General features: G+C 72.2%; 54 protein-coding genes, 2 tRNA genes and 2 pseudogenes (1 of these 58 only partly in view). 42 read left to right on the top strand and 16 right to left on the bottom strand.

Annotation, left to right across the window (positions count from 1 at the left end; translation table 11 throughout):
• Positions 1-946 (bottom strand): annotated as a pseudogene (locus LV457_RS15530) (13E12 repeat family protein); the annotation flags it as partial.
• A gap of 57 nt (positions 947-1,003) precedes the next feature.
• Positions 1,004-2,182 carry an MFS transporter gene (locus LV457_RS15535; protein ID WP_232172588.1) on the bottom strand — a complete coding sequence of 393 codons (1,179 nt, stop codon included), beginning with the start codon at positions 2,180-2,182 and terminating at the stop codon, positions 1,004-1,006.
• A 135-nt stretch (positions 2,183-2,317) separates the two neighbouring features.
• Here LV457_RS15535 and LV457_RS15540 point away from each other — a divergent pair, with 135 nt between their 5' ends.
• The 5 genes from LV457_RS15540 to LV457_RS15560 all read left to right on the top strand — a co-directional run bounded on the left by LV457_RS15540 (position 2,318) and on the right by LV457_RS15560 (position 5,682).
• A complete protein-coding gene (locus LV457_RS15540; protein WP_232172162.1) occupies positions 2,318-3,028 on the top strand; it encodes a Clp protease N-terminal domain-containing protein in 711 nt (236 codons plus the stop codon).
• Positions 3,029-3,058: 30 nt separating this feature from the next.
• Complete coding sequence (locus LV457_RS15545) at positions 3,059-3,862, top strand: fumarylacetoacetate hydrolase family protein (protein ID WP_232172164.1); 804 nt, start codon at positions 3,059-3,061, stop codon at positions 3,860-3,862.
• Complete coding sequence (gene gltX, locus LV457_RS15550; RefSeq protein WP_232172166.1) at positions 3,859-5,328, top strand: glutamate--tRNA ligase; 1,470 nt, start codon at positions 3,859-3,861, stop codon at positions 5,326-5,328. The genes LV457_RS15545 and gltX overlap by 4 nt, the downstream gene beginning before the upstream one ends.
• A gap of 72 nt (positions 5,329-5,400) precedes the next feature.
• Positions 5,401-5,472 (top strand) — tRNA-Gln (locus LV457_RS15555).
• A gap of 134 nt (positions 5,473-5,606) precedes the next feature.
• Positions 5,607-5,682, top strand: a tRNA-Glu gene (locus tag LV457_RS15560).
• 117 nt (positions 5,683-5,799) lie between these two features.
• Here the strand turns inward: LV457_RS15560 and LV457_RS15565 are convergent.
• Together LV457_RS15565 and LV457_RS15570 are read right to left on the bottom strand one after the other, a co-directional pair.
• Positions 5,800-6,294 (bottom strand): pyridoxamine 5'-phosphate oxidase family protein, encoded by a 495-nt coding sequence (locus LV457_RS15565; protein ID WP_232172168.1) that lies wholly within the window; start codon positions 6,292-6,294, stop codon positions 5,800-5,802.
• A 5-nt stretch (positions 6,295-6,299) separates the two neighbouring features.
• The gene (locus tag LV457_RS15570; RefSeq protein ID WP_232172170.1) at positions 6,300-7,019 is read right to left on the bottom strand and encodes an IclR family transcriptional regulator; all 720 of its coding nucleotides are present in this window, start codon (positions 7,017-7,019) and stop codon (positions 6,300-6,302) included.
• 37 nt (positions 7,020-7,056) lie between these two features.
• On the opposite strand from LV457_RS15570, the gene leuC reads away from it, so the two are divergent.
• The 3 genes from leuC (at position 7,057) to LV457_RS15585 (ending at position 10,129) form a co-directional block, all read left to right on the top strand.
• Complete coding sequence (gene leuC, locus LV457_RS15575) at positions 7,057-8,484, top strand: 3-isopropylmalate dehydratase large subunit (RefSeq protein ID WP_232172172.1); 1,428 nt, start codon at positions 7,057-7,059, stop codon at positions 8,482-8,484.
• A 21-nt stretch (positions 8,485-8,505) separates the two neighbouring features.
• Complete coding sequence (gene leuD / locus LV457_RS15580) at positions 8,506-9,102, top strand: 3-isopropylmalate dehydratase small subunit (protein WP_232172174.1); 597 nt, start codon at positions 8,506-8,508, stop codon at positions 9,100-9,102.
• 205 nt (positions 9,103-9,307) lie between these two features.
• Positions 9,308-10,129 (top strand): HU family DNA-binding protein, encoded by an 822-nt coding sequence (locus LV457_RS15585; protein WP_232172176.1) that lies wholly within the window; start codon positions 9,308-9,310, stop codon positions 10,127-10,129.
• A gap of 11 nt (positions 10,130-10,140) precedes the next feature.
• On the opposite strand, the gene LV457_RS15590 is transcribed toward LV457_RS15585, so the two are convergent.
• The 3 genes from LV457_RS15590 to cofC all read right to left on the bottom strand — a co-directional run bounded on the left by LV457_RS15590 (position 10,141) and on the right by cofC (position 14,078).
• The gene (locus LV457_RS15590; protein ID WP_232172178.1) at positions 10,141-11,067 is read right to left on the bottom strand and encodes an NUDIX hydrolase; all 927 of its coding nucleotides are present in this window, start codon (positions 11,065-11,067) and stop codon (positions 10,141-10,143) included.
• A gap of 64 nt (positions 11,068-11,131) precedes the next feature.
• Positions 11,132-13,342: an RNA degradosome polyphosphate kinase gene (locus tag LV457_RS15595; protein WP_374198868.1), complete on the bottom strand. Its 2,211-nt coding sequence runs from the start codon at positions 13,340-13,342 to the stop codon at positions 11,132-11,134.
• Positions 13,335-14,078: a 2-phospho-L-lactate guanylyltransferase gene (gene cofC / locus LV457_RS15600; RefSeq protein WP_232172182.1), complete on the bottom strand. Its 744-nt coding sequence runs from the start codon at positions 14,076-14,078 to the stop codon at positions 13,335-13,337. The genes LV457_RS15595 and cofC overlap by 8 nt, the downstream gene beginning before the upstream one ends.
• A 71-nt stretch (positions 14,079-14,149) precedes the next feature.
• Between cofC and LV457_RS15605 the strand changes: the two genes are divergently transcribed.
• Together LV457_RS15605 and LV457_RS15610 are read left to right on the top strand one after the other, a co-directional pair.
• Positions 14,150-15,148, top strand: coding sequence for an NAD(P)H-dependent glycerol-3-phosphate dehydrogenase (locus tag LV457_RS15605; protein ID WP_232172184.1), 999 nt, complete (start codon positions 14,150-14,152; stop codon positions 15,146-15,148).
• Between the two features lie 2 nt (positions 15,149-15,150).
• Positions 15,151-16,254 (top strand): cystathionine gamma-lyase, encoded by a 1,104-nt coding sequence (locus LV457_RS15610; protein ID WP_232172590.1) that lies wholly within the window; start codon positions 15,151-15,153, stop codon positions 16,252-16,254.
• Positions 16,255-16,260: 6 nt separating this feature from the next.
• Here LV457_RS15610 and LV457_RS15615 read toward each other — a convergent pair whose 3' ends face one another.
• The gene (locus LV457_RS15615) at positions 16,261-16,830 is read right to left on the bottom strand and encodes a DUF3515 domain-containing protein (RefSeq protein ID WP_232172186.1); all 570 of its coding nucleotides are present in this window, start codon (positions 16,828-16,830) and stop codon (positions 16,261-16,263) included.
• Complete coding sequence (locus LV457_RS15620; protein ID WP_232172188.1) at positions 16,800-17,042, bottom strand: Lrp/AsnC ligand binding domain-containing protein; 243 nt, start codon at positions 17,040-17,042, stop codon at positions 16,800-16,802. Before LV457_RS15620 ends, LV457_RS15615 begins: the two co-directional genes overlap by 31 nt.
• 118 nt (positions 17,043-17,160) lie before the next feature.
• On the opposite strand from LV457_RS15620, the gene LV457_RS15625 reads away from it, so the two are divergent.
• Both LV457_RS15625 and LV457_RS15630 read left to right on the top strand, forming a co-directional pair.
• Positions 17,161-18,123, top strand: a complete 963-nt coding sequence (locus tag LV457_RS15625; RefSeq protein ID WP_232172190.1) for a thiamine-phosphate kinase — start codon at positions 17,161-17,163, stop codon at positions 18,121-18,123.
• An 11-nt stretch (positions 18,124-18,134) separates the two neighbouring features.
• Positions 18,135-18,815 carry a uracil-DNA glycosylase gene (locus LV457_RS15630; protein WP_232172192.1) on the top strand — a complete coding sequence of 227 codons (681 nt, stop codon included), beginning with the start codon at positions 18,135-18,137 and terminating at the stop codon, positions 18,813-18,815.
• Between the two features lie 15 nt (positions 18,816-18,830).
• On the opposite strand, the gene rpmB is transcribed toward LV457_RS15630, so the two are convergent.
• The gene (gene rpmB, locus LV457_RS15635; RefSeq protein WP_232172194.1) at positions 18,831-19,025 is read right to left on the bottom strand and encodes a 50S ribosomal protein L28; all 195 of its coding nucleotides are present in this window, start codon (positions 19,023-19,025) and stop codon (positions 18,831-18,833) included.
• A gap of 227 nt (positions 19,026-19,252) precedes the next feature.
• Here rpmB and LV457_RS15640 point away from each other — a divergent pair, with 227 nt between their 5' ends.
• Genes LV457_RS15640 through LV457_RS15650 form a run of 3 tightly spaced genes read left to right on the top strand, consistent with a single transcriptional unit; the run spans position 19,253 to position 23,833 of the window.
• Positions 19,253-20,905, top strand: coding sequence for a DAK2 domain-containing protein (locus tag LV457_RS15640; RefSeq protein ID WP_232172195.1), 1,653 nt, complete (start codon positions 19,253-19,255; stop codon positions 20,903-20,905).
• A 1-nt stretch (position 20,906) separates the two neighbouring features.
• Positions 20,907-23,126 carry an ATP-dependent DNA helicase RecG gene (gene recG, locus LV457_RS15645; RefSeq protein ID WP_232172197.1) on the top strand — a complete coding sequence of 740 codons (2,220 nt, stop codon included), beginning with the start codon at positions 20,907-20,909 and terminating at the stop codon, positions 23,124-23,126.
• Positions 23,123-23,833, top strand: a complete 711-nt coding sequence (locus LV457_RS15650) for an HNH endonuclease family protein (protein WP_232172199.1) — start codon at positions 23,123-23,125, stop codon at positions 23,831-23,833. Before recG ends, LV457_RS15650 begins: the two co-directional genes overlap by 4 nt.
• 38 nt (positions 23,834-23,871) lie before the next feature.
• Here the strand turns inward: LV457_RS15650 and LV457_RS15655 are convergent, their stop codons facing one another.
• Together LV457_RS15655 and LV457_RS15660 are read right to left on the bottom strand one after the other, a co-directional pair.
• The gene (locus tag LV457_RS15655; protein ID WP_232172201.1) at positions 23,872-24,723 is read right to left on the bottom strand and encodes an aldo/keto reductase; all 852 of its coding nucleotides are present in this window, start codon (positions 24,721-24,723) and stop codon (positions 23,872-23,874) included.
• Position 24,724: 1 nt separating this feature from the next.
• Positions 24,725-25,558 carry an aldo/keto reductase gene (locus LV457_RS15660; protein WP_232172203.1) on the bottom strand — a complete coding sequence of 278 codons (834 nt, stop codon included), beginning with the start codon at positions 25,556-25,558 and terminating at the stop codon, positions 24,725-24,727.
• On the opposite strand from LV457_RS15660, the gene LV457_RS15665 reads away from it, so the two are divergent.
• The 14 genes from LV457_RS15665 (at position 25,557) to smc (ending at position 40,742) form a co-directional block, all read left to right on the top strand.
• Positions 25,557-26,675 (top strand): alpha/beta hydrolase, encoded by a 1,119-nt coding sequence (locus LV457_RS15665; RefSeq protein WP_232172205.1) that lies wholly within the window; start codon positions 25,557-25,559, stop codon positions 26,673-26,675. The two genes, LV457_RS15660 and LV457_RS15665, sit on opposite strands and share 2 nt — an antisense overlap.
• A gap of 70 nt (positions 26,676-26,745) precedes the next feature.
• A complete protein-coding gene (locus LV457_RS15670; protein ID WP_232172207.1) occupies positions 26,746-27,534 on the top strand; it encodes a DsbA family protein in 789 nt (262 codons plus the stop codon).
• Entirely contained in the window at positions 27,531-28,169 is a 639-nt protein-coding gene (locus tag LV457_RS15675) for a vitamin K epoxide reductase family protein (RefSeq protein ID WP_374198869.1), read from the top strand. Before LV457_RS15670 ends, LV457_RS15675 begins: the two co-directional genes overlap by 4 nt.
• Entirely contained in the window at positions 28,169-31,585 is a 3,417-nt protein-coding gene (locus LV457_RS15680; protein ID WP_232172209.1) for a pyruvate carboxylase, read from the top strand. Before LV457_RS15675 ends, LV457_RS15680 begins: the two co-directional genes overlap by 1 nt.
• Positions 31,582-32,142, top strand: coding sequence for a 16S rRNA (guanine(966)-N(2))-methyltransferase RsmD (rsmD, locus tag LV457_RS15685; protein WP_232172593.1), 561 nt, complete (start codon positions 31,582-31,584; stop codon positions 32,140-32,142). Before LV457_RS15680 ends, rsmD begins: the two co-directional genes overlap by 4 nt.
• Positions 32,143-32,164: 22 nt before the next feature.
• A complete protein-coding gene (gene coaD / locus LV457_RS15690) occupies positions 32,165-32,650 on the top strand; it encodes a pantetheine-phosphate adenylyltransferase (protein WP_232172211.1) in 486 nt (161 codons plus the stop codon).
• A gap of 166 nt (positions 32,651-32,816) precedes the next feature.
• Positions 32,817-33,554: a cell division protein SepIVA gene (sepIVA, locus tag LV457_RS15695; RefSeq protein ID WP_232172213.1), complete on the top strand. Its 738-nt coding sequence runs from the start codon at positions 32,817-32,819 to the stop codon at positions 33,552-33,554.
• Between the two features lie 51 nt (positions 33,555-33,605).
• A complete protein-coding gene (locus tag LV457_RS15700; protein WP_232172215.1) occupies positions 33,606-34,190 on the top strand; it encodes a DUF177 domain-containing protein in 585 nt (194 codons plus the stop codon).
• The gene (gene rnc, locus LV457_RS15705; protein WP_232172217.1) at positions 34,187-34,879 is read left to right on the top strand and encodes a ribonuclease III; all 693 of its coding nucleotides are present in this window, start codon (positions 34,187-34,189) and stop codon (positions 34,877-34,879) included. Before LV457_RS15700 ends, rnc begins: the two co-directional genes overlap by 4 nt.
• 3 nt (positions 34,880-34,882) lie before the next feature.
• Positions 34,883-35,737 carry a bifunctional DNA-formamidopyrimidine glycosylase/DNA-(apurinic or apyrimidinic site) lyase gene (mutM, locus tag LV457_RS15710; RefSeq protein ID WP_232172219.1) on the top strand — a complete coding sequence of 285 codons (855 nt, stop codon included), beginning with the start codon at positions 34,883-34,885 and terminating at the stop codon, positions 35,735-35,737.
• Positions 35,738-35,742: 5 nt separating this feature from the next.
• Positions 35,743-36,405, top strand: coding sequence for a DUF5642 family protein (locus tag LV457_RS15715; RefSeq protein WP_232172221.1), 663 nt, complete (start codon positions 35,743-35,745; stop codon positions 36,403-36,405).
• A 5-nt stretch (positions 36,406-36,410) separates the two neighbouring features.
• The gene (locus LV457_RS15720) at positions 36,411-36,824 is read left to right on the top strand and encodes an OsmC family protein (RefSeq protein ID WP_232172222.1); all 414 of its coding nucleotides are present in this window, start codon (positions 36,411-36,413) and stop codon (positions 36,822-36,824) included.
• Entirely contained in the window at positions 36,811-37,101 is a 291-nt protein-coding gene (locus tag LV457_RS15725) for an acylphosphatase (RefSeq protein ID WP_232172224.1), read from the top strand. The genes LV457_RS15720 and LV457_RS15725 overlap by 14 nt, the downstream gene beginning before the upstream one ends.
• A 26-nt stretch (positions 37,102-37,127) precedes the next feature.
• Positions 37,128-40,742, top strand: coding sequence for a chromosome segregation protein SMC (gene smc / locus LV457_RS15730; RefSeq protein ID WP_232172226.1), 3,615 nt, complete (start codon positions 37,128-37,130; stop codon positions 40,740-40,742).
• Here smc and fni read toward each other — a convergent pair.
• Positions 40,739-41,761: a type 2 isopentenyl-diphosphate Delta-isomerase gene (fni, locus tag LV457_RS15735; protein ID WP_232172594.1), complete on the bottom strand. Its 1,023-nt coding sequence runs from the start codon at positions 41,759-41,761 to the stop codon at positions 40,739-40,741. The genes smc and fni overlap by 4 nt on opposite strands.
• Positions 41,762-41,810: 49 nt before the next feature.
• On the opposite strand from fni, the gene ftsY reads away from it, so the two are divergent.
• From ftsY to LV457_RS15765, 6 genes are all read left to right on the top strand, one after another.
• Positions 41,811-43,100, top strand: a complete 1,290-nt coding sequence (gene ftsY, locus LV457_RS15740; protein WP_232172228.1) for a signal recognition particle-docking protein FtsY — start codon at positions 41,811-41,813, stop codon at positions 43,098-43,100.
• 180 nt (positions 43,101-43,280) lie between these two features.
• Entirely contained in the window at positions 43,281-44,639 is a 1,359-nt protein-coding gene (locus LV457_RS15745; protein ID WP_232172230.1) for an ammonium transporter, read from the top strand.
• A gap of 37 nt (positions 44,640-44,676) precedes the next feature.
• Positions 44,677-45,015, top strand: a complete 339-nt coding sequence (locus LV457_RS15750; protein WP_232172232.1) for a P-II family nitrogen regulator — start codon at positions 44,677-44,679, stop codon at positions 45,013-45,015.
• 54 nt (positions 45,016-45,069) lie between these two features.
• A complete protein-coding gene (locus LV457_RS15755) occupies positions 45,070-47,565 on the top strand; it encodes a [protein-PII] uridylyltransferase (RefSeq protein ID WP_232172234.1) in 2,496 nt (831 codons plus the stop codon).
• A gap of 35 nt (positions 47,566-47,600) precedes the next feature.
• On the top strand, positions 47,601-49,166 hold the full coding sequence (gene ffh, locus LV457_RS15760; protein WP_232172236.1) for a signal recognition particle protein: 1,566 nt from the start codon (positions 47,601-47,603) through the stop codon (positions 49,164-49,166).
• A 3-nt stretch (positions 49,167-49,169) separates the two neighbouring features.
• Positions 49,170-50,279 carry an amidohydrolase family protein gene (locus LV457_RS15765; protein ID WP_232172238.1) on the top strand — a complete coding sequence of 370 codons (1,110 nt, stop codon included), beginning with the start codon at positions 49,170-49,172 and terminating at the stop codon, positions 50,277-50,279.
• On the opposite strand, the pseudogene LV457_RS15770 reads toward LV457_RS15765, so the two are convergent.
• Positions 50,263-51,079: pseudogene (locus LV457_RS15770) on the bottom strand (D-alanyl-D-alanine carboxypeptidase family protein). The gene LV457_RS15765 and the pseudogene LV457_RS15770 sit on opposite strands and share 17 nt — an antisense overlap.
• Before the next feature lie 89 nt (positions 51,080-51,168).
• Positions 51,169-52,041, bottom strand: a complete 873-nt coding sequence (locus tag LV457_RS15775) for a D-alanyl-D-alanine carboxypeptidase family protein (protein ID WP_232172240.1) — start codon at positions 52,039-52,041, stop codon at positions 51,169-51,171.
• A gap of 57 nt (positions 52,042-52,098) precedes the next feature.
• Here LV457_RS15775 and LV457_RS15780 point away from each other — a divergent pair, with 57 nt between their 5' ends.
• The 5 genes from LV457_RS15780 to trmD all read left to right on the top strand — a co-directional run bounded on the left by LV457_RS15780 (position 52,099) and on the right by trmD (position 54,610).
• Entirely contained in the window at positions 52,099-52,518 is a 420-nt protein-coding gene (locus LV457_RS15780; RefSeq protein ID WP_232172241.1) for a nuclear transport factor 2 family protein, read from the top strand.
• Positions 52,519-52,684: 166 nt separating this feature from the next.
• Positions 52,685-53,140 (top strand): 30S ribosomal protein S16, encoded by a 456-nt coding sequence (rpsP, locus tag LV457_RS15785; protein WP_232172243.1) that lies wholly within the window; start codon positions 52,685-52,687, stop codon positions 53,138-53,140.
• 5 nt (positions 53,141-53,145) lie between these two features.
• Complete coding sequence (locus tag LV457_RS15790) at positions 53,146-53,388, top strand: RNA-binding protein (protein ID WP_003928628.1); 243 nt, start codon at positions 53,146-53,148, stop codon at positions 53,386-53,388.
• An 8-nt stretch (positions 53,389-53,396) separates the two neighbouring features.
• Positions 53,397-53,912, top strand: coding sequence for a ribosome maturation factor RimM (gene rimM, locus LV457_RS15795; protein WP_232172245.1), 516 nt, complete (start codon positions 53,397-53,399; stop codon positions 53,910-53,912).
• A gap of 8 nt (positions 53,913-53,920) precedes the next feature.
• Positions 53,921-54,610, top strand: coding sequence for a tRNA (guanosine(37)-N1)-methyltransferase TrmD (trmD, locus tag LV457_RS15800; protein WP_232172247.1), 690 nt, complete (start codon positions 53,921-53,923; stop codon positions 54,608-54,610).
• Here trmD and LV457_RS15805 read toward each other — a convergent pair.
• Positions 54,607-55,527: a serine hydrolase gene (locus tag LV457_RS15805; RefSeq protein ID WP_232172249.1), complete on the bottom strand. Its 921-nt coding sequence runs from the start codon at positions 55,525-55,527 to the stop codon at positions 54,607-54,609. The two genes, trmD and LV457_RS15805, sit on opposite strands and share 4 nt — an antisense overlap.
• A gap of 332 nt (positions 55,528-55,859) precedes the next feature.
• Between LV457_RS15805 and rplS the strand changes: the two genes are divergently transcribed.
• Together rplS and lepB are read left to right on the top strand one after the other, a co-directional pair.
• Positions 55,860-56,201, top strand: a complete 342-nt coding sequence (rplS, locus tag LV457_RS15810) for a 50S ribosomal protein L19 (protein ID WP_232172250.1) — start codon at positions 55,860-55,862, stop codon at positions 56,199-56,201.
• On the top strand, positions 56,167-56,397 hold the beginning of the coding sequence (gene lepB, locus LV457_RS15815; RefSeq protein WP_374198870.1) for a signal peptidase I. 663 nt of this gene lie beyond the right edge of the window; only the first 231 of its 894 coding nucleotides appear in the window; it begins with the start codon at positions 56,167-56,169; the stop codon falls past the right edge of the window. The genes rplS and lepB overlap by 35 nt, the downstream gene beginning before the upstream one ends.

The raw sequence follows: 56,397 nt of genomic DNA on the forward strand, positions 1-56,397 counted from the left end.
TGTTCGAGGGCGCGGCGCAGCCGGCGGCTGATGGTCCGGGTGGTTCGGCCCGAGCCGATGACCTGGCCGTCGCGGTGGAACCACACCTCGCAGGTGGCGTCGCAGGTCAGGTAGCGGCGGTCATCGGCCGGCAGCAGCGGACCCAGGTGCAGCGCGGCCACCCGATCCTTCACATCGACGTGACGACGACGGTGGTGTGCTGGCCGTGGGGGCGGCGGGCCACCTCGGCGTCCCAGCCGGCGTCGACCAGCTCCAGGAACGCGTCGGCCGTGGTGGGCATCGGGGGCCGCTCGACACCCGGGTCGCCGACGGCGGCGGCGGCGTTGCCGTTGCTGTCGTCGTCGTTGTTGTGGTTGTGTTTCCACGCCGCGATGAGCGCCTCGTGATGCGAGCGCAGCGCGGCCTCGAATTTCGCCGCCTCGAGGTGGGGGAGTTTGATGCGCCACGCCGTGTAGTCGGCGTCGGCGGTTTTGGTGATCGAGGGTCGCGGGTCGGGCCGTGGGCCGGGCTCGGGGTCGGGGCGCGGTTCGAGTGTGACCGCGGTGCGCAGCTGGTTGACCGTGGCGACCGCGGCCAGCTGGGCGTAGTGCTCATCGGAGCCCGCACCCGCGCCCTCGGCGATCACCCCGACCTGATCCAGCGACAGCCGGCCCTCGCGCATGGCTTGCGCGCAGCGCGGGAATTCCGGTAGCCGGTCCGCGACGGCGGCGATGGTTTTGGCGTTGCGCGTCGACATGCCGGTCCGCCACGCGATCAACGCCGCGACCGAGCGGGCGCCGGTATGACCCCAGATACCGTCCCGCTCGATGGTGGCCGCGATCTCGACAATGCGCGCATCAATGGCGTTGCGCTGACCGCACAATTCCGCCAATTCGTCGAACAACACCCCGAGACGTTCAGACGGATGCAACGGCGTCAACCGACTCGATCGAGGACATGCCGCCATTATCGCAGCGGGGTCCGACAAATCCGGGGCGAGCGGAAGCCGACCTGGTAACCGTGCTCACCCGGTGGGCGCAGCACCGGCAGTGCTGATTCGCCGTTCGTCGCGCACCGGCACCAGCGGCAGCGCCGCGACCGGAAACAGCGCGCAGACCGCGAACGTCAGCGGGAACCCGACCGCCGCGATGAGAGCGCCGAACGCCGGTGGCGCCACCGCCGTGGTGAGCAGCTGGCTGGTGTTCTGCGTCCCGAGCGCCCGGCCGCTCCAGAACGGGCCGGCGATCTCGGCGATCGCGGTGAACGCCAGGCTGTTGTCGGACACCACCACCACCGAGGCCACCACCATGACGGCCACCGCGACGTCCCAGTCGAGTGCGTCGGTGAGCGCCATGGCCGCCATCGAGCCGGCCGCCAGCACGGCGATCCACCGGATGGGCCGCAGCCGCGAGCCCACCAGGTCGGACAGCCGGCCCGCCGAGATCCGGCCGGCCGCACCGGCGACCTGCGCCGCGAGCACCATGGCGCCGGCGGCCCCCGCAGACCAGCCGCGGTCCGTCATCAGCCACACCAGCGTGTAGGTCCACAGCAGCGACTGCGGAATCACCAGCAGCACCGAGACGGCGTGGATGCGCCAGAGCACCCGCGAGCCGCGGTAGGGGTTGGCGAGGTCGGCCGCGGCGGCCTGTCCGCGCGGCGGCCGGGGCGGGTCGACGACGAAGAGCGCGCACACCACGGTCGCCGCCGCGCACGCCGCCGCCGGGAACAGCAGCGCGACGCTCGTGCCGTGCGCCTGCGCCAGCTGCGGGATCACCAGGGCGCCCACTCCGACTCCGAGCGGCTGCGCCGTCTGCCGAATGCCCATCACCGTTCCGCGTTGTCCCGGCGGGAACCAACCGACGACCAGGCGCCCGCTCGCGGAGTTGCTGCTAGCCGCAGCCATGCCACCGACGAAGAGCCACACCGACACGGTGGCAAGCGAATCCGCCGCCGCGGCACCAACAGCGGCAGCCGCGGTGAGCCCGGAACCCACCGCGAGCACCCACCGCTCACCCACCCGGTCGAGCACCCATCCCCACGCGATGAGCGTGAGCACCATGCCGAAACTGGGCAACCCGGCGAGCAGGCCGGCGTGCGCGAGGTCGAGCCCGCGGTCGGTGTGCAGCGTCGGGATGAGGAACGCGACACCGTTGATGAAGATGTTCGCCGTCAACGTCGCGCCCAGGGCGATGGCGAGCAGCATCCACCGGCGCACCGAGCTGATCTCTGCCACGCCCGCGAGCTTGCCATGCCGTCTCAGCCGACAAGAAGACGATCCCAAACTATAAGACGTCAAGCAATGATTGACGGCTTGGGCGAGTCAACCTATGGTTGACGCATGACCACCAAGACCACCCGGCCCGTCCGACTCGACGACTTGATCGACGCCATCACCACGGTTCACAGCGACGTACTGGATCAGCTGACCGACGCCGTATTGGCGGCGGAGGCCCTGGGAGAGGTGGCCGACCACCTCATCGGCCACTTCGTCGACCAGGCGCGCCGCTCCGGAGCGTCCTGGACCGAGATCGGGCGTCGCATGGGCGTCACCAAGCAGGCGGCGCAGCAGCGGTTCGTTCCGAAGGCGGGTGCCAACCCGCTCAACGCCGACGACGGCTTCGCCCGCTTCACACCGCGGGCCCGCAACGTGGTCGTCGCGGCGCAGAATGTTGCCCAGCAGGCGGGCTACGCCGAGATCACGCCCGACCACCTGCTGCTGGCCTTGCTCACCGAACCGCAGGGGCTGGCCCATGAGCTGCTCGTCGCGCAGGGCCTGTCGGCCGACGGCGTGCGCGACGCGGTGGCGCTGCCAGCCGGCGCCGGATCGGCGCCCGACCTCGTCCCGTTCAGCGGGCCCGCGCGCAAGGCGCTCGAGCTCACTTTCCGGGAGGCGCTTCGGCTCGGCCACAACTACATCGGCACCGAGCACCTGCTGCTCGCGCTCGCCGAAACCGAACCCGAGGACGGCCCCTTGCACCGGCTCGGCTTCGACAAGCCGCGCGCCGAGGCGGAGTTGCGGCGGATGCTGGAGTCGTTGACCACCGGCTGACGGGCCCGGCCCGTTCACTAGGCTGATCGGATGCGTCTCGGTCGAATCGCCAGTCCCGACGGTGTCGCCTTCGTCAGCGTCGAGGGTGCCGACGCCGACGCCGTCGCCCGCGAGATCGCCGAGCATCCCTTCGGGACACCGACCTTCACCGGCCGGCAGTGGGCGCTCGCCGACGTCCGGCTGCTGGCGCCGATCTTGGCGAGCAAGGTGGTCTGCGTCGGCAAGAACTACGCGGACCACATCGCCGAGATGGCTGCGCACGAGAGGAGCGAAACGGGTTCGGTGGAGTACCCGGACCCGATCATCTTCCTGAAACCCAACACGTCGATCGTCGGGCCGAACGTGCCGATCCAGCTGCCTGCGAATGCTTCGGAGGTGCACTTCGAGGGCGAGCTCGCCGCTGTGATCGGCCGGCCCTGCAAGGACGTGCCCGCCGCACGTGCCGCCGAGAACATCCTCGGCTACACCGTCGCCAACGACGTCTCGGCCCGCGACCAGCAGCGCGCCGACGGACAGTGGACGCGGGCCAAGGGGCACGACACGTTCTGCCCCGTCGGCCCGTGGATTTCCACCGACCTCGACCCGTCCGACGTCGAGCTGCGCACCGAGGTCAACGGCGAGGTGAGGCAACACAGCCGGACGTCGCTGATGATCCACGACGTCGGCGCGATCGTGGAGTGGGTCTCGGCGGTGATGACGCTGTTGCCGGGTGATCTCATCCTCACCGGCACGCCGGCCGGCGTGGGTCCCATCGAGCACGGCGACACGGTCAGCGTCACGATCGACGGTATCGGCACGCTCACCAATCCCGTTGTGCGCAAGGGGCGCTCGTGACGAGTTCCGACGTGCGGGTCCGGTTCTGCCCGTCGCCCACCGGCACCCCGCACGTCGGTCTGGTGCGCACCGCGCTGTTCAACTGGGCCTACGCGCGCCACACCGGCGGCACTTTCGTCTTCCGCATCGAGGACACCGACGCCGCCCGTGACAGCGCCGAGAGCTACGCCGCGATCCTCGACGCGCTGCGCTGGCTGGGCCTCGACTGGGACGAGGGGCCGGAGGTCGGCGGACCGTTCGGGCCGTACCGACAGTCCGAGCGCGGGGAGATCTACCGCGGCGTCGTGGCGACCCTGCTCGCGAACGGCGAAGCGTACGAGTCGTTCTCGACACCGGCCGAGGTGGAGGCCCGCCACATCGCCGCCGGCCGCAACCCGAAGCTCGGCTACGACAACTTCGACCGCGACCTCACCGACGCCGACCGCGAGCGGTTCCGCGCCGCGGGCCGGCCGGCCGTGGTGCGGCTCCGCATGCCCGACGAGGATCTCGGCTGGCACGACCTGGTGCGGGGGCCGACGACCTTCCCGGCCGGCTCGGTGCCCGACTTCGCGCTGACGCGCGGCACCGGCGAGCCGCTCTACACGCTCGTCAACCCCGTCGACGACGCGCTGATGCGCATCACCCACGTGCTGCGCGGCGAGGACATCATGCCGTCCACGCCGCGTCAGATTGCGTTGTACCAGGCCCTGATCCGGCTCGGGCTCGCCGAGCGCGTGCCGCAGTTCGCGCATCTGCCCAGCGTGCTGGGGGAGGGCAACAAGAAGCTCTCGAAGCGAGACCCGCAGTCCAACCTGTTCCTGCACCGCGACCGCGGCTTCCTGCCCGAGGGGCTGCTGAACTACCTGGCGCTGCTCGGCTGGGGCATCGCCGACGACCACGACGTGTTCAGCCTCGACGAGATGGTCGCGGCGTTCGACGTGGTGGACGTCAACGCGAACCCGGCGCGCTTTGACCAGAAGAAGGCCGACGCGATCAACGCCGAGCACATCCGCCGGCTGCCGGTCGACGACTTCGCGGTGCGGCTCTCCGACTACTTCGCGGCCCACGGCCACGACACCGGGCTCTCCCCCGAGCGGTTCGCCGAGGCCGCCGCGCTGGTGCAGACCCGCATCGTGGTGCTCGGCGACGCCTGGGAGCTGTTGCGCTTCCTCGACGACGACGAGTACGCGATCGACCCCAAGGCAGCCGCCAAGGAGCTCAAACCCGACGCCGCCGCGGTCATCGACGCCGCGATCGCCGCGCTCGGCGGGTTGGCCGACTGGGATCCGGCGAGCATCGAGGACGCGCTGCGCAGCGCGCTGCTCGACCGGCTGGAGCTCAAGCCGCGCAAGGCATTCGGTCCGATCCGCGTGGCCGTCACCGGCTCGACGATCAGCCCGCCGCTGTTCGAATCGCTCGAACTGCTCGGCCGCGAGCGGAGCCTTTCGCGGCTGCGCAACGGCCGTGAGCTGGCGGTTCACGGCTAGCTGCAGGTCTTTGGTAATCTGCTCGTCGGCCCTCGAGCAGCCGTGCGTGCGCAAGCGGTGAGGGTGTGCCAGTGGGGTATGGTGTAATTGGCAACACAGCTGATTCTGGTTCAGCCGTTCTAGGTTCGAGTCCTGGTACCCCAGCAAGATCTCCGGCGTATCCTCCGCCAGGTTTGCCGCCAAATGCCCAAGCGCTGCTCCGCTTTCGCCGCCATGGGCGCCGCCGCCAGACGATTAGGTGAGCACTCGCCGCGTCGGCTATGCTGACTCTCGGTTCCGGCCCCGTCGTCTAGCGGCCTAGGACGCCGCCCTCTCACGGCGGTAGCGTGGGTTCGAATCCCATCGGGGCTACCACAGCACCAAGCCCGGACCGTTCGCGGTCCGGGCTTTCTCGTGCCCGCGCCCTTTCGCGAAACCGCATTCCCGGTCGTTCTCGTCGCCGAAACACGACCGGGAATGCGGTTTCGCGGGTCAGGCCGGTGCCGTCGAACCGCCCAGCGGCATGGCCGGCATCCCGAGCTTGCGGTGGTCCCAGGACCGGGTCCGCGTGACGTTCAGCCGGACGCCGACCCGCTTGTTCATCATCATGTCCACCGCGGGCTTGAGATCGTCGGTGTAGGGGCCGGTGTAGCGCTCCCACACGCTGACCCCGACCGCGAAGATCACGTCCGGATCGTCGACGATCTCGGCGGTGCCCTCGAACGACACGCCGCGCAGGGTGTCATAGGTCTGGCCGTCCTCCAGCAGGAACGTGATCCGCGGGTCGCGACGCAGGTTCACCACCTTCTGCGACTTGGCCTTCGTCTCGAACCAGATGTCGCCGTCGACGACGCCGTACCACATGGCCGTCAGGTGGGGCTGGCCGTCGCGGCCGATGGTGGCCAGCGTCCCCGCCCGGCTGCGGTGGACGAAATCGGTGATCTCGTCGTCGGTCATGACGATCTGTGCGCGCTGGTTGCTGCCCATGCGGCTCAGTCTGGCAGGCCGCCGCCGAGCCGCCGGGTCAGGGCGTCGGCGGCCGCGAGCAGGTCGGCGGCCCACCGCTCGCCGGGCCGCCGCCCGATGCGGTCGATCGGACCCGACACCGACACCGCCGCGACCACCTCGCCGCGGCCGTCGCGCACCGGCGCCGACACGCTGGCCACGCCGGCCTCGCGCTCGGCGACACTCTGCGCCCAGCCGCGGCGCCGCACCTCGGCCAGCGCGCGGGCGGTGAACACGGCGTCACGCAGCACCGCCTCCTGGGTGGCGGCATCGCTGTAGGCGAGCAGCACCTTGGCGCCCGAGCCGGCCGTCATCGGCAGCCGGATCCCGACCGGCACCGTATCCCGCAGTCCCGCAGGCGGTTCCAGGGCCGCGACGCAAATCCGCTCGGTGCCGTCACGCCGGTACAGCTGCACGCTCTCGCCGGTGATCTCACGCAGCCGCGGCAGCACCGCGGCGGCCGCCGCCGGCAACGCGTCGTCGACCCGGTGTGCCAGCGCGCTGATCGCCGAGCCGAGCCGCCAGCGTCCGTCGGCGTCGCGGGCCAACAGCCGGTGCGTTTCCAACCCGGCCGCCAGCCGGTGCGCGGTGGCGCGGGGGAGACCGGTGCGCGCGCACAGCTCGGCGAGGCCACAGGGCGCCTCGGCCACCGTGTGCAACACCAGCACGGCTTTGTCGAGCACGCCGATGCCGCTATCCTGTCTCATACTGAGATACTAACGTTCCAGAATGTGAGATGGCGAGATGTCTGAACAGCCCCGGACGCTGGCGGAGAAGGTGTGGGACGACCACGTGGTGGTTCCCGGCTCGGGAACCGGCGCGGCCCGCGAACCCGACCTCATCTACATCGACCTGCACCTCATCCACGAGGTGACCAGCCCGCAGGCCTTCGACGGGCTGCGCCTCGCCGGCCGCCCGGTGCGCCGGCCCGACCTGACGCTCGCCACCGAGGACCACAACGTCCCCACCGTCGACATCGACAAGCCGATCGCCGACCCGGTGTCGCGCACGCAGGTGGAGACGTTGCGCCGCAACTGCGCCGAGTTCGGGATCCGGCTGCACCCGATGGGCGACGCCGAGCAGGGCATCGTGCACATCATCGGCCCGCAGCTCGGCCTGACCCAGCCCGGCATGACGATCGTGTGCGGCGACAGCCACACGTCCACCCACGGCGCCTTCGGCGCGTTGGCGATGGGCATCGGCACCTCGGAGGTCGAGCACGTCATGGCCACGCAGACCCTGCCGCTGCGGCCGTTTCGCACCATGGCCGTCAACGTGGACGGCGAGCTGCCGGCGGGAGTCACCGCAAAGGACATCATCCTCGCGGTCATCGCCAAGATCGGTACGGGCGGCGGGCAGGGCTACGTCATCGAATACCGCGGCAGCGCCATCGAATCGCTGTCGATGGAGGGCCGGATGACGATCTGCAACATGAGCATCGAAGCGGGCGCCCGGGCCGGGATGGTCGCCCCCGACGAGACCACGTACGCCTACCTCCGCGGCCGCCCCCACGCCCCCACCGGCGCGGACTGGGATGCCGCCGTGGCGAACTGGGAGCAGTTGCGGACCGACCCGGCCGCGGAGTTCGACACCGAGGTCTACATCGACGCCACGACGCTCAGCCCGTTCGTCACCTGGGGCACCAACCCCGGCCAGGGCGTGCCGCTGGCCGCCGCGGTGCCCGATCCGGAGCTGATGACCGACCCCGACGAGCGCCACGCCGCCGAAAAGGCGCTGGCCTACATGGACCTCGCGCCCGGCACCGCGATGCGCGACGTCGCGGTCGACGCCGTCTTCGTGGGGTCGTGCACCAACGGCCGGATCGAGGACCTGCGGGCCGTGGCCGAGGTGCTGCGCGGCCGCCGGGTGGCCGACGGGGTGCGCATGCTGGTGGTGCCGGGCTCCATGCGGGTGCGCGCCCAGGCGGAATCGGAAGGCCTGGGCGAGATCTTCACCGCGGCGGGCGCCGAGTGGCGCCAGGCGGGCTGCTCGATGTGCCTCGGGATGAACCCCGACCAGCTGTCGCCGGGCGAGCGTTGCGCCTCGACGTCCAACCGCAACTTCGAGGGCCGGCAGGGCAAGGGCGGCCGCACCCACCTGGTGTCGCCGGTGGTCGCCGCGGCCACGGCGGTCAAGGGCACGCTGGCCTCGCCCGCGGACCTCGACGACTAGCACCGACGGAGGAGTCAGAGCATGGAAGCCTTCACCACCCACACCGGGATCGGCGTGCCGCTGCGGCGCTCGAACGTCGACACCGACCAGATCATCCCGGCGGTCTACCTCAAGCGGGTGACGCGAACCGGTTTCGAGGACGGCCTCTTCGCGGCGTGGCGCAACGACCCCGCCTTCGTGCTCAACGTCAGCCCGTTCGACCGTGGTTCGGTGCTCGTCGCCGGACCTGACTTCGGCACGGGGTCGTCGCGCGAGCACGCGGTGTGGGCGTTGCTGGACTACGGATTCCGGGTCGTCATCTCCTCGCGCTTCGCCGACATTTTCCGCGGGAACGCCGGAAAGGCCGGTCTGCTGGCGGCCGAGGTCGCCCAGCCCGATGTCGAGTTGTTGTGGAAGCTCATCGAACAGCAGCCGGGCCTGGAAATCATTGTCGATCTTGAACATCGGACCATTACCGCGGGAACTGCGGTGGTGCCCTTCACGATTGACGATTACACCGCCTGGCGGCTGCTCGAAGGGCTGGACGACATCGGCCTCACGCTGCGGAAAGTCGACGCCATCGAGGCCTTCGAGAAGTCGCGGCCGGCGTGGAGACCGCGGACCCTGACCACCGGCTGACCGCTTCAAGATCACTTCAAATCGCCCGTGCCAGACGCGGGTTCGCCGGCGCGGCGCTGATCGTCGGTGTGGGGCAACCGGATTGCTCGATTTGATATCAGCTACCCCGAAATTGCGCGTGGCTCTTGGAAACCAGCAGGAACAAGGTTTACCGTGTGCTTCAGCCGGTCCAGGAAGGACCACTGGATTTCGGAGGGTTTTGCGCATGAATAAGGCAGAGCTGATCGACGAGCTGACCGTGAAAATGGGCGCGGATCGCCGGCAGGCCACCCTCGCGGTGGAGAACGTCGTCGACAGCATCGTGCGCGCCGTGCATCGCGGCGAGAGCGTGACCATCACCGGCTTCGGGGTATTCGAGCAGCGCCGCCGCGCGGCCCGGGTGGCGCGCAACCCGCGCACCGGCGAAACCGTCAAGGTGCGGCCGACATCCGTGCCGGCGTTCCGGCCCGGTGCGCAATTCAAGGCCGTCATCGCCGGCGTCCAGAAGCTTCCGGCCGAGGGGCCCGCGGTGAAGCGCGGGGTGCTGGCAGGCACCGGCAAGAAGGTTGCCAAGCAGGTCGCCAAGGCGGTCAAGGCCACCAAGGCGTCGACCAAGAAGGCGGCGACGCCGGCGAAGTCCACCACCACCGGCGCGGCGAAGAAGACCTCCGCCGCCGGCGCCACCACGTCGCCGGCGAAGAAGGCCACCCCGGCGAAGAAGACGGCCACCAAGTCCACCGCCGCGAAGTCCACCGCCGCCAAGTCCACTGCCGCGAAGTCCACTGCCGCGAAGTCCACTGCCGCGAAGTCCAGCGCCGCCAAGTCGCCGGCGAAGAAGGCCACGAAGTCGACGGGCACCAAGTCGGCGGCGAAGAAGACCACCGGCACCGCCGCCAAGAAGTCACCGGCGAAGAAGACGACCACCGCCAGCACCGCCACCAGCAAGGCGCCGGCCAAGAAGGCCGCTGCGTCGAAGAAGGCCGCGACCAAGACGCCGGCCCGCAAGACCGCGGCCACGAAGGCGCCGGCGAAGAAGGGCCGCCGGTAGCCGCCCGCGACTCAGCTCTTCGGCGGTAGCGGACTGCCGTAGTAGTCGGCGGCGATCAGCTTGCCGTCGGCGCTCGACAGCACCCACATGCTGCCCTTGCGGTTGTGCGACTCGTCGGGCCGCACGCCCTCCCGGTCGCACCACCACCGCACCAGGTCCGGAATGACCTTGCCCTGCGTGCAGATCACGCGGCCCGGGCCCGACGCCGCGATCTCCAGGACACGGCGCCGCGCCGCCTTGCGGTCGTCGCCGTAGGCCTCCTCGGACAGCGCCGGTTCCCGCTCGATGGCGACGCCGAGTTCCTGGGCGAGCGGCTCGAGGGTCTGTTCGCAGCGCACCCGGTCGGCGGCGTGCAGCTCGGTGGCGCCGAACGCCAGCAGCTGACCGACCAGCGCTTCGGCCTGCGCGCGGCCCACTTTGTCCAGCGGCCGGTTGCGGTCGTCGCCGTGGTAGCTCTTCTTGTCGCCGGCCCGCGCGTGCCGCACGATCAGCAGCGACTGGGTGTCGGCGGGCGCCTTGCCGAACTGCTGGAGCGTCTTGCGGTCGAAGTCGTAGCTGACGACGTCGAGCGCCTGATCCACGGGCAGCCACCGCAGCTCGTCGACTTCGTCGTTGGGCGCGAACTCGCCCTCACCGGCCCGCGCCGCCCAGTACCGGACCTGCTTCACGCCTTGCTCGACGGGGTAGCGCACGGTGCCGAGCCGCCGGCCCAGCGTCGCCGGGAACCCGGTCTCCTCCAAGATCTCGCGCACCGCGGCGACCGGCTCCGACTCGCCGGGATCCAGCTTGCCCTTCGGCAGCGACCAGTCGTCGTAACGCGGCCGGTGGATCACCGCGACCACCAGCCCGCCGCCATCCTCGGACGGCCGCCACAGCACGGCACCGGCGGCCAGAATCGGCCGCGCTCTCCCGGTGCGGGCGGAGCGGGACTTGGACACTCGAACTCCTCGCCTGAGCTGTCGGTCGGCCGGTCTGCCGGCCGATCAAGATACCCGGCCGCGGTTACCCGCCGGTGCTGCGGCGGCGGTCCATCAACGACACCTGGTGGTCGCGGACGCTCTCGCCGTCCCTCGGTGACGGCGTCCAGGTGCCGTCGGGGCCGAGCACCCAGCACCGCGTCGCGGGATCGAGCGCGGAGGTGAAGATGTCTTCGAGCTGCTGGGTGAGCTTCGGGTCCTTGACCTGCGCCATCACCTCGACCCGGCGGTCGAGGTTGCGGTGCATCATGTCCGCGCTGCCGATCCAGAACTCGTCGATCGCGCGGAAGTGGATGATCCGCGAGTGCTCGAGGAAGCGGCCCAGGATCGAGCGGACCGAGATGTTCTCGCTGTAGCCCGGCGCGCCGGGCCGCAGCGCGCAGATGCCGCGGACCACCACCTCCACCGGCACCCCGGCCGCCGACGCGCGGTAGAGCGCGTCGATGACCTGCTCGTCGACCAGCGCGTTGGCCTTCAGCCGGATCCCGGATTCGGCGCCGTCGTGGTGCGCGGCCGTCTCCCGCTCGATGCGCTCGATGATGCCCCGCCGCACACCGTGCGGTGCCACCAGCAGGTTGCGGTAGCTGTCCTTGCGGGAGTAGCCGGTGAGCGAGTTGAACAGGTCGGTCAGGTCGGCGCCGATGTCCGGCGCGGCCGTGAGCAACCCGATGTCCTCGTACAGCCGCGCCGTCTTCGGGTTGTAGTTGCCGGTGCCCACGTGGCAGTAGCGCCGGATGGTGGCGCCCTCGCGCCGCACCACCAGGCACGTCTTGCAGTGGGTCTTGAGCCCGATGAGCCCGTAGACCACGTGCACGCCGGCCTGCTCCAGCGCGCGGGCCCACTTGATGTTGGCCTGCTCGTCGAACCGGGCCTTGAGCTCCACGAGCGCGACCACCTGCTTGCCGGCCTCGGCGGCGTCGATCAGCGCGTTGACGATCGGGGAGTCGCCGGAGGTGCGGTAGAGCGTCTGCTTGATGGCCAGCACGTTCGGGTCGGCCGCGGCCTGTTCGATGAAGCGCTGCACGCTCGTCGAGAACGAGTCGTACGGGTGGTGCACCAGCACGTCGCCGTCGCGCAGCGTCGAGAAGATGCTCTTGGGCGTCTCCCGCTCGCCGAACGCCGGATGGGTGGCGGGCACGAACGGGCGGTCCTTGAGCGCGGGCCGGTCGACGTCGTAGATCTGCCACAGGCTCGACAGGTCGAGCAACCCGGGCACCTGCACCACGTCGCCGGGGTGGACGTCGAGCTCGCGCAGCAGCAGCTCGAGCATGTGCTCGGTCATGTCGCCGGCGACCTCGAGCCGCACCGGTGAGCCGAACCGGCGCCGCGCCAGCTCCCGCTCCAGCGCCTGCAGCAGGTCCTCGTCGCGGTCTTCCTCGACCTCGAAGTCGGCGTTGCGGGTGATGCGGAACGCGTGGTGCTCGACGATCTCCAGGCCGGGGAACAGCACCGGCAGGAACGCCGCGATCAACTCCTCCATCGGCAGGAAGCGGATGGTCTTGTCCGCGCCGTCGCGGGCATTGAGCATCACGAAGCGGTCGACGTTGTCGGGCACCTTGATGCGGGCGAAGTGCTGGCCACCGTCGTCGGGCTTCTTGACGGTGACGGCCAGGTTGAGCGACAGCCCGCTGACGAACGGGAACGGGTGCGCCGGGTCGACGGCCAGCGGGGTCAACACGGGGAACACCTGCTCGTGGAAGTACGTCGACAGCCGGTCCCGCTCGGCGTCGTCGAGGTCCGCCCACGACACCACCACGACGCCCTCGGCGGCGAGCGCCGGGCGCACCGAGTCGAGGAACACCCGGGCGTGCTGGCTCGCGATCTGCTGCGTGCGCTCGCCGATGCGGCGCAGCTGCTCCCGCGGCGACAGGCCGTCGGCCGACCGCACCGACAGCCCCATCTCGTCGCGGCGCTTCAGCCCCGCGACGCGCACCATGTAGAACTCGTCGAGGTTCGACGCGAAGATCGCCAGGAACTTCGCCCGCTCCAGCAGCGGCAGCGACGGGTCGTCGGCCAGGGCCAGCACCCGGGCGTTGAAATCGAGCCAGCTCAGCTCGCGGTTGAGGTAGCGGTCGTCGGGGAGCAGCGGATCCGCGACGGCGGCGGTCGCGGCCGGCGGCGCAGCAGGGGTGGTGGTCGCCGGCGGGGCCTCGAGCGTCGTGGCGGGCGGCGCCTCGGGCGTGGTGGCCGACTCCTCGCGTTCGTCGGTCAAGATCTCGGTGTCGGCGTCAGTCACCTTGCGAATTGTTCCCCACAATCGGCGGGCACTTCCACCCCGCAGCACATTTCACCCGCTGTTCACCATCGGTGGCGCGGGCGGTCGCGGGACCGACGCCGAGCAGCCGCGCCGCGGCCAGGTCGTCGGGCGTGTCGATGTCGCAGCGCAGCCCCGGCCAGTCGCCGGCGAGCTCGACGGCTCCCGAAAGCCGGTGCCGCGCAGCCGAATCGGCGCCGAACTGGGGGCGCAGGGGTGCGCCGAACGCCAGCAGCGCGACGGTGCCGACGCCGTGGCGGTCGGCGACGAAGCTGCGGCGGTGGGCGCGGGCCGCCCGCAGCGCCGCCGCCAGCTCGGCGGACCGCAGGGCGGGCAGATCGCCCTGCAGCGCAACGACATCGGCAAAGCGCGGCCGCAGTGCCGCCTCGGCGGCCGCCACCGCGCTGTTGAGCGGGTCGGGGTGGCCGGCGGGCGTCGGGTCGGCCAGCACCCCGGCGCCCAGCCGCCGGGCCGCCGCACCGGCCACCTCGTCGGGCGTCACCACGGTCACCGACGCCACCTCGGGCACCGCCAGCGCCGCGGAAACCGTGTCGACCAGCATCGCGAGCACCACCTGCTCGCGGACCGGCGCCTCGAACAGCGACGCGAGCCGGGTCTTGGCGGCGGAAAGCCGTTTGACGGCGACGACCACCGCGACGCCGCGCCCGCGGTCGGCCGCGGGTGGTGCGGGTTGGCCCGGACCGCTCATTCCCGTCATCCTGCCAGCCGTCGGCGCAGCGCGGTCGCCGCGCCTGGCAGGATGAACCACTGCGGTCGGGAAGGTGGGTGATGGTCACAGCAACGGTGATGGGAGCGGGCGCCTGGGGGACCGCGCTGGCCAAGGTGCTGGCCGACGCCGGCAACGAGGTGACGCTGTGGGCCCGGCGGCCCGAGCTGGCCGACGAGATCAACGCCACCCGCCGCAACAGCGGCTATCTGGGCGACGTCGCGCTGCCCGACGCCATCACGGCGACCGCCGACCCGGCCCGCGCGCTCGACGGCGTGACGACCGTGCTGCTCGCGGTGCCCTCGCAGACGCTACGCGCCAACCTCGGCGGCTGGGCGCCGCTGCTGCACCACGACGCCACGCTGGTCAGCCTGGCCAAGGGCATCGAACTCGACACCCTCATGCGGATGAGCCAGGTGGTGATCCAGGTGACGGGGGCGGATCCGTCGCGGGTCGCGGTGATCTCGGGCCCGAACCTCGCGCTGGAGGTCGCGCTCGAACAACCCGCCGCCACGGTGGTGGCGTGCGCCGACTCGGGCCGCGCCATCACGCTGCAGCGCGCACTCAACACCGGCTACCTGCGGCCCTACACCAACGCCGACGTCGTGGGCGCCGAGATCGGCGGCGCCTGCAAGAACGTCATCGCGCTGGCCTGCGGCGTCGCCGCCGGCGTCGGGCTGGGTGAGAACACCGCCGCGGCGATCATCACCCGCGGCCTCGCCGAGGTCATGCGGCTCGGCATCGCGGTGGGCGCCCAGCCGACCACGCTCGCCGGCCTGGCAGGCGTCGGCGACCTGGTCGCCACGTGCACCTCGCCGCGGTCGCGCAACCGCACGTTCGGGCTGCGGCTGGGGCAGGGCGGCACCATGGAATCGGCGATGGCGGCGGCGGGCGGTCACGTCGCCGAGGGCGTCACGTCCTGTGAGTCGGTGCTCGCCCTGGCGGCGAGCTACGACGTGGAGATGCCGCTGACCGAGGCGGTCTACCGGGTGTGCCACCGCGGCCTGTCGGTGACCGACGCCATCTCGCTGCTCCTGGGCCGATCGACCAAACCGGAGTGAGTGTGTCCGACCAGTACGGCGATTCGACGCTCAGCGTCACCTCGGTGGGCTCGCCGGCGGTCGCGGGCCAACCGGTCGCCGTGCCGCCGGTGCCGGCCAGCACCTATCACCTCGACCCCGACGAAACCGCCGGGCTCGACACCTACGGCCGCGGCTCGAATCCGACGTGGCGGGCACTGGAGAGCGCGCTCGCACACCTGGAGTATGCGACGTCGGCGCTGTGCTTCAGCTCCGGCATGGCGGCCCTCACCTCGACGCTGCGGGTTCTCACCCGGCCCGGCGCGGTGCTGGTGCTGCCCGCGGACGGCTACTACCAGGTGCGCCGGTGGGCCGCCGAGTCGCTGGCGTCGACCGGAGTGCAGGTGCGGGAGGCAGCCGCCGACGAGCTGTGCGACGCCGCCGCGGCCGCCGACGTGGTGCTCGCCGAGACGCCGTCCAATCCGCGGCTCGACGTCGTGGACCTGCACCGGCTGGCGCTGACATGTCGCAGCCGCCGCGCGGTGCTCGTCGTCGACAACACCACCGCCACGCCGCTCGGCCAGCGGCCGCTGTCGCTGGGCGCCGATCTGGTGGTGGGCAGCGCGACGAAGGGACTGGCCGGGCACAGTGACGTGCTGGCCGGCTATGTGGCGGGCAGCAATCCGGAGCTCATGGCCGCCGTGGCCGCCGAGCGGCTGCTCGCCGGCGCGGTGCTCGGCCCGTTCGAGGCGTGGCTGGTGCTGCGCAGCCTCGCCACCGCCGGCCTGCGGTTCGAGCGGCAGTGTCAGAACGCCCAGGCGCTCGCCGCGATGCTGCGCGACCATCCCGCGGTGCGGGCCGTGCGCTATCCGGGGCTTCCCGACGATCCGTCGCACCGCGTCGCGACCGCCCAGATGCGCCGCTTCGGGGCGCTGGTGTCGGTCGAGCTCGCCGACGCCGATGCGGTGCACGCGCTGGTCGAGCGCAGTGCGCTGCTGGTGGCATCGACGAGTTTCGGCGGGTTCCACAGCTCCGTCGACCGGCGCGCCCGCTGGGGCGACGCCGTGCCGGCCGGCTTCGCCCGCATCTCGCTGGGCATCGAGGACACCGACGACCTGCTGCGCGACGTCGGCCGCGCGCTGTCGTAACCGGCGTCAGCGCGCGGGCGCCGGATCGATCGGCCGGGCCGGCAACGTCGAGGCGACGAGGTCTGCCAGCTCCTGCAGCACGCCGGTGCCGGACTGCTGCGCGAGCGTCACCGCCGCGTACACCGGGCGGTCGACGACGTAGTAGGTGACCAGCGGGTCGTCGGCGACCCGGAACCACTGCACGCCGTTGATCTGCTGAATCGCCGCGCCCTGCACGAAGTCCGCGGGCCGGTTCAGGCCGCAGCGGAAGATCGCCGCCACCGGATCATCGTGCGCGCGCCACGCCGCGGTGCCCGCCGGGGCCGGGTCGGCGATAGGAGCCCGCCGGTAGTTCTCGATGTCGGTGGGCAGGGCGGCGATGAGCTGCCGGCATTCGGCGCTGTCGGCTTGCGGCGCCGGCACGTCCGCGATCCCGACGGGTTCGGTGGCTGCCGGGCGGGTGGCGATCCGCGCGATGACAAGCACACCGGCCAGCACGGCGACGGCCAGCACGATGGCCGCGATCAGCACCGCCCGCGGCGGCGCGTCCCGCTCGGGCGCCTCGCTCAGCTCCGCACCCTCGACGCGACCGGACACGTCAGCGTCCGGGTGATGCCGGCGACCTGCTGCACCGCCGCGACGACGTCGCGGTGCAGGGTCTCTCCGGTGTCGGCGGAGATGCGCACGACGACGTCGTAGGGGCCGGTGACGTACTCGGCCGACACCACGCCGGGCAGGGTCGCGAGCTCGGCGGCGACCACCTCGGCGCGGCCGACCTCGGTCTGGACCAGCATGAACGCCTCGACCACCCGCGTACTCTCCCGCTCCGACCGCTCTAGACTCTTCCCGGCGCCCGCGGCTCCGGTGTGCACAACCTACCGCAGGTCCGGCGAGTGTTCTAAGCTGCGCGAGATCGGTGGTCATGCCATGAGCGACGAGCCGACGCTGGCCGATCTGGGGGAGTTCGGGGTGATCGACCGGCTCGTGGCGGGCCGCAGGTGGCCGCCGCACGTCCTGCTCGGGCCCGGCGACGACGCCGCGGTGGTCGCCGCCCCCGACGGCCGCGTCGTCGTATCCACCGACACGCTCGTGGCGGGCCGGCACTTCCGGCTCGACTGGTCCGCACCGCACGACGTCGGCCGGAAAGCCATCGCGCAGAACGCCGCCGACATCGAGGCGATGGGTGCGCACGTCACGGCCTTCGTCGTCGGCCTCGCCGCCCCGCCCGACACCCCGGTCGCGGTGGTCACCGAGCTGGCCGACGGAATGTGGTCGGCGGCAACCGAACTGGGCGCGGCGATCGTCGGCGGCGACCTGGTCGGGAGCCCGGCGCTGGTGGTGTCGGTCACCGTGCTCGGCGACCTGGCGGGCCGGGCGCCGATCACCATGGGCGGTGCGAAGCCCGGCGACGCCGTCGCGGTGGCGGGCACCCTCGGCCGCTCGGCGGCCGGACTCGCGCTGTGGCGCAGCGGTTGTCGTGGCCATGCCGAGCTGCGCCGGGCGCACCTGGTGCCGACGCCGCCCTACGGCCAGGGCGTCGCCGCGGCCGACGCCGGCGCGACGGCGATGACCGACGTCTCCGACGGACTGGTCGCCGACTTGCGCCACCTCGCCGCGGCATCTGGTGTGCGCCTGGACATCTCCCGTGCCGCGCTGGCACCCGACGTCGCCGCGCTGTCGCCCGCCGCGGCCGATGCAGGCGCCGACCCGTGGGAGTGGGTGCTCGCCGGCGGCGAGGACCACGCGTTGGCCGCGACCTTTCCCGGCGAGGTGCCGGCCGGCTGGCGCGTGGTGGGTGCGGTGCTCGCCGGTCCCGCCGGCCTGACCGTCGACGGGGTGCCGTGGGACGCCGAGGCGGGGTGGCAGTCCTTCGGTGGGGCGCCGCGATAGGTTTGCTTCCCATGACCGCCAGGCCGCTGTCGGAGCTCGTCGAGGAGGGCTGGGCCGCCGCGCTGGCGCCCGTCGCCGACCAGGTGGCGCGGATGGGGGAGTTCCTGCGGGCCGAGCTCGCGGCCGGGCACCGGTACCTGCCCGCCGGCGAGCACGTGCTGCGGGCGTTCAGCTATCCGTTCCACGAGGTGCGGGTGCTCGTGGTGGGGCAGGACCCCTACCCGACGCCGGGGCACGCCGTGGGCCTGAGCTTCTCCGTGGCCCCCGACGTGACGCCGCTGCCGCGCAGCCTGGCGAACATCTTCGCCGAGTACGGCACCGACCTGGGCTATCCGCCGCCGTCGAGCGGTGACCTGACGCCGTGGTCGCGCCAGGGCGTCATGTTGCTGAACCGGGTGCTGACCGTGCGGCCCGGCGCGCCGGCGTCCCATCGCGGCAAGGGTTGGGAAGTGGTCACCGAATGCGCCATCCGCGCGCTCGTCGCCCGGCCGCAGCCGCTGGTGGCCATCCTGTGGGGTCGTGACGCCGTCACCCTCAAGCCGATGCTGCGGGAGGGCTGCGCGGCGATCGAGTCGGCGCACCCGTCGCCGCTGTCGGCGTCGCGGGGGTTCTTCGGCTCGCGGCCGTTCAGCCGCGCCAATGATCTGCTGCAGCAGCTGGGCGCCGAGCCCGTCGACTGGCGGCTGCCCTGACGGGCGGCGCGGCGGTCAGCCGCGCGAGACCTTGCCGGCCTTGATGCAGGACGTGCAGACGTTGACGCGCCGCTTGTTGCCGCCTGGGCGGGTCACCGCGTTCACGGTTTGGATGTTCGGGTTCCAGCGCCGGTTGGTCCGCCGGTGCGAGTGCGACACCGACTTACCGAAGCCGGGCTTCTTCCCGCAGACATCGCAGACGGCAGCCATGGGCGAACTCCTCGGATCGAATCGGCGTCGTGATACGTCGTGCATGTCGAGCCAGCAACCGCCCTGGGCGGGTGGCCCGACAACCGCTCCAGGATACCGACGCGCGGGGTGAACGCCAAAATCGCCGGCGCACGGCACTGTCGGTGCCACGAACTAGGCTGACCGCGTCGACAGCGTATCGGCGGTGCGGGACGTGCGGACGTACGGGAAGGAGGTGCCCTCAGGTGATGACGGGGGCTGCTCGGGTGCTCGACGCCACCGCCCTCGCGGACTGGGCGCGCGCCGCGGTGGACGCCCTGATCGCCCACGTCGACGAGATCAACCGCCTCAACGTCTTCCCGGTCGCCGACGCCGACACCGGCACCAACATGCTGTTCACGCTGCGCGCCGCGGCTGCGGCGCTGCCCGACGCCGACGCCGCCGACCTCGACGCCGCCGACCTTGCCGCCGTCGCTGCTGCGCTCGCCACCGGGGCCGCGCACGGGGCCCGCGGCAACTCCGGGGTGATCCTGTCGCAGATCCTGCGCGGGCTGTCCGACGCCGCCGCCACCGAGCCACCGCCCACCCAGCTCGACGCGGCCACGCTGGCGACGGCGTTCGGGGCCGCGGTCGCCCTGGTGGTCGACTCCATGGGCGAGCTCGTCCCGGGCACCATCGTGTCGGTGCTGCAGGCCGCCGCCGAGACCATGTCGGCGTGCGCCGCGGCCGGTGCGCCGCTGCCGGCCGCGGTCACCGACGCCGCCGACGCCGCGGCCGCCGCCCTCGAGCGGACACCCAGCCAGCTCGACGTGCTGGCCGACGCCGGGGTGGTGGACGCCGGCGGGCGGGGGCTGCTGGTGCTGCTCGACACCCTGGTGGCGACGCTCACCGGGACGGCCCCGGCGCGCCGGCACTACGAGCCCGCGCGCCACGACAGCCCGGCGACGGTCCCGCCGGCGGCCGCGCCGCGCTTCGAGGTGATGTACCGGCTCGCCGGATGCACCGCCGACGCGGTCGCGGCGCTGCGGCGGCGGCTGGCCGGGCTGGGCGACTCGGTGGCCATCACCACCGACGCCGACGGCGGGCATTCGGTGCACGTCCACGCCGACGACGCGGGCGGGGCGGTGGAGGCGGGGCTGCCGTTCGGCGCCATGAGCCACGTGCAGATCACGACGCTCACCGGCGGAGCCGCCCCCGGGCAGTGGGCGCAGCGGCAGGCGGTGCTGGCGCTGGCCGACGGTGACGGCGCCGAGCAGCTGTTCGCCGGCGAGGGCGCCTACGTGTTGCGGCCGCAGGTCAGCGATCACCGGGTGCTGCCCGTCGACGCCGCCGCGCTGTCCAAGGCGGTCGTCGACAGCGGCGCCGGCCAGCTGATGATCCTGCCCAACGGGCTGGTCGCCGCCGAGGAGCTGGTGGCGGCGTGTGCGACCGTCGCGGGCTGGGGCGTCGACGTCGTGCCGCTGCCCACCGATTCCATGGTGCAGGGGCTCGCGGCGCTGGCGGTGCACGATCCGGAGCGCAACCCCGTCGAGAACAGCTACACCATGGCCCGCGCTGCTGCCGGCACCCGGCATGCGTCGGTGCGGCGGGCCCGCGAGCGCGCGCTGAGCTGGGCCGGCGCCTGCGAACCCGGGGACGCGCTGGGCGTCGCGGGAGACGAGGTGCTGGTCATCCGCAGCACCTACGCCGGTGCGGCGCAGGAGCTCGTGGACATCCTGCTCGCCGCCGGCGGCGGTGAGCTGGTCACCGTGCTGGTGGGCGCCGAACTGGGTGACGACGAGCACGACCGGCTGCGCGCGGAGCTCGACGCCCACATGCGCCGCCACCATCCGGGCACCGAATGGGTGCTGTACCGCACCGGCCACCACGGCGACGACGCGCTGCTGATCGGTATCGAGTGACATGGTTGCGCTGACCGACCGGCTCGAGTTCGTCATCGGGAGCAAGGCCGCCACGCTGTGTGACGAGGTCTTCGGACTCCGCACCGTCAACGACCTGCTCCGGCACTATCCCCGCCGCTACGACGACGGGCTGGCCTTTTACGACGACGCCGATCCGCCCGCGGCGGGCGAGCACGTCACCATCGTCGGAGAGATCACCGACGTCGCGACACGGCCGATGAAGAACCGCAACGTCATGCTCACCGCCACGTTGGGTTCCGGACGGCGGGCCATCACGGCCACCTTCTTCAACGCCCGGGTCACGCAGAAAACCCTCACCAAGGGCGTGCGCGTGATGCTCTCCGGCGAGGTCGGGAGCTTCCGCGGCACACCGCAACTGACCCATCCGGCGTTCCTGCGGCTCGACACCCCCGGCAAGGTGATCGGGAGCAAACAGCTCAAAGGCCTCGCGGAGTCGCGGCTCACCGGCGACGGCGGTATCGACCCCGCGCTGTTCGACCGGCCGTTCCTGCCCATCTACCCGGCCAGCGCCCGGCTGCAGAGCTGGACCCTCTTCGCGTGCATCAACCAGGTGCTCGACGTGCTCGACCCGGTCGAGGACCCGCTGCCGGCGCCGTTTCGCCGCGAGCACGACCTGATGGACGAGGACGCCGCCCTGCGGGCCATCCACCTCGCACGCGACAAGCAGTCGCGACAGCGGGCGCAGCGGCGGCTGACCTACGACGAGGCGATCGGCATGCAGTGGGCGCTGGTGACCCGCCGCCACGGCGAGCTGTGGCAGTCCGGGCCGCCCGCACCGCCGGTCGACGGCGGCGCGCGGGCCCGGCTGCTCGACCGGCTGCCGTTTGAGCTCACCGCCGGGCAGGCGCAGGTGCTCGGCGAGATCTCGGGCGACCTGGCGTCGACGCGGCCGATGAACCGCATGCTGCAGGGCGAGGTGGGCTCCGGCAAGACCATCGTCGCGGTGCTCGCGATGCTGCAGCTGGTCGACGCCGGCTACCAGTGCGCGCTGCTCGCGCCCACCGAAGTGCTTGCCGCGCAACATGATCGATCGATCCGCGCGGTGCTCGGGCCGCTGGCGGCGGCGGGGGAGCTCGGCGCCGAGGACGGCGCGATCGCGGTCCGGCTGCTCACCGGGTCCATGACGGCGGCCTCAAAGCGGCAGGTGCGCCAAGAGGTGGCGGCGGGCGCGGTGGACATCGTCGTCGGCACCCACGCGCTGCTGCACGACGCGGTGCAGTTCGACCGGCTGGGCATGGTGGTGGTCGACGAACAGCACCGGTTCGGCGTCGAGCAGCGGGACACGCTGCGCGCCAAGGCACCCGCCGGCCTCACCCCGCATCTGCTGGTGATGACCGCGACGCCCATCCCACGGACGGTCGCGCTCACCTACTACGGCGATCTGGAGACGTCCACGCTGCGGGAGCTGCCACGCGGCCGGCAGCCGATCACCACCAGAGCCATCTCGGTCCGCGAGACGCCGCAGTGGCTGGCCCGGGCGTGGGAGCGCATCACCGAGGAGGTCGCGGCGGGCCGGCAGGCCTACGTCGTCGCGTCCCGCATCGACGAGGCCGACGACGACGCGAGTCGCGAGGACGCCCGGCTACCGCCCGCCACCACGGTCGTCGAACTGTTCGACCGGCTCCGCCACGGCCCGCTGGCCGGCCTGCGGCTCGGGCTGATGCACGGCCGGCTGCCGACCGAGGAGAAGGACGCGGTGATGGCGGCGTTCCGCGCCGGCGAACTCGACGTGCTGGTGTGCACCACGGTCATCGAGGTGGGCGTGGACGTGCCGAACGCCACCGTCATGGTGATCATGGACGCCGACCGCTTCGGCATCAGCCAGCTGCACCAGCTGCGGGGACGCATCGGCCGCGGCGGGCATCCGAGCCTGTGCATCCTCGCGACCCGGTTCGGGTCCTCGGGCAAGGCCTGGCAGCGGCTCACCAACGTCGCCGGCTCGCTCGACGGCTTCCGGCTCGCCGACCTCGACCTGGCGGAGCGCCACGAGGGAGATGTGCTGGGCCAGCATCAGTCCGGGCGCCGGGGCACGCTGCGGTTCCTCTCGCTGATCGACCACCTCGACGTCATCCTGGCCGCGCGCGAGCTCTGCGAGGACATCCACGCCGAGGACCCGACGCTGCGCCATCACCGCGGGATGTCCCTGTTGGCGGCGCCGTTCGACGAGACCGACCGCATCGAATACCTGGACAAGGCATGAGGCGCCCGACCCTGTGGCTGGCGGTCGCCGCGGCGTTGGCCGTGGTGGTTGCGGGGCAGGTGTCGTGGTCGAGCGCACACCGCGACGCCGACGGCTTCGTCGCCGCGGCCGACGTCCCGACCGTCGCGCCCGGGACCGACGTGCTCGCGGGCATCGTCGTCATCCCGGCGCGGGTCCGCGGAAACGACTACCGCCGCGCCGCATTCGGCGAGTCCTGGACCGACGACACCGACGCCCCGGGCGGTCACAACGGCTGCGATACCCGCAACGACGTCCTCGACCGCGATCTGGTGGACAAGACCTACGTCGCGACCAGCCGCTGTCCGGCGGCCGTGGCCACCGGAACGCTGCGCGATCCGTACACCAGCGAGACCATCTTTTTCACCCGCGGCGCAGGATCCGGGCAGTCCGTGCAGATCGACCACCTAGTGCCGCTGGCGCTGGCGTGGGACCTCGGCGCGCGGGGCTGGACGCCGCAGACGCGGGTGCGGTTCGCGAACGACCCGGCCAACCTGCTCGCCGTGCAGGGCCAGGCGAACCAGGACAAGGGCGACGGGGAGCCGGGCCGGTGGATGCCGCCGAACCGGGCGTTCTGGTGCCAGTACGCGGTGCAGTTCGTCGCCGTGCTGCGCGGCTACGCGCTGCCGATCGACGCGCCGTCGGCCGACGTGCTGCGCGAGGCCGCCGGCACCTGCCCGGCGGGCTGAGCGCTACGGCCCTTTTGTACGCGACGGCCCTAGATAATCTACGGCCCGTTGTAGGTGTCCGGGTCCGGCCGGAACCGGGTGCCAGCGTCGAGGGCGTTGATGGCGCCGATCTCGTCGTCGGTGAGCTCGAAGTCGAAGACGTCGATGTTCTCGGCGATGCGCTCCGGATTCGACGAGCGGGGGATGACGACGTTGCCCAGCTGCAGGCTCCAGCGCAGCAGCACCTGGGCGCCCGTCTTGCCGTGCGCCTCGGCCGCCGCCGCCACCGCCGGGCGGGCCAGCAGATCCTTGACGCCCGACGGGCTGCCCAGCGGCCCGTACGCCTCGGTGACGATGCCGTAGCCGGCGTTCACCGCCCGCAGTTCGGCCTGGTTCAGCAGCGGGTGCAGCTCGATCTGGTTGACCGCGGGGGTGAAGAACGACAGGTCGATGATGTCCGACAGGTGTTCGGCGTGGAAGTTGCAGACGCCGATGGAGCGGGTGACGCCGTCCTGCTTGGCCTTCATCAGCCCGCCCCAGCTGTCCACGTACTTGCCGTGCTCGCCGGCCGGCCAGTGGATGAGGTAGAGGTCGACGTAGTCGAGGCCGAGCCGCTCGGCGCTGGCCCGCACGGCGTCCTGCGACGACTGGAAGCCCTGGTCCGACGTCGCGAGTTTGGTCGTGACGTAGATCTCCTCGCGCGGCACGCCGGAGGCGGCGATGGCCCGGCCGACGGCGGCTTCGTTGCCGTACGCCGATGCCGTGTCGATGAGCCGGTAGCCCGCCTCCAGCGCCGCGAGGACCGCGCGCTCGGTGTCGTCGTCCGACAACTCACCGACACCGAGGCCGATCACCGGAATGGTGTGGTCGTCGTTCAACGTGACGGTGGGTATCGCGGCCGCGGACGTCATGTCACCTGCCTGTGAAGTTGAAGGTTCGCGGATCGGGTCCGAGCCGCGTGCCGTCGGCGAGCGACGCGATCGATTCGAGGTCGTCCTCGCGCAACGCGAAATCGAAAACCTCGAAATTGCTGACGATCCGCTCGGGCGTCACCGACTTGGGGATGACGATATTACCGAGCTGGATATGCCACCTAATCAACACCTGCGCGGGCGTCTTGCCGTGCCGCTCGGCCACCTCGGCGACCGCCGGGTGCTCCAGCAGCGAGCCCTGCCCCAGCGGGCTCCACGCCTCCGTCGCCACACCGAGCCGGTGGTGCACCTCGCGCAGCTCGTGCTGCGGCAGCAGGGGGTGCAGCTCGATCTGGTTGACGGCGGGGACGATCCCCGTCGCGTCGATCAGGATGCGCAGGTGCTCGGGCTCGAAGTTGCTGACGCCGATGGACCGGATTCGGCCCTGGTCTCGCAGGTGGGCGAACGCCTTGAACGTGTCGACGAACGTGTTGTGCTCCGGCATCGGCCAGTGGATGAGGTACAGGTCCAGGTACTCCAGCCCGAGCCGGTCCATGCTGGCGTCGAAGGCGGCCAGCGTCGGCTCGTAGCCCTGGTCGGCGTTCCACAGCTTGGTGACGATGTACACCTCCTCGCGCGGCAGCCCGGACGCGGCGACGGCGCGGCCCACCTCCCGCTCGTTGCCGTAGGCCGCCGCGGTGTCGATGTGGCGGTAGCCCGCCTCCAGCGCGGTCGCCACCGCCCGTTCGGTAGCTTCGGGCGGGGTCTGCCACACCCCCAGCCCCAGCTGGGGTATCGCATTGCCGTCGTTCAACGTCACCGAGGGAGCTGCCATGACAGGGAGTCTGCCAAAGCCGGCCGACGCCGCCCCGCGCGGCAGGAGCGCGCTGCGCGACGCCGGTGTGAACGCGCTCACCGCGGTGGGGCTGAAGGTCGTCCCGCGGACCCCCGACCGCCTCAAGCGGCTGCTGCTGGGCGGCCGCACCGTCACCATCGACGGCAACACCCTCGACACGACCCTGCAGTTCCTGCTCACACTGCAGCGCCGCGCGCGTATCGGCGGACTGGTGGCCAGCGACGACCCGGCCGTCGCGCGCCGCCAACTCGGTCGGGTCGCGGCGATGATGCCGGTGACCGTCCACGTCGCCACTGCCGACACGACCATCCCCGGCCCGGCGGGACCGCTGCCCGCGCGCCACTACCGCCCGCCGGAGTCGGCCGGGGCCGGCGGCCCGGCGCCGCTGCTGGTCTTCTACCACGGCGGCGGCTTCGTCATCGGCGACATCGCGAGCCACGACGGGCTGTGCCGGGTGCTGTGCCGCGACGCCGGGGTGCACGTGCTGAGCGTCGAATACCGGCTGGCGCCCGAGCACAAGGCGCCGGCGGCGGTCGAGGACGCGCTCGCGGCCTACCGCTGGGCATGTGACAACGCCGCAGCGCTGGGCGCCGACCCGGCGCGGATCGCCGTCGGCGGCGACAGTGCCGGCGGAAACCTCGCCGCGGTGGTGTCGCAGCAGGTGCGCGACCACGACCTGCCGACGCCGGCGCTGCAGCTGCTGCTCTACCCGGCCACCGACATGGCGCACGAGACCCGGTCGCGGACGCTGTTCGCCGACGGCTTCTACCTCACCAAGCGCGACATGGACTGGTTCACCGACTGCTATGTGGGCGGCGCCGGCATCGACACCACGGATCCCCGGGTCTCACCGATGCTCGCCCGCGACCTGTCCGGGCTGGCGCCGGCGCTCGTCGTCACCGCCGGCTTCGATCCGCTGCGCGACGAAGGCAACCGCTACGCCGAGCTGCTGCGAGCGGCCGGCGTCACGGTCGACCTGCGGGAGTTCGGCTCGCTGATCCACGCATTCGCGAACATGTTCCCGCTCGGCGGGGGCAGCGCGGTCGCGGTCGCCGAGGTCGCCTCGGCGCTGCGTGCGCATCTGGCGCGACGCTGAGGGCGCAGACCCGCCCGCCGGTACGCTGGGCAGCGCAAATCCCGACCCGACGTGAGGAACGCACCGCACCGTGGCCGCCACATCGAAGAAGCCCGTCCGCTACGACCTGAAGAAGCAGGACCGGCGTCGCAACCTGTTCGTGCAGATCGGGTTGACGGCCGTGGTGATCCTGTTCGCCGCCGGGCTGGTGTCCTACATCGTCATGCACGGCGAGAAGAAGGTCGGTAAGGACGAGGCACGCGCCGTGCGGGTGGTGTCGGAGAACGTCATCACCAAGGACGGCAGCGACGAGCCGAAGGTGGTGCTGAGCCTCTACGAGGACTTCCTGTGCCCGGCCTGTGGGGCGTTCGAGCAGCAGGTCGGTCCGAAGCTCGACGAGCTGATCGCCTCGGGCGCCGTCGCCGTCGACTACCACATGGTGAGCATCCTCGACCAGCGCGGCGACGGGTACTCGTCGCGCGCCGGTTCTGCCGCATACTGCGTCGCCGACGAGTCGACCGACGCCTTCCGGGAGTTCCACCGGTTGCTCTACCGGCCCGGCATCCAGCCCGTCGAGAACAGCGGCACCTACCCCGACGACGCCAAGCTGATCGAGTACGCGCGCCAGGCCGGGGTGGTCGGTTCGGTCCCGCAGTGCATCAGCAGCGGCAAGTACGTCGAGATGGTGCAGGGCATGGCCGCGGCCGGCAAGATCAGCCGGACGCCGACCCTGCGGCTCAACGGCGAGGAGATCGAGCTCGACCAGCTCGAGGCCAAGGTGAAGGACGCGCTCGGCGGCCAGCTGCCGGCAGCCATCCCCGCGCCCGCCACGCCGGCGCCCGCCACGCCGGCAGCGCCCGCCACCCCGGCGGCGCCGTGACCGTCGCGTCGGACGCCGCCCTCGACCCGGCGCCACCCTCCCAGGAGCTGCCGGCGGCGGGCGGGACACCGGTCGGTCGCGCGGCCGCCTGGTGGGTGCTGATCGCCGGCATCGTCGGGCTGGGGTCGGCGCTGACGCTCACGATCGAGAAGATCCACATGCTCGGCGACCCCGCCTACGTGCCGTCGTGCAGCATCAACCCGGTGCTGTCCTGCGGGTCGGTGATGGTCACGCCGCAGGCGCAGGTGTTCGGCTTCCCCAACCCGCTGATCGGCATCGTGGCGTTCACCGTCGTCGTGGTCACCGGGGTGCTCGCCGTGATGGGGGTTGCGCTGCCGCGCTGGTACTGGACCGCGCTGGCGGCCGGTACGGCGCTCGGCGCGGTGTTCGTGCACTGGCTGATCTACCAGAGCGTGTTCACCATCGGCGCGCTGTGCCCGTACTGCATGGTCGTGTGGTCGGTGACCATCCCGCTGCTCGTCACCGTCACCTCGATCGCCACCCAGGCCCACGCCCGCGGCGGCGTCGTCGGCGTCCTCCACCAGTGGCGCTGGTCGCTCACCGCGCTGTGGTTCACGGCGGTGATCCTGTTGCTCGGCGTGCAATTCTGGAGCTACTGGTCCACGCTCCTGTAGTGATTTCCAAGGTCCTGGTCGCCAACCGCGGTGAGATTGCCATCCGCGCGTTCCGGGCGGCATACGAACTCGGCATCGGCACCGTCGCGGTCTATCCCTACGAGGACCGCAACTCGCTGCACCGCCTCAAGGCCGACGAGTCCTACCAGATCGGCGACATCGGCCACCCGGTGCGGGCGTACCTGTCGGTCGACGAGATCATCCGCGTCGCCCGCCACGCCGGCTGCGACGCGGTCTATCCCGGCTACGGCTTCCTCTCGGAGAACCCGGAGCTGGCGGCGGCCTGCGCCGCGGCCGGCATCACCTTCGTCGGCCCCAGCGCCGACGTGCTCGAGCTGACCGGGTCGAAGGTCCGCGCGATCGAGGCCGCGCGGGAGGCGGGGCTGCCGGTGCTGGTGTCGACGCCGCCGTCGACGTCGGTCGACGAGCTGCTGGCCGCCGCGGCCGGCCTGACGTTCCCGGTCTTCGTCAAGGCCGTCTCCGGCGGCGGGGGCCGCGGCATGCGCCGCGTCACCGACCCCGACGCGCTGCGCGAAGCGATCGAGGCGGCCAGCCGCGAGGCGGAGTCGGCCTTCGGGGATCCGTCGGTGTACCTCGAACAGGCGGTGCAGAACCCCCGCCACATCGAGGTGCAGATCCTCGCCGACACCTCCGGCGACGTGGTGCACCTCTTCGAGCGCGACTGCAGCCTGCAGCGTCGGCACCAGAAGGTGATCGAGCTGGCGCCCGCGCCGAACCTCCACCCGGAGCTGCGGGAGCGGATCTGCGCCGACGCGGTGGCGTTCGCCCGCCACATCGACTACGCGTTCGCCGGCACCGTCGAGTTCCTGCTCGACGAGCGCGGCCAGCACGTGTTCATCGAGATGAACCCCCGCATCCAGGTGGAGCACACGGTCACCGAGGAGATCACCGACGTCGACCTGGTGGCCAGCCAGCTGCGCATCGCCGACGGCGAATCGCTGGCGGACCTGGGGCTGCGGCAGGACACGTTGACCGCGCCGCGGGGTTTCGCCATGCAGTGCCGCATCACCACCGAGGACCCGGCCAACGGGTTCCGGCCCGACACCGGCCGCATCACCGGCTACCGCTCACCGGGCGGCGCCGGCATCCGGCTCGACGGCGGCACGCACCTGGGCGCGGAGATCAGCGCCCACTTCGACTCGATGCTGGTGAAGCTGACCTGCCGCGGCCGGGACTTCTCGACCGCGGTGGCGCGGGCCCGCCGGGCGCTCGCCGAGTTCCGGGTGCGCGGCGTGTCGACGAACATCCCGTTCCTGCAGGCGGTGGTCAACGACCCCGACTTCCGGGCGGGCCGGGTCACCACCTCGTTCATCGAGGAGCGGCCCTACCTGCTCACCGCCCGCACCCCGGCCGACCGCGGCACCCGCATCCTCAACTACCTCGCCGACGTCACCGTCAACCAGCCGCACGGGCCGCGGCCCTCGACGGTGTACCCGCAGGACAAGCTGCCGGTGCTGGACCTGACGAGTGAACCGCCCGCCGGCTCCAAGCAGCGGCTCGCCGCACTCGGGCCCGAAGGGTTCGCCCGCTGGTTGAAGGACGAACCCGCGGTCGCCGTCACCGACACCACGTTCCGCGACGCGCATCAATCGCTGCTCGCGACCCGGCTGCGGTCGACGGGGCTGTTGATGGTGGCCCCGTACGTCGCCCGGATGACCCCGCAGCTGCTGAGCGTCGAATGTTGGGGCGGCGCAACGTATGACGTCGCGCTGCGGTTCCTCAAGGAGGATCCGTGGGAGCGGCTGGCAGCCCTGCGGGAGGCGATGCCGAACATCTGCCTGCAGATGCTGCTGCGGGGCCGCAACACCGTCGGCTACACGCCGTACCCGGAGTCGGTCACCTCCGCGTTCGTCGACGAGGCGACCGCGACCGGAATCGACATCTTCCGGATCTTCGACGCGCTCAACAACGTCGACTCGATGCGGCCCGCCATCGACGCGGTCCGCGCCACCGGCGCCGCGGTGGCCGAGGTGGCGATGTCCTACACCGGCGATCTCTCCGATCCCGCCGAGCAGCTCTACACCCTCGACTACTACCTGCGGCTCGCCGAGCAGATCGTCGACGCCGGCGCCCACGTGCTGGCGATCAAGGACATGGCCGGGCTGCTGCGGCCACCCGCCGCCGCCACGCTGGTGTCGGCACTGGTCGACCGGTTCGACCTGCCGGTGCACGTGCACACCCACGACACCCCCGGCGGGCAGCTCGCGACGCTCGTCGCGGCCTGGCAGGCCGGGGCGTCGGCGGTGGACGGCGCGGCGGCACCGCTGGCCGGCACCACCAGCCAGCCGGCGCTGAGCTCGATCGTCGCCGCGGCCGCCCACACCGACCGCGATACCGGGCTCTCGCTCGCCGCGGTCTGCGACCTCGAGCCGTACTGGGAGGCGCTGCGGAAGGTGTACGCGCCCTTCGACGTCGCCGCGTCGGGCCCGCCGTCCCCGACCGGGCGCGTGTACTCCCACGAGATCCCCGGCGGGCAGCTGTCGAACCTGCGCCAGCAGGCCATCGCGCTGGGCCTGGGCGACCGGTTCGAGGAGATCGAGGCCGCCTACGCGGGCGCCGACCGGGTGCTGGGGCGGCTGGTGAAGGTGACACCGTCGTCGAAGGTGGTCGGCGACCTGGCGCTCGCGCTGGTCGGAGCCGGTGTCACCGCCGACGACTTCGCCGCCGAGCCCGACCGCTTCGACATCCCGGACTCGGTGATCGGCTTCCTGCGCGGCGAACTGGGCGAGCCGCCGGGCGGCTGGCCGGAACCGCTGCGCACGCGGGCGCTGGCCGGCCGCGCGCCCGCGAAGCCGGCGCCCGAGCTCACCGCCGACGACGAGAAGCTGCTCGCCCAACCCGGGCCGCAGCGGCAGGCCACGCTGAACCGGCTGCTGTTCCCCGGCCCGACCCGCGAACTCGAGGCGCATCGCGAGCTCTACGGCGACACCTCGCGACTCTCGGCCAACCAGTTCTTCTACGGGCTGCGCCACGGCGACGAGCACCGGGTGGAGTTGGAGCGCGGCGTCCAGCTGCTCATCGGGCTGGAGGCGATCTCCGACCCCGACGAGCGCGGCATGCGCACCGTGATGTGCCTGCTGAACGGACAGTTGCGGCCGATCCTGGTGCGCGACAACAGCATTGCCAGCGAGATCCCCACCGCGGAGCGGGCCGACCGCCGCGACCCGGACCACATCGCCGCCCCGTTCGCCGGGGTCGTCACCGTCGGGGTGGACGTCGGCGACGCCATCGAGGCCGGGCAGACGGTGGCGACCATCGAGGCGATGAAGATGGAGGCCGCGATCACCGCGCCCAAGGCGGGAACCGTTGCGCGCATCGCGGTGTCGCGCACTGCGCAGGTGGAGGGCGGCGACCTGCTGCTGGTAATCGGCAGCCGCGACGGGGGCACCGGCTGAGCCGCATCATCGCCGGGCGGGCCGGCGGCCGGCGGCTGGCGGTGCCGAAGACCGGTGGCGGCACCCGGCCGACGACCGACCGGGTCCGCGAGGCGGTGTTCAACGTGCTCGCCGCGCACCTCGACGTCGAGGGGATCGCGGTGCTCGACCTCTATGCGGGTTCGGGCGCGTTGGGGCTCGAAGCGCTGTCGCGGGGTGCGGCGACCGCCACGTTCGTGGAATCGGATGGGCGTGCGGCCGCGGTGATCCGGCGCAACGCCGAGACGCTCGGCCTGGCCGGCGCGACGGTGCTCAACCGGCGGGTGTCGGCGGCGCTGGCCGGCGGGAGCGCCGGCCCGTTCGACCTCGTGCTCGCCGACCCGCCCTACGACCTGCCCGACGCCCAGCTCGATGCGGTGCTGACGGCGCTGGCGGCCGGCGGCTGGGTGGCGCCGGGCTCGGTGGTGGTGGTCGAACGGCGCGCGTCGAGCCGGGCGCCGCGGTGGCCCGCGGGCTGGTCGCCGTGGCGCGCCCGCCGCTACGGCGACACCCGGGTCGATCTCGCCGAGGTGCGGTAGCGCCCTGCTAGCGTCGTCGTCCATGACTGGCGCCGTCTGCCCGGGATCGTTCGACCCGGTGACCCTGGGCCACCTCGACGTCGTCGAGCGGGCGGCGGCGCAGTTCGACGAGGTCATCGTCGCGGTGCTGGTGAACCCCAACAAGCGCGGCATGTTCGGCACCGACGAGCGGCTGGCGCTCATCGAGGAGTGCACCGCACACCTGCCGAACGTGCGGGCCGAGGCCGGTCAGGGTTTGGTCGTGGATTTCGTCCGGGCGCGCGGCCACTCGGCCATCGTGAAGGGGCTGCGCAGCTCCACCGACTTCGAGTACGAGCTGCAGATGGCGCAGATGAACTCCCACATCGCGGGCGTCGACACCTTCTTCGTGGCGACCGATCCGCGCTTTGCCTTCGTGTCGTCGTCGCTGGCCAAGGAGGTGGCGGCGCTCGGCGGGGACGTCTCGGAGCTGCTTCCCGAACCGGTGAACCGCGCACTGCGGCGCAAGCTTCGCGACCGGCAGCCCTGACCCCCCTCGGCCGAACGTTCATTACCGGTCGACATTCGTGCGAAAACTCTGACGGTAATGAACGTTCGCGGGGGAGAGGCGAGACACACCACGCCGCGCTGCCCAGTCACAGGCGTCACACAAGGCACACTGGCAACGGACAACTCAGCCTCGAAAGGGTGTGGCCGTGTACCGAGTTTTTGAAGCGCTCGACGAACTGGGCGCGATCGTGGAGGAAGCGCGCGGCGTGCCGATGACGGCCGGCTGCGTCGTGCCGCGCGGCGACGTCCTGGAGCTGATCGACGACATCAAGGACGCCATCCCCGGCGAGCTCGACGACGCCCAGGACGTGCTCGACGCGCGCGACGCCATGCTGCGCGACGCCAAGGAGCACTCGACGTCGATGGTCGAGACGGCCACCGCCGAGTCCGAGTCGATGCTGAGCCACGCCCGCAGCGAGGCCGACCGGCTGCTGGCCGACGCCAAATCGCAGGCCGACCGCATGGTCGCCGAGGCCCGCGCCCATTGCGAACAGCTCGTCGCCGAGGCGCGCGACGAGGCCTCGCGGATCAGCGCGTCGGCCAAGCGCGAGTACGACGCCGCCACCACGCGGGCCAAGGCCGAGGCCGACCGGCTGATCGAGAGCGGGAACCTGTCCTACGAGAAGGCGATCCAGGAAGGCATCAAAGAGCAGCAGCGGCTGGTCGCGCAGACCGAGGTGGTGCAGACCGCCCGCGCCGAGGCGGCCCGCATGCTCGACGCCGCCCACGCCGAGGCCGACCGGATGCGCGGCGAATGCGACATCTACGTCGACAGCAAGCTCGCCGAGTTCGAGGAATTCCTCAACGGCACGCTGCGCTCGGTGAACCGGGGCCGCCACCAGCTGCGCACCGCGGCCGGCACGCACGACTACGCCCAGCGCTGACGTCCGTCGCGCTCGCCGGCCTGCTCCTGGTCCGCCGGTAAAATCGCCGGTATGGCCACGCAACAGGGAAGGCGCGCGCCCGAGTCGCCGCTGACCGTCAACATCGCGCGGCTCGGGAGACGCCCGGGATCGATGATCACCGTGGCGAAGACCGTGCCCAGCCCGGCGCGCATCGGGCTCGACCTGGTCGGCATCGACCGGGATGCGCCGTTCGAACTGGACCTGCAACTGCAGTCGGTGTCGGAAGGCGTCCTGGTGACCGGCACGGTGTTCGCGCCGACCACCGGCGAGTGCGCCCGCTGCCTGACCGCCGTGACCGGCGACGTCGAGATCGAGCTGACCGAGCTGTTCGCCTATCCCGAGACCGCGACGGAGGCGACCACCGACTCCGAGGAGATCCCGCGCGTCGGCGCGAGCGGGGTGCCGGACACCGTCGACCTCGAACAGCCCATCATCGACGCGGTCGGGCTGGCGCTGCCGTTCGCGCCGCTGTGCCGCGACGACTGCCCGGGGTTGTGCACCGTCTGCGGCGCCCCGCTGGCCGAGGCCGGCCCCGATCACGGCCACGACCAGATCGATCCGCGGTGGGCGAAGCTCTCGGGCATGTTCTCCCAGCCCGGGGACGGCGGTTCGTGAGCGCATCTTCCGCGGCGCTGCTGGCGGCGCTGGGCGTGGAGCTGCCCGACGACCTCCTCACGCTGGCCGTGACCCACCGCAGCTACGCCTACGAGAACGGCGGGCTGCCCACCAACGAGCGGCTGGAGTTCCTCGGCGACGCGGTGCTCGGACTGACCATCACCGACGAGCTCTACCACCGCCACCCCGACCGCTCCGAGGGCGATCTGGCCAAGCTGCGCGCCAGCATCGTCAACACCCAGGCGCTGGCGACGGTGGCGCGCGGGCTCGGCGACGGCGGGCTCGGCCCGCACCTGCTGCTGGGCCGCGGCGAGGTGAACACCGGCGGTGCGGACAAGGCGAGCATCCTCGCCGACACCATGGAGTCGCTCCTGGGCGCGGTGTACCTGCAGCACGGCATCGAGGTGGCCCGCGAGGTGATCCTGCGGCTGTTCGGCGCGCTGCTCGACACCGCGCCGACGCTGGGCGCCGGCCTGGACTGGAAGACCAGCCTGCAGGAGCTCACCGCCGCGCGCGGGCTGGGCGTGCCGACCTACGTCGTCACGTCGACCGGTCCCGACCACGACAAGCAGTTCACCGCGTCGGTCGTCGTGATGGACACCGAATACGGTGCGGGCGTGGGCCGTTCGAAGAAGGAAGCCGAACAGCAGGCGGCGGCGGCGGCGTGGACCGCGCTCGAGAACGCCTGAGAGGTGCCCGAGCTCCCGGAGGTCGAGGTGGTGCGGCGCGGACTCGACGCCCACGTCGTCGGCCGCGCGATCACCGCCGTGCGGGTGCACCATCCGCGGGCGGTGCGCCGCCACGAGGCGGGTCCGGCGGATCTCACCGCCCGCCTGCTGGGCGAGCGGATCACCGGGACCGGCCGGCGCGGAAAGTACCTGTGGCTCACGCTCGGCGACGGCACAGCCGCGCTGGTCGTGCACCTCGGGATGAGTGGACAGATGCTGCTCGGCCCCGTGCCGCGCGACGACCACGTGCGCATCGCCGCGCTGCTCGACGACGGGACGCCGCTGAGCTTCGTCGACCAGCGCACGTTCGGGGGCTGGCTGCTCGCCGACCTCGTCACCGTCGACGGCACCGCGGTCCCGCAGCCGGTCGCGCACATCGCGCGCGACCCGCTCGACCCGCGGTTCGACCGCGACGCATGCGTGACGGTGTTGCGCCGCAAGCATTCCGAGGTCAAGCGCCAGCTGCTCGACCAGACGGTGGTGTCGGGCATCGGCAACATCTACGCCGACGAGGCGCTCTGGCTGGCCCGGCTGCACCCGCGCCGGATCGCCGCCACCGTGGCGCGGCGGCGGCTGACCGAACTGCTCGACGCCGCCGCCACCGTCATGACCGCCGCGCTGGCCGAGGGCGGCACGTCCTTCGACTCGCTGTACGTCAACGTCAACGGCGAGTCCGGCTACTTCGAACGCTCGCTCAACGCCTACGGCCGAGCGGGCCGGGGCTGCCGGCGGTGCGGCACGGTGATGCGGCGCGAGAAGTTCACCAACCGGTCGTCGTTCTACTGCCCGGCGTGTCAGCCGCCACCGCGGGTACGGTGACGCGGGTGTTCCGCCTGACGGTCGCCCTGGCGCTGGCCGCCGCGACGCTCGCGGCGTGTGACTCCGCCGGCGGCACCGCGCCGCCGCGCGCCGACGTCGACATCTCCCGAATCGGGTTGTTGGTCAACGACTTCCCGGTGACCTACCGGGTGCGGTCGCTGCCGCGGTCCACGCTGACCCGCGAGCAGATCGACCATGCCGCCGCGCTGCCCGCGGGCCTCACGGTCGAGCCGCCGCAGTGCCGCGGCCTCGACAACGTGCTGCCCGACGCGGTCGGCGCCACGGTGGAGGGCGTCGAGGGCACCGGCGACCGCAGCATCACCGTCGTGGCGATCGCCACCGAGCAGCCGCTGCCGGTGGATCGGCCCGCCGGCTGCGAGCGTGTCACCGTGCGTTCGGTGGGCGGCGCCGTGTTGGGGGAGGTCGAGCCGATCCCGCCGCCGGAGATCACCGGCGCGGCCGCCCACGGCTATCGCGCCACGCTCTCCTACGGCAATCCGCCGGTGCGGACCGCGTCGATCACGTTCCGCGCGCAGGTGACCGACACCCTTGCGGTCGGCGTGCAGAGCACCGCGACCGGTCCGCCGCCGTCGGACGACGGTGCGATGGAGCGCGGCCTGCTGGTGAAAGCGGTGGCCGCGGTGCGCGGACAGCAGACGGGAGAATGAGCGACGTGACCGAGTTGTGGGTGGAACGTACCGGCGTGCGCCGGTACACCGGACGGAGTTCGCGCGGCGCGCAGGTGCTGGTCGGGTCCGAGGACGTCGAGGGTGTCTTCACCCCGGGCGAACTGCTCAAGATCGCGCTGGCCGCGTGCAGCGGCATGAGCAGCGACCAGCCGCTGCGCCGGCGCCTCGGCGACGACTACGCGGCCACCATCGCGGTGTCGGGCGCCGCCGACCGCGAACAGGAGCGCTACCCGAAGCTCACCGAGGAACTGCGGGTGGACCTCTCGCAGCTCGGCGAGGCCGAGGTGGCCCGGCTGCTGACGGTCGTCCACCGGGCCGTCGACCAGGTCTGCACCGTGGGCCGCACCTTGAAGTCGGGCACCGAGATCGTGTTCGAGGTGCGCGGTGAGCGCACCTGACACCGGCGACGTCCGGCTGACCGCCTGGGTGCACGGCCACGTCCAGGGCGTCGGTTTCCGCTGGTGGACCCGCTGCCGGGCGCTGGAGCTCGGGCTGACCGGCTACGCCGCCAACCACCCCGACGGGCGGGTGCAGGTCGTCGCCCAGGGACCGCGCGAGGCGTGCGAACGCCTCCTCGACCAGCTCCGATCCGGTGCGGCGCCGGGGCGCGTCGACACCGTCGTCGCGGACTTCGCCGAGGCGAAAGACCCGATCTCCGGCTTCACCGAGCGGTAGGGCGCCCGCCGGTACGCTGGCACGCCATGCACCTCAAGAGCCTGACGTTGAAGGGCTTCAAGTCCTTTGCGTCCCCGACGACGCTCCGGTTCGAACCGGGCATCACGTGCGTCGTCGGACCCAACGGCTCCGGCAAGTCGAACGTCGTCGACGCGCTGAGCTGGGTGATGGGGGAGCAGGGCGCCAAGGTGCTGCGCGGCGGGAAGATGGAGGACGTCATCTTCGCCGGGACGTCGTCGCGCGCCCCGCTCGGGCGCGCCGAGGTCACCGTCACGATCGACAACTCCGACCACGCGCTTCCCATCGAGTACTCCGAGGTGTCCATCACCCGGCGCATGTTCCGCGACGGCGCCAGCGAGTACGAGATCAACGGCTCCGGTTGTCGGCTCATGGACGTCCAGGAGTTGCTCAGCGATTCCGGCATCGGCCGCGAGATGCACGTCATCGTCGGCCAGGGCCGGCTCAGCCAGATCCTCGAATCGCGGCCCGAGGACCGCCGCGCGTTCATCGAGGAGGCGGCCGGCGTCCTCAAGCACCGCAAACGCAAGGAGAAGGCGGTCCGCAAGCTCGACGCGATGTCGGCGAACCTGGCGCGGCTCACCGACCTCACCACCGAGCTGCGCCGCCAGCTCAAACCGCTGGGCCGGCAGGCGGAGATGGCGCGCCGCGCGCAGACCATCCAGGCCGACCTGCGCGACGCCCGGCTGCGGCTGGCCGCCGACGACGTGGTGACCCGCCAGGCCGAACTGGCCGACACCGCCGAGACCGAGGCGGCGCTGCGCCGCGAGCACGACGACGCCGCGGCCCGGCTGGCGACCGCCCAGGCCGAGCTCGCTGCGCACGAGGCGGCGGTGGCGGCGCTGCGGACCCGGGCCGACGCCGCGCAGCAGACCTGGTTCCGGCTGTCGGCGCTGGCCGAACGGGTGAGCGCGACCGTGCGGATCGCCACCGAGCGGGCCGCGCACCTCGACTCCTGGGCGGCGACGACCGGCGGAGCCGAAGCGACCCGCGCCGCCGGCGCCGACCCCGACCAGCTGGACGCCCAGGCCGACGAGATGGCCGCCCGGGAGGCGCGGCTGCGCACGAAACTGGAAGCGGCGCGCACCGCGCTCGCGGCGGCGAAGGCGGAGCTGGCGCAGCGTGAGGGCGCGGCGGCGGCGGCCGAGCGGGCGCACCTGGCGGCGGTGCGGGCCGAAGCGGACCGCCGGGAGGGGCTCGCACGACTGGCCGGCCAGGTCGACACCATGCGCACGCGGGTCGAGTCCATCGACGCCGAGATCACCCGCGTGACCGATTCCATCGGGGTCGCGGCCGTGCGCGCCGACGCCGCGCGCGCCGAGTTCGAGACGGTGCAGGCCCGCGTCGACGAACTCGACGCCGGCGAGGCCGGGCTCGACGAGCACCACGACCGCACGGTCGCTGCGCTGCGCGGCGCCGCCGAACGGGTCGCCGAGCTCGAGACCGCCGAACGGGCCGCCGAGCGCCAGGTGGCGTCGCTGCGCGCCCGGATCGAGGCGCTGTCGGTGGGCCTGGACCGCAAGGACGGCGCGGCGTGGCTCACCCAGCACCGCGCCGGGGCCGGCATCTTCGGTTCGGTCGCGCAGCTGGTGAAGGTCTCGCCCGGCTACGAGGTCGCGGTCGCGGCGGCGCTGGGGGCGGCGGCCGATGCGGTGGCCGCCGACGACGCCGCGGCGGCCGGCGCGGCCGTGCGGGCGCTCAAGGAGTCTGACGGCGGCCGGTCGGCGATCCTGCTCGGCGACTGGCAGCCGACCGCGGTGCCCGCGCCCGACCTGCCCGCGGGCGCCCGGCCGGCGATCGAGCTGGTCGAGGCGCCGGCCCGGTTGCGCGGTGCGGTGCAGGCGCTGCTGGCCGACGTCGTCGTGGTCGACGAGCTGCCCGCAGCGTTGGCGCTGGTGAAAGCCCAACCGCGGCTGCGCGCCGCGACCCGCGACGGCGACCTGGTGGGTGCCGGCTGGGTCGCCGGGGGCTCCGACCGGCGGCCGAGCACGCTGGAGATCGCGGCCGCGGTCGATCAGGCGCGCACCGAGCTGGCCGGCGCCGAACGGCGGATCACCGAGCTCGGCGCCGCGCTCGCCGGCGCCCGTGCCGAGCTGCGCGACCGGCAGGACGCCGCCGAACAGGCGCTCGCCGCGCTCAACGAATCCGACACCGCGATCTCCCAGGTGTACGAGGAGCTGGGGCGGCTCGGTGCGCAGGCGCGCGAGGCCGAGGAGGAGCACACCCGGCTGTTGCGCCGCCGCGCCGACCTCGACGCCAGCCGCGCGCAGACCCTCGCATCGCTTCGCGAGCTGGAGGAACGGCTGCGCGTCGCCGAACAGGCGCCGCAGGCCGACGCCGACGAGCCGGTGGACCGCGGTGCGGTGATCGCCGCCGCGGAGGCGGCCCGCGCCGCGGAGGTCGAGGCGCGGCTGACGGTGCGCACCGCCGAGGAACGCGCTCACGCCGTTCGCGGACGGGCCGAGTCGCTGCGCCGGGCCGCCGCCGCCGAACGCGAGGCGCGGGTGCGGGCCGAACGGGCGCGGCAGGCCCGTCGGCACGCCGCGGAGGTCGCCGCAGCCGTCGCCGACGCGGGCCGGCTGGTCGCAGAGCGGCTCGCGGACGCCGTCGGGGCCGCGGCCCGCGCACGTGACGCGCTGGCAGCCGAGCGCACCGAGCGCACCGCCGCGCTGACCGAGACGCGCGCCGTCGTCACGGAACTGACGGCGCGGATCGCCGCGCTCACCGACGCCCTGCACCGCGACGAGGTCGCCAAAGCGCAGGCCGCGCTGCGGATCGAGCAGCTCGAGGCCCAGGTGCTCGATCAGTTCGGCATGACGCCGGCCGACCTGGTCGCCGAGTACGGGCCCGACGTCGCGCTGCCGCCGACCGAATTGGAGCTGGCCGAGTACCAGCAGGCCAAGGAGCGCGGCGAGCAGGTGAGCGCACCGGCGCCGATGCGCTTCGACCGGCCCACCCAGGAGCGCCGGGCGAAGCGGGCCGAACGCGAGCTGGCGGAGCTGGGCCGCGTCAACCCGCTGGCCCTGGAGGAGTTCGCCGCGCTCGAGGAGCGCTACACGTTTCTCGCCACGCAATTGGAGGACGTGAAGGCCGCCCGCAAGGACCTGCTCGACGTGGTCGAGGACGTCGACGCCCGCATCCTGCAGGTGTTCGCCGACGCCTACGCCGACGTCGAGCGGGAGTTCCGCGACGTGTTCGCGACGCTGTTCCCCGGCGGCGAGGGCCGGCTGCTGCTGACCGATCCGGGCGACATGCTGACCACCGGCGTCGAGGTCGAGGCCCGGCCGCCGGGCAAGAAGGTCAAGCGGCTGTCGCTGCTGTCGGGCGGCGAGAAGTCCCTGACCGCGGTGGCGATGCTGGTCGCCATCTTCCGCGCCCGGCCGTCGCCGTTCTACGTGATGGACGAGGTGGAGGCGGCCCTCGACGAGGTGAACCTGCACCGGCTGCTGCGGCTCTTCGAGCAGCTGCGGGAACGCTCCCAGCTGATCGTGATCACGCACCAGAAGCCGACGATGGAGGTCGCCGACGCGCTCTACGGCGTCACCATGCAGGGCGACGGCATCACGACGGTGATCTCGCAGCGGCTCCGGGGGCAGTCCCGGAAGGTCCCGGCGCCGGCCTAGAGGTCGACGAGTGCGTCCTCGCGCAGCGCGGCCAGCTTGGCGGCGCCGCAGCCGTGCAGGCAGATCCGCAGCTCGTCGATGAAGTCGTCGAGCCACGCGACCACCGCGTCGGCCGAGGTGATCGCCGGTTCCAGCAGCGGGCGGGCGACCGCCACCACGTCGGCGCCCAATGCGATCGCCTTGGCCGCGTCGGTGCCCGTGCGGATGCCGCCCGAGGCCACCAGCGGCACCGCGGGCAACTGCGCCCGGACCTCGCGCAGCGCCACCGCGGTCGGGATGCCCCAGTCCGCGAGCTGCGGATACCTCAGTTCGCCGAACCGCACGAACTGCTCGACCCGCGCCCACGACGTGCCGCCCGCGCCGGCGACGTCGATGGCCGCGACGGGGCATTGGCCGAGCACCGCGAGCATGTCGGCCACCGCGGCGCCCCCGATGCCGTGGCCGACCTCCTTGAGCAGCACCGGGTAGCCGACCGTCGACGCGATGTCGCCCAGCCGGTGGATCGAGCCGGCGAAGTCGGTGTCGCCGCCGCGCTGCAGCGCCTCCTGCAGCGGGTTGGTGTGCACCGCCAGCGCGTCCGCGCCCACCCGGTCCAGCGCGCCGACCAGGTCCGGCAGCACCGCGGGCGTCGCCTGGCTCAACCCGATGTTGCCGATCAACAGCACGTCGGGCGCCACGTCGCGCACCGCGAAGCTGGCGGTCGCACCCGAGCCGTCGCGGTCGTCGAGCATGATGCGCTGCGAGCCGAGCATCATCCCGACGCCGAGGCGTTGCGCCGCCGCCGCGAGGTTGCGGTTGATGGTCCCGGACAGTTCGGAGCCGCCGGTCATCGCCCCGACGAGCACCGGGGCCGCGAGCCGCCGACCCAGGAACTCCGTGCCGAGGTCGATGCTGCGCATCGTCGTCTGGGTGAGCGCGTTGTAGCGCAGCCCGTAGCGCTCGAAGCCGGTCGTCACCGCCTCGAACCCGACCGGTTCGGTCAGGCAGACGTCGATGTGCCGGCGCTTGCGGTGCGCCATACCGGCGGGGTCGGTCACCGCGTCACCGCCTGCTTGGGACAATGGCGTGGTGTCGGAACCCTTGTGGATCGCAATCGCGGTTGTCGCCGTCCTGGTCGTCGTTGCGCTGGTCGTGGGCCTCGTCCGGTATCGCCGGAGCCGGATCAGCCTGCGCGCCCGGGACGAGAGTGCCACAGCGGTCGACCGGTCCGGCGGATACACGGCGAAGTCCGCGATCACGTTCACCGAATCGTCAGCACCCCCGATCCCGAAGATCGACACGGCGGGCTCACCCGCGGTCGGGGACGACGCGACCATCCCGCGCGATGCCATCAAGCGCCCGATCGCCGACGTCCGGCTCCCCGAACCCGAGACCGCACCGCCCGAACCGGCCCCCGCGCCGCCCGAACCCGCCCCGGCGCTCGACGTCGAGACGATCGCGCCAGCGGAGGGCCGGCTCGAGCGGCTGCGGGGCCGGCTCGCCAAGTCGCAGAACGCGTTGGGCCGCAGCATGCTCGGGCTGCTCGGCGGCGGTGACCTCGACGAGGACTCGTGGGAGGAGGTCGAGGAGACGCTGCTGGTCGCCGATCTCGGGCCGACCGTCACCGCCTCGGTCGTCGCCGCGCTGCGGTCCCGGCTGGCCGCCAACCCGGTGCGGTCGGAGGCCGATGCGCGCGCGGTGCTGCGCGAGGTGCTGGTCGCCGAACTGCACCCGGAGTTCGACCGGTCGATCCGGGCGCTGCCGCACGCCGACCACCCGTCGGTGCTGCTGGTGGTCGGCGTGAACGGCACCGGCAAGACCACGACCGTCGGCAAGCTGGCGCGGGTGCTGGTGGCCGACGGGCGCCGGGTGGTGCTCGGCGCGGCCGACACGTTCCGCGCGGCGGCGGCCGACCAGCTGCAGACCTGGGCGTCGCGCGTGGGCGCCCAGGTGGTGCGCGGCGCCGAGGGCGCAGACCCGGCGTCGGTGGCGTTCGACGCGGTCGACGCCGGTATCCGCGAGGGCGCCGACGTGGTGCTCATCGACACCGCCGGGCGGCTGCACACCAAGACCGGGTTGATGGACGAACTGGGCAAGGTCAAGCGGGTGGTGAGCAAGCGGGCCGCGGTCGACGAGGTGCTGCTCGTCCTCGACGCCACCATCGGGCAGAACAGCCTGCCGCAGGCCAAGGTGTTCTCCGAGGTGGTCGACATCACCGGTGTCGTGCTCACCAAGCTCGACGGAACCGCCAAGGGCGGCATCGTCTTCCGCGTGCAACAGGAGCTCGGTGTGCCCGTCAAGCTGGTGGGGCTGGGGGAGGGCGCCGACGACCTCGCGCCGTTCGAGCCGGGCGCTTTCGTCGACGCGCTGCTGGGGTGAGCGCCGCCGGCTCGTGACGCGCGGACGTTTCCCGAGAGCCGGGTGAAACACCGGCGTAACACCGACCGCCGAGGCGTTCACGCATCCGCAACACCTGCGCATCGCAGGTGAAACGCGGGCCGATGACCCTTCTCGGGAGGCCGAATCTGCTCGGCGCACTCCCAAGGAGGTTGACACACAGTGGTCTTAGCCCTACCCGCAGAAGTCTTCGGTGTCGCCGACACCGGCGACACCGCCTGGGTGCTCACCAGCGCCGCGCTCGTGCTGCTCATGACGCCCGCGCTGGCCTTTTTCTACGGCGGCCTGTCCCGCGGCAAGTCCGTCCTCAACATGATGATGATGTCTTTCGGATCGCTGGGCGTCGTCAGCGTCATCTACGTGCTCTGGGGCTACTCGATGTCCTTCGCGTCGGCACAGACCCAGGAGGACGACTTCTTCGGCGTGTTCGACAACCCCTTCTCGCTGTTCGGCCTCGGGCCGCTCATGAACACCGCCGAGGTGCCCGATCCGGCCGGCGGCGACCCCGTCGAGCAGGTGGTGCTCGGCGGGTTCGGTTCCGTGCCGGCGATCGTCTGGGTGGCGTTCCAGCTGACGTTCGCCGTCATCACCGTCGCGCTGATCAGCGGCGCGGTGGCCGAGCGCGTCAAGTTCGGCACCTGGCTGGTGTTCAGCGGCATCTGGGTCACGGTCGTGTACTTCCCACTGGCGCACATGGTCTGGGGCAACGGCCTGCTGTCGGGCGCCGAGGGCAGCATCGCCGCCGGGCTGTTCGGCTATAACGAGGAGACGACGCACGCCAACACCGTGCCGATCGACTTCGCCGGCGGCACCGTGGTGCACATCAACGCCGGTATGGCCGCGCTGGTGCTCGCGCTGCTGGTCGGCAAGCGCGCCGGGTTCGGCCGCACCGCCTACCGCCCGCACAACATCCCCTGGGTGATGCTGGGCGCCGCGCTGCTGTGGTTCGGCTGGTTCGGCTTCAACGTGGGATCCGAGGGCAAGGCCGACGCACTGGCCGGCCAGGTGTGGGTGAACACCACGGCGGCCACCGCGGCCGCGATGCTCGGCTGGCTGCTGGTCGAGCGGGTCCGCGACGGGCATCCCACCAGCGTCGGGGCGGCGTCGGGCATCGTCGCCGGCCTGGTCGCGATCACACCGGCATGCGCGAACGTCAGCGCCGTCGGTGCGCTCATCGTGGGCGTGGTCGCCGGGGTGCTCTCCGCGCTCGCCGTCGGGCTGAAATACAAGTTCGGATACGACGATTCGCTCGACGTCGTCGGCGTGCACCTGGTGGCCGGCCTGTGGGGCACGGTCAGCCTCGGCCTGCTGGCGCTCGACACCGGCCTGTTCTACGGCGGGGGTTTCGATCAGCTGATCATCCAGGTGATCGTCGCGCTGGTGGCGCTCGCGTTCACCGGGGTGCTGACGACGGTCATCGCGTTCGCGCTCAAGCCGCTGGGCTGGCGCGTCCCGAGGGAGGACGAGGACACCGGCATCGACGAGACTCAGCATGCAGAAACTGCTTACGAACTCGCCTGATCGGGAACAATCGAAACTCCAGAAAGGGATCGAGTAAATGAAGCTGATCACTGCAATCGTCAAGCCGTTCACGCTGGAAGACGTCAAGACCGGCCTCGAGCAGGCGGGCATCCTCGGGATGACCGTCAGCGAGGTCCAGGGATACGGCCGCCAGAAGGGGCACACCGAGGTCTACCGCGGCGCCGAGTACTCGGTCGATTTCGTGCCGAAGGTGCGCGTCGAGGTGCTCGTGGACGAGTCCGCCGTCGACAAGGTGGTGGACGTCATCGTGCAGGCGGCCCGCACCGGGAAGATCGGCGACGGCAAGGTCTGGGTCAGCCCGGTCGACACGGTCGTCCGGGTCCGCACGGGTGAGCGAGGTAGCGACGCGCTGTAGCGGCGCGGCCCGAACTCCGGTCGCACACCAGATCTTTGGCCGGAGAGGGCCGACATGACCAGAGAGCCGACAGATCCCGCCGCCGGTGGTGCCGGCATGGCGCCACCGCCGGCGGGATCGCCGCGTCCGGCCACCGATCTCGCCGCCGCCGCCCGCCAGCTCACCGCCAGTGGTCCGCGGCAGCTCCACGCCGCAGCGCTGCGCGATGCGCTGCAGGACCTGCACGAGTTCTGGTTGACCACCAAGGCCGCCGAGATCGGCGTCTCGCCGTCGAGCGGCTTTGCGATCGTCGCCTTGGGCGGGCTGGGTCGCCGTGAGCTGCAACCGTATTCGGATCTGGACCTGACGCTGCTGCACGACGACATGCCCGCCGACGTCGTCAGCGAGATCGCCGACGCGCTGTGGTATCCGCTGTGGGACGCCAACATCCGGCTGGACCACAGCGTGCGGACGGTCCCGGAGGCGCTGCAGGTGGCCGACCAGGACATCTCGGCCGCGCTGGCCATGCTGGAGGCCCGCCACATCGCCGGCGACCCGGAGCTGTCGGCGCTGCTGATCGGGGGCGCCCGCCGGCAGTGGCGCACCGGCATCCGATCGCGGTTCGGCGAGCTGGTCGACATCACGCACGAACGGTGGTCGCGCAGCGGCCAGATCGCCCACCGCGCCGAACCGGACCTCAAGAGCGGCCGCGGGGGCCTGCGGGACGTGCAGCTGCTCAACGCGCTCGCGATCGCCCAGCTCACCGACGCCCAGGCCCGCAGTCATTCGGCGATGCCGTCGGGCTCGCTGGCCGCCGCGCACCTGACGCTGCTGAACGTGCGTACGGAGCTGCACCGGGTGTCCGGGCGCGGCCGCCACCTGCTGCTGGCGCAGCACGCCGACGAGATCGGCGCCGCGCTGCACATCGGCGACCGGTTCGACCTGGCCCGGGCGCTGTCCGACGCCGCCCGCACGGTCAGCTACTACGTCGACTCCGGGCTGCGGACCGCCGGCAACGCGCTGCCCCGCCGCGGCCTGGCCGCGCTGCGCCGCCCGGTGCGCCGCCCGTTGGACGAGGGGGTCGTGGAATTCGCCGGCGAGGTGGTGCTGGCCCGCGACGCCCGGCCGGAGCGCGATCCCGGGCTGGTGCTGCGCGTGGCGGCAGCGTCGGCGACCACCGGGCTGCCGCTGGCCGCGTCCACGCTGAGCCGGCTCGCCGACCGCGCACCCGAGCTGCGGGCACCGTGGCCACGCGAGGCGCTCAAGGACCTGCTGGTGATGCTGGCGGCGGGGCAGTCCACGGTGGCCGTCATCGAGGCACTGGACCGAACGGGACTGTGGGGCCGGTTGTTCCCCGAATGGGGCGCGGTGCGCGACCTCCCGCCGCGCGACGTGGTGCACACCTGGACGGTCGACCGTCATCTCGTCGAGACCGTCTCGCGCGCAAGCGCGTTCACCACCCGGGTGGCACGCCCGGACCTGCTGCTGCTCGGGGCGCTGGTGCACGACATCGGCAAGGGCCGCGGCGGCGACCACAGCGTGATCGGCGCCGAGCTCGCCACCCAGATCGGCAACCGGCTCGGGTTGTGGCCATCCGACGTGGCGGTGCTGTCGGCGATGGTGCGCCACCACCTGCTGTTGCCGCACACCGCAACCCGTCGCGATCTGCAGGATCCGGACACCATCGCCGCGGTCGCGGACACGCTCGGCGGCGACCCGGTGCTGCTCGAGCTGCTGCAGGTGCTCGCCGAGGCGGACTCACTGGCCACCGGACCCGGCGTCTGGGGCGACTGGAAGGCGTCACTCATCGGCGACCTGGTCCGTCGGTGCCGACTGGTGATGGCGGGAGAGCCACTGCCCCAACCGGATCCGGTCGACGAACGGCTGCTCGAGCTCGCCGCGACGCTCGGTGCCGGCGGCCGCCCGGCGGTGCACGTCGAGATGGCGCCCGCCGACGCCACCCACGCTCACCGCGTGACCGTCGTCGCGCCCGACCGGCGCGGGCTGCTGTCCAAGATGGCAGGGGTGTTGTCGCTGAACGCGCTGCGGGTGCACTCGGCATCGGTCAACAGCCACGAGGGGTCGGCGATCAACACCTTCGTGGTGTCGCCGCACTTCGGCCCGCCGCCGGCCACCGACCTGCTCCGCCAGCAGTTCACCATGGCCCTCGACGGCGAACTGGACGTGATCGCCGCGCTGCGGCAACGGGCGCAGCCCCCGCAGCGTGCGGGCGAGCCGCCGGCGGCCGTGCCCATCACCGCCGCGGCGCCACCGCGCGTCCTGTGGTTCGACGACACCGTCCCCGGCCGGCTGATCGTCGAGGTCCGCAGCGCCGACCGGCCCGGCCTGCTCGCGCTGTTGACGTCGGCGTTCGAACGGGTCGGGGTCGACGTGGCATGGGCGAAGGTGACCACCCTGGGCGCCTCGGTCGTCGACGTGTTCGGCATCTCCGTGCCGTCGCTGGGCGAGCGCGGCGCAGATCACGGCGCCGTGCGCGCCGAGATCGACGCGCGGCTGCTGGAGGTGCTGCCGGGCGCCGCGCAGCCGAAACCGGTCGAGGCCGCCGGTTGACGCCGCGGCGGACGGGGTCCCACTAGGCTGGCCGGGTGTTCGAATCGCTGTCCGACAGGCTGACAGGCGCCCTCGCGGGGCTGCGCGGCAAGGGCCGGCTCACCGACGCCGACATCGACGCCACCGCGCGCGAGATCCGGGTGGCGCTGCTGGAGGCCGACGTCTCGCTGCCCGTGGTGCGGTCCTTCATCGCGCGGGTCAAGGAGCGCGCCAAGGGCGCCGAGGTGTCGGGCGCGCTGAACCCGGCGCAGCAGGTCGTCAAGATCGTCAACGAGGAGCTCGTCGGCATCCTCGGCGGTCAGACCCGCACCCTGGCCTACGCCAAGACCCCGCCGACGGTCATCATGCTCGCCGGCCTGCAGGGCGCCGGCAAGACCACGCTGGCCGGCAAGCTCGCGAAATGGCTGAAGGGACAGGGACACACGCCGCTGCTGGTGGCGTGCGACCTGCAGCGGCCCGGCGCCGTCAACCAGCTGCGCATCGTCGGTGAGCGTGCCGGGGTGGCGACGTTCGCGCCGCACCCCGGCACGTCGCCCGAAGGGTCGGAGCTGGCGGGACCGGGCGATCCGGTCGCGGTGGCCGCCGCCGGGCTGGCCGAGGCCCGCAACAAGCTGTACGACGTCGTCATCGTCGACACCGCGGGCCGCCTCGGCATCGACGAGGAGCTGATGGCGCAGGCCGCCGCGATCCGCGACGCCGTCGACCCCGACGAGGTGCTGTTCGTCGTCGACGCGATGATCGGCCAGGACGCCGTCACCACCGCCGAGGCGTTCCGCGAGGGCGTCGGCTTCACCGGTGTGGTGCTCACCAAGCTCGACGGCGACGCCCGCGGCGGCGCCGCGCTGTCGGTGCGCGAGGTCACCGGCGTCCCGATCCTGTTCGCGTCCACCGGCGAGAAACTCGACGACTTCGACGTCTTCCACCCCGACCGGATGGCGAGCCGCATCCTGGGCATGGGCGACGTGCTGAGCCTCATCGAGCAGGCCGAGCAGGTCTTCGACGCCGAGCAGGCCGAGGCGACGGCCGCCAAGATCGGCAGCGGCGAGCTGACGCTCGAGGACTTCCTCGAGCAGATGCTCGCGATCCGCAAGATGGGGCCCATCGGCAACCTGCTGGGCATGCTGCCCGGCGCCGGGCAGATGAAGGACGCGCTGGCCGCGGTCGACGACAAACAACTCGACCGCGTGCAGGCCATCATCCGCGGCATGACGCCCGCCGAGCGGGCCGACCCGAAGATCATCAACGCCTCGCGGCGGCTGCGCATCGCCAACGGCTCGGGTGTCACGGTCGCCGAAGTCAACCAGCTCGTCGACCGCTTCTTCGAGGCCCGCAAGATGATGTCTCAGATGGCCGGGCAAATGGGCCTGCCGTTCGGCCGCGGCAAGAGCGCCACCCGCAAGCAGGCCAAGGGCAAGGGCAAGGGCGGCAAAGGGAAAAAGGGCGGGCGCGGCCCGACGCCGCCGAAGGTGCGGGGACCGCTCGGCGCCAACATGCCCGCCGGCTTCCCGGACCTGTCGGCGATGCCGAAGGGCCTCGACGAACTGCCGCCGGGGCTGGCCGATTTCGACCTGTCGAAGCTGAATTTCCCCGGCAAGAAGTAGCGCGTGCGCCTGCACCTGCGCGGCCGGGGGCTGCCCGACGGCGAGCCGGTCGAGTGGTGGGTCGTCGATGAGCGCTCGCGCGAAGAGCATCGATCGGGCGGTGTGCTGCGCGCCGAACCCGTCGCGGGCGCCGACACCGTGTGGGACGGCGGCTGGATTCTGCCCGGGCTGGTCGACGCGCACTGCCACGTCGGGCTCGGGCCGGGCGGACCGACGAGCCTCGACGAGGCCGTCGCGCAGGCCGAGACCGAACGCGATCACGGCGCGCTGCTGCTGCGCGACTGCGGGTCCCCGATCGACACCCGCAGCCTCGACGACCGCGAGGACCTGCCCCGGATCATCCGGGCCGGCCGGCACCTCGCGAGACCGAAGCGCTACCTCCCCGGCCTGCCGATCGACATCGAGGACGAATCGCAGCTGCCCGCGGCGGTGGCCCAGCAGGCGCGGCGCGGCGACGGCTGGGTGAAGCTGGTGGGGGACTGGATCGACCGGTCGGTGGGCGATCTCGCGCCGCTGTGGTCCGACGACGTGCTGCGCGCCGCCATCGACGCCGCGCACGCCGAAGGCGCCCGCGTGACGGCGCACGTGTTCGGGGAGGACGCGCTGCCGGGGCTGATCGGCGCGGGCATCGACTGCATCGAACACGGCACCGGGCTCACCGACGACACGATCTCCCTGATGCTGGCACACGGCACGGCGCTGGTGCCGACGCTGATCAACGTCGAGAACTTCCCCGGCATCGCCGACGCGGCCGGCAAGTACCCCACCTACGCCGCCCACATGCGGGACCTGTACGCCCGCAGCCGCGGCCGGGTCGCCGCCGCGCACGATGCGGGCGTACCGGTCTTCGCGGGCACCGACGCCGGCGGCATGATCGCCCACGGCCGCATCGGCGACGAGATCGACGCCCTGCGCGGCATCGGCATGTCGGCGACCGACGCGCTGGGCGCCGCGTGCTGGGATGCGCGGGACTGGCTGGGACGGCCGGCGCTCGCCGACGGCGCTCCCGCCGACCTGGTCTGCTATCGCGACGATCCGCGCGGCGGCGCCGGTGTCGTCAACCGCCCGGACCTGGTGGTGCTGCGCGGTCGCGTGTTCAGCGCGGCCGACTGAAGCCCCAGTCGAGCAGGCCGGTGAGCTGGCTCCACATGTCGCCGTTGCCGTGCATCAGCACCACCACCAGCCGGCGGCCGTTGCGGGCGGCGGCGCCGACGTAGGTGTGCTGCGCGAGGTTGGTGTAGCCGGTCTTGCCGCCGAGCGCCCCGGGGTAGTACTCGATGAGGTCATTCTGATTGGTGAGCGTCTTGCCGGGGAACGGCGCCGACGGCTGGCGCATGATCTGGCCGATCAGCGGATAGCGCAGCGCCGCACGGAAGATCACCGCCAGGTCGTGCGGCGTCGTCAGCGACTCCCGACCGGGGCCGTCCAGCCCGGACGGCGACGATGCGCGCGTCGCGCGGGCACCGAGCGACGCAGCCTTGGCGTTCATCCGTGCGACCGCCGCACGCTGCCCGCCGAGCATGTCGGCCAGGCATGGTGGCGGCGTCGTTGCCCGACACCAACAGCAGCCCGTCGAGCAGCTGGCGGGTGGTGTACACCTGGCCCGGCTGCAGCCCGACGCAGGAACATTCCACGTCGTCGTGGCTGGCGTTCGCCCGCGCCCACGCGGCGGGCGGCAGCGCGTCCAGCACCACCATCGCCAGCAGCACCTTGATCGTGCTGGCCGGCGCGTAGGAGCCGTTCGCGTCGCGGCCGGCGAGGACGGCGCCGCTGTCGAGGTCGGCGAGCAGCCACGCCTTCGCGGGTCCGTCGGGCGGCGCGCTGGCGGCGCGGACGGGTTCGGGGGCCGGTTGCGCCGTCGCGACCGCCGTCCCGGGCGCCGGCGTGACCAGGAGTGCGACCGACACGGCCATCGCGGCCAGGCGAGTGCGCACGAGCGCGAACGCTATCGGCGGCGGGTCACCGCTCGACGCCGGTCAGGACGCGGTTCGATCTCGGCGGGTCAGAGGGTGCCGGTTGCGGTGCGGCCGTCCTGCGCGAAACCCCAGTCGAGCAGCGCGGCCGCCTGATCCCAGTAGGTCGGACCGCCCTCTTTCACCAGCCCGTACATCAGCGCGACGACCAGCCGGTGCCCGCCGCGCTGCGCGGCGCCGACGTAGGTCTTGCGGGCCAGGTCGGTGTAGCCGGTCTTGCCGCCCAGCATCCCGGGGTAGCGGTGCATCATCTCGTTCTGGTTCACCAGGACCGTGTCCCCGGTCTTGGTTGGGAACACCGCCGTCGGCTGCGCGACGATCTCGGCGAACACCGGATAGCTCATCGCCGACCGGAAGATCACCGCCAGGTCGTGCGGCGAGGACCACATCGCGATGCCCGGGCCGTCGATGCCCGACGGGCTGCCCGCATGGGTGCCGTGGGCGCCGATGGCCGCCGCTTTCGCGTTCATCTTCGTCACCGCGGCGTCGGGGCCGCCGAGCATGCGCGCCAGCGTGTTCGCGGCGTCGTTACCCGAGACGAGCAGCAGGCCGTCGAGCAACTGCCGCGTCGTGTAGGTACGGCCCGGCGCAATCCCCGCGCAGTTGCACTCGACCCGCGTGTCGGCCACCTCGCCGACGACCGTGGCGTCGAGCGGCAGCTCGTCGAGCACCACCTGCGCCAGCAGCGTCTTGATGGTGCTGGCCGGCGCGTAGTGGCCGTCCTGGTTGCGCCCGGCGAGCACCTGCCCGGTGTCCATGTCGGCGACGATCCACGCCTGCGCCGGACCGTCCGGGGGGACGGCGGCGGCGGGCACCGCCACCTCCGGGTCGGCGCCGGCGTTCGGTGCGAGAACGACGAGCCCGACCAGCAGCGCCACCCCCGCGGCAAGGAACCTCCGCATGGCGGGGAAGCTTAGCCCGCCCGGTGCGCGCCGAGAGCACACCTGTTCAATCGGGTGATGCTGAGCCTCGCCGAGATCTCCGACCGCCTGGAGATCCAGCAGCTGATGGTCGACTACTCGACCGCCATCGACTCGCGCCGCTTCGACGACCTCGACCAGGTGTTCACCCCCGACGCCTACATCGACTACCGCGCGACCGGCGGCACGCAGGGCGCCTACCCCGAGGTCAAGGCGTGGCTCGCCGAGGTGCTGCCGAACTTCCCGGCGTACTCGCACATGCTGGGCAATTTCGACATCCGGGTCACCGGGAACGCCGCGACAGCGCGGACCATCTGCTTCAACCCGATGGTGTTCGACGCCGAGCAGCGGCAGATCCTGTTCGTCGGCATCTGGTACGACGACGAGTTCGTCCGCACCGACGCCGGCTGGCGCATCGCCCGCCGCGTCGAGGTGCGCTGCTTCGACAAGCTGCTGTAGCGCCCGCACGATTTCGGAAGTGCAGGCCGGTTCTGGCAGAATCGACCGTTGTCCGCAGCCCGGCCACGGCCGCCTGCGGTCAGACCCGCGCGAGGCAAAACCGGATCGGGCAATCCGCCCGCATCGCCGAATTGCCGCGTGACACCTCCCGAGGAGTAGTTGTTCCATGGCTGTCAAGATCAAACTGACGCGGCTCGGCAAGATCCGCAATCCGCAGTACCGCATCGCCGTCGCCGACGCGCGCACCCGCCGCGACGGGCGTTCCATCGAGGTCATCGGTCGCTACCACCCGAAGGAAGAGCCGAGTCTCATCGAGATCGACTCCGAGCGCGCGCAGTACTGGCTGTCGGTCGGCGCCCAGCCCACCGAGCCCGTCCTCAAGCTGCTGAAGATCACCGGCGATTGGCAGAAGTTCAAGGGCCTGCCGGGCGCCGAGGGCACGCTCAAGGTCGCCGAGCCCAAGCCGAGCAAACTCGAATTGTTCAACGCGGCGCTCGCCGAGGCCGAGGGCGGCCCGGCCACCGCGGCCACCACGCCCAAGAAGAAGCCCGCCAAGAAGGCCGGCGCCGCGGCTGCTGACGCGCCGGCCGACGCCGAGGCCACCGCTTCGCAGGAGAGCTGAGCCCCATGAGCTCCGTCGTGGTCGACGCCGTCGAGCATCTGGTCCGCGGCATCGTCGACAATCCTGACGACGTCCGCGTCGACATGGTGACCAACCGTCGCGGGCGCACGGTCGAGGTGCACGTGCACCCCGACGATCTCGGCAAGGTGATCGGCCGCGGCGGCCGCACCGCCACGGCGCTGCGCACGCTGGTCGCCGGTATCGGCGGCCGTGGGATCCGCGTCGACGTCGTGGACACGGACCAGTAGCTCCCCCGATGGACCTGGTTGTCGGTCGGGTCGCCAAAGCGCACGGCGTCGCCGGTGAGATGGTGGTCGACGTGCGCACCGACGATCCCGACCTTCGGTTCGCCCCCGGTGCCGCGCTGCGGGGCCGGCCGTCCCGTGGCGGCGCCGAACGGGAGTTCCGCATCGTGTCGGTGCGGGAGCACGGCGGCCGGCTGCTGCTGCGGCTCGACGGGGTCGCCGACCGGGACGCCGCCGACGCGCTGCGCGGCACGCTGTTCCTGATCGACTCGGCCGAACTGCCCGCCCTCGACGAGCCCGACGAGTTCTACGACCACGACCTGCAGGGGCTGGCGGTCCGCACGGTCGCCGGGGTGGCGGTGGGGAATGTCACCGAGGTGCTGCACACCGCCGGCGGTGAATTGCTCGCCGTGCACACCGGCGACCGGGAGGTGCTCGTGCCGTTCGTCAGCGCGATCGTCACCTCGGTGTCGTTGGCGGACCGCCTGATCGAGATCGATCCGCCCGAGGGCCTGCTGGAAATCTGAAGACCGCTGTGCGCATAGATGTCGTCACCATCTTCCCCGCCTACCTCGACCCGCTGCGGGAGTCGTTGCCGGGCAAGGCGATCGCGTCCGGCATCGTCGACCTGGCGGTGCACGACCTGCGCCGCTGGACCCACGACGTGCACCACTCCGTCGACGACGCGCCTTACGGCGGCGGGCCGGGCATGGTGATGACGGCGCCGGTGTGGGGCGCCGCGCTCGACGAGATCTGTACGCCCGACACCCTGCTCGTGGTGCCGACCCCGGCCGGGCGGCTGTTCACCCAGGCCGACGCGAAGCGCTGGAGCGCCGAGCAGCACCTGGTGTTCGCCTGCGGCCGCTACGAGGGGATCGACCAGCGGGTGGTCGACGACGCCGCCACGCGGATGCGCGTCGAGGAGGTGTCGATCGGCGACTACGTGCTGACGGGCGGCGAGTCGGCGACCCTGGTCATGGTCGAGGCGGTGGTGCGGCTCCTGCCCGACGTGCTCGGCAATCCGGCCTCGGCGCAGCACGATTCGCACTCCGACGGCCTGCTGGAGGGGCCCAGCTACACCCGGCCGAAGCGCTGGCGGGGACGCGACGTGCCCGACGTGCTGTTGTCGGGCGACCACGCCCGCGTTGCGGCGTGGCGCCGCGAACAGTCGCTGCGGCGGACCCGGGAGCGTCGCCCCGAGCTGCTGGGCGACGCGGACGCCTAGATCCGCCCTGCGGGGAACATCGTCTTGACCGCCTGCGTCAGCTGCGCGCGCGCCGCGTCCTCGTCGACCGGCTGCAGTGAGCCCATCGCCATCACGTAGCGGCGGTCGGCTCCGATGATGCCGGTGGACATGTGTAGCTGGTTGCTGCCGTTCCAGCAGCAGAACCAGCCCTGCTTCACCGCCACCGGCTCGGCGTAGAGCCCTTCGGGGATTCCGAAGCGCTGCGGGTAGCCGTCCAAACCGGTCGGCGTCGACTGCGCGAGGTTCCCGACGATCACGTTGACCTGTTCGGCCGGCAGCCCGCCGCTGCCGTCGAGCAGCATGTCGTAGTACCGGACGAGGTCGCCGGTGGTGCTGAGCGTGAGATCCCAGTGCCCGTTGTACGGCGCCCTGGTCTCCGACAGCCCGTACCGGGCGGCGACGCGGGAGATGACGGCGTTGCCGCCGCTGCGATCCCAGAACGTCTGCGCGGCGCTGTCGTCGGAGGACCGCAGCATCACGTCGAGGGCCTGTCGGTCGGCAGGCGACAACGTCGTCTCGCCCCTCGACGCCTGCAGGAGCAGGTCGTCGGCGATGAACAGCTTCACGACCGACGCGATGGGGTACTGGCGGTTGTTGCCGTTGGACACGGTCTGGCCGGAGGTGCGGTCCATCACCGCGATCGACAGGCTGGCGCCGGCGGCGGTCGCGTCGGCGGTGGCCTGCTGTGTCCGCGCCGCCAGGCCGTCGAAGCCGTTGACCGCCGGTTCCGGCGGGGTCGCGGGCACGGCGGGCGCCGACATCGGCACCGCCGGGCGCTGGTCGGCGTCGTCCGCTGCGCCGGGCTCGCCGTGGCTCTGCCCGACGCATCCGGCCACCAGCAGCGCGCACACCGTCGCGGCGAGGGGGGTGACCAGTGCCGACGGCACGATTCGCATGACTCTCCTGGACGTTTTCGGTAGTCGCAGACGGCGCGTCGTCGACGCCTGGAGGGGACTGGGCTCAGGGTATCGCCTGCCGGCGGCACGGGCGATGTTAGTCGAGCTACCCAGTTCGCCGGTCAGCCAACCTCGGCGCATGCCGTCCGCCGCGCCGTCGCCGATTTCACGACCGAGTGCCCGGTCTGGCACACTTGAGCAGTTGCCCCGAGCGCGGCCGGTCGTCGGCTGCGTGACGCGGGGCCACCAGTTGCCACAATCCATCGGCCCGGCTGCCGGCTCGCGATCAGCGTCCGTGTGCCCGGAGCCGCGACCGCAAGGAAGTGTCACCGATGAACACGCTGGACTTCGTCGACCAGACGTCGCTGCGCGACGACATCCCGACCTTCGGCCCGGGTGACACCGTCAATGTCCACGTAAAGGTCATCGAGGGCAACAAGCAGCGCATCCAGGTGTTCAAGGGTGCGGTGCTGCGCCGGCAGGGCGGCGGCGTCCGCGAGACCTTCACCGTACGCAAGGAGAGCTACGGCGTCGGCGTCGAGCGCACCTTCCCGGTGCATTCGCCGAACATCGACCGCATCGAGGTCGTGACGCGCGGCGACGTGCGCCGCGCCAAGCTGTACTACCTGCGCGAGCTCCGTGGCAAGAAGGCCAAGATCAAGGAGAAGCGCTGACCGTGGCCGGCCGTCCGCGGCTGGCTACGCTGATGCCGTGACGGACACGAACCCACCGGCTGAGGACGAGCGACCCGCCGGGGAGGACGTTGCGGACGCCACCGGCGAAGAGGCGCCCCGCCGGAAACGGAAGTCCGCGGCCCGCGAGTTCGCCGTCCTCGTGGTGCTGGCCGTCGGGCTGTATTACGTGATGCTC

Origin of the sequence: Mycobacterium sp. MYCO198283 (assembly GCF_021213805.1) — a bacterium.
In the GTDB taxonomy this organism is placed as follows: domain Bacteria; phylum Actinomycetota; class Actinomycetes; order Mycobacteriales; family Mycobacteriaceae; genus Mycobacterium.

What these genes read in the sequence shown, in the direction of transcription:
- LV457_RS15540 (WP_232172162.1), top strand. Translation starts at nt 2,318, where the DNA reads ATGACCACCAAGACCACCCGGCCCGTCCGACTCGACGACTTGATCGAC.
- LV457_RS15640 (WP_232172195.1), top strand. Translation starts at nt 19,253, where the DNA reads ATGACGGGGGCTGCTCGGGTGCTCGACGCCACCGCCCTCGCGGACTGG.
- leuD (WP_232172174.1), top strand. Translation starts at nt 8,506, where the DNA reads ATGGAAGCCTTCACCACCCACACCGGGATCGGCGTGCCGCTGCGGCGC.
- LV457_RS15700 (WP_232172215.1), top strand. Translation starts at nt 33,606, where the DNA reads ATGGCCACGCAACAGGGAAGGCGCGCGCCCGAGTCGCCGCTGACCGTC.
- smc (WP_232172226.1), top strand. Translation starts at nt 37,128, where the DNA reads ATGCACCTCAAGAGCCTGACGTTGAAGGGCTTCAAGTCCTTTGCGTCC.
- cofC (WP_232172182.1), bottom strand. Translation starts at nt 14,078, where the DNA reads ATGACGGGAATGAGCGGTCCGGGCCAACCCGCACCACCCGCGGCCGAC.
- recG (WP_232172197.1), top strand. Translation starts at nt 20,907, where the DNA reads ATGGTTGCGCTGACCGACCGGCTCGAGTTCGTCATCGGGAGCAAGGCC.
- LV457_RS15805 (WP_232172249.1), bottom strand. Translation starts at nt 55,527, where the DNA reads ATGCGAATCGTGCCGTCGGCACTGGTCACCCCCCTCGCCGCGACGGTG.
- LV457_RS15660 (WP_232172203.1), bottom strand. Translation starts at nt 25,558, where the DNA reads ATGGCAGCTCCCTCGGTGACGTTGAACGACGGCAATGCGATACCCCAG.
- LV457_RS15570 (WP_232172170.1), bottom strand. Translation starts at nt 7,019, where the DNA reads ATGAGACAGGATAGCGGCATCGGCGTGCTCGACAAAGCCGTGCTGGTG.
- rimM (WP_232172245.1), top strand. Translation starts at nt 53,397, where the DNA reads ATGGACCTGGTTGTCGGTCGGGTCGCCAAAGCGCACGGCGTCGCCGGT.
- LV457_RS15585 (WP_232172176.1), top strand. Translation starts at nt 9,308, where the DNA reads ATGAATAAGGCAGAGCTGATCGACGAGCTGACCGTGAAAATGGGCGCG.
- leuC (WP_232172172.1), top strand. Translation starts at nt 7,057, where the DNA reads ATGTCTGAACAGCCCCGGACGCTGGCGGAGAAGGTGTGGGACGACCAC.
- LV457_RS15775 (WP_232172240.1), bottom strand. Translation starts at nt 52,041, where the DNA reads ATGCGGAGGTTCCTTGCCGCGGGGGTGGCGCTGCTGGTCGGGCTCGTC.
- LV457_RS15790 (WP_003928628.1), top strand. Translation starts at nt 53,146, where the DNA reads ATGAGCTCCGTCGTGGTCGACGCCGTCGAGCATCTGGTCCGCGGCATC.
- fni (WP_232172594.1), bottom strand. Translation starts at nt 41,761, where the DNA reads ATGGCGCACCGCAAGCGCCGGCACATCGACGTCTGCCTGACCGAACCG.
- rpmB (WP_232172194.1), bottom strand. Translation starts at nt 19,025, where the DNA reads ATGGCTGCCGTCTGCGATGTCTGCGGGAAGAAGCCCGGCTTCGGTAAG.
- LV457_RS15780 (WP_232172241.1), top strand. Translation starts at nt 52,099, where the DNA reads ATGCTGAGCCTCGCCGAGATCTCCGACCGCCTGGAGATCCAGCAGCTG.
- LV457_RS15625 (WP_232172190.1), top strand. Translation starts at nt 17,161, where the DNA reads ATGAGCGACGAGCCGACGCTGGCCGATCTGGGGGAGTTCGGGGTGATC.
- LV457_RS15655 (WP_232172201.1), bottom strand. Translation starts at nt 24,723, where the DNA reads ATGACGTCCGCGGCCGCGATACCCACCGTCACGTTGAACGACGACCAC.
- LV457_RS15750 (WP_232172232.1), top strand. Translation starts at nt 44,677, where the DNA reads ATGAAGCTGATCACTGCAATCGTCAAGCCGTTCACGCTGGAAGACGTC.
- LV457_RS15605 (WP_232172184.1), top strand. Translation starts at nt 14,150, where the DNA reads ATGGTCACAGCAACGGTGATGGGAGCGGGCGCCTGGGGGACCGCGCTG.
- LV457_RS15650 (WP_232172199.1), top strand. Translation starts at nt 23,123, where the DNA reads ATGAGGCGCCCGACCCTGTGGCTGGCGGTCGCCGCGGCGTTGGCCGTG.
- LV457_RS15630 (WP_232172192.1), top strand. Translation starts at nt 18,135, where the DNA reads ATGACCGCCAGGCCGCTGTCGGAGCTCGTCGAGGAGGGCTGGGCCGCC.
- LV457_RS15545 (WP_232172164.1), top strand. Translation starts at nt 3,059, where the DNA reads ATGCGTCTCGGTCGAATCGCCAGTCCCGACGGTGTCGCCTTCGTCAGC.
- LV457_RS15665 (WP_232172205.1), top strand. Translation starts at nt 25,557, where the DNA reads ATGACAGGGAGTCTGCCAAAGCCGGCCGACGCCGCCCCGCGCGGCAGG.
- coaD (WP_232172211.1), top strand. Translation starts at nt 32,165, where the DNA reads ATGACTGGCGCCGTCTGCCCGGGATCGTTCGACCCGGTGACCCTGGGC.
- rpsP (WP_232172243.1), top strand. Translation starts at nt 52,685, where the DNA reads ATGGCTGTCAAGATCAAACTGACGCGGCTCGGCAAGATCCGCAATCCG.
- rplS (WP_232172250.1), top strand. Translation starts at nt 55,860, where the DNA reads ATGAACACGCTGGACTTCGTCGACCAGACGTCGCTGCGCGACGACATC.
- LV457_RS15535 (WP_232172588.1), bottom strand. Translation starts at nt 2,182, where the DNA reads ATGCTGCTCGCCATCGCCCTGGGCGCGACGTTGACGGCGAACATCTTC.
- LV457_RS15565 (WP_232172168.1), bottom strand. Translation starts at nt 6,294, where the DNA reads ATGGGCAGCAACCAGCGCGCACAGATCGTCATGACCGACGACGAGATC.
- LV457_RS15755 (WP_232172234.1), top strand. Translation starts at nt 45,070, where the DNA reads ATGACCAGAGAGCCGACAGATCCCGCCGCCGGTGGTGCCGGCATGGCG.